We start from the raw sequence: 55,445 nt of genomic DNA, 5'->3' as shown, positions 1-55,445 counted from the left end.
ACCAGGCCGCCGCCGTGATGGCGCTGATCGAGAACATCCAGCGTGAAGACCTCAACCCGCTCGAAGAGGCCCACGGCGTGCAACGCCTGATCCGCGACTTCGGGCTGACCCACGACAGCGCTGCGCAGGCTATCGGCCGCTCGCGCAGCGCCACGTCGAACCTGCTGCGCCTGCTGCAGCTGGCCGAGCCGGTGCAGCAGATGCTCACCGCGGGCGACATCGACATGGGCCACGCCCGTGCATTGCTGTCGCTGGACAAGGCGCACCAGATCACCTGCGCCAACGAGATCGTCGGCCGCAAGCTCTCGGTGCGTGAAGCCGAGAAGCTCGTCACCCGCCAGCACGATCTGGCCCAGCCTGGCGCGGCCGACCGTGCCCGCCCGGCCAAGTCGCGCGACGTGCAGCGTCTCGAAGCGCTGCTGTCGGATCTGCTGACCGCCCAGGTCGAGATCCGCGTGAAAAAGCGCACCCGCCGCGGCGAGCAGGGCGAGGTCGCCATCGCCTTCGGCTCGCTCGACGAGTTGAGCGGCCTGCTCGACCGCCTCGGCGCGACCGAGCGCTGAGCACGTCCGGCCGCGTCCCGCCACCCGCTTCCGGGTGGCTTTTGCTGTGCTGAGCATCCGCGGTCGCGGTGTTGTCCTGCTTCGTCCCTTCCGTCACGATCGGGTCAGGTTTCGCGCATGATGGGATATCGCAGGCACATCCCTTGCTGGTGTCAACGCAAGGCGCAGGCCTGACGTAGTGGAATGGTGCAGATCCGGTGGAGCAGTGAACGATGTCGCACCACGCCGCTGCAAATTGAAAATGGCCCATCCAACCGGGTTTCTTCACGGGACCGATGGGCTCAAGTTGAACGAAGCTGACACCGCCGAGTCACACAAACGCGGATCTACCGCGCTTGCAGACCAACGGAAAGTTCTGATGGCGCCTCGCACGCCACCTGCCCCGGCAGTACCGCGGCGGGACTCCATCAGATCTTCCCTGGTGGCGCGACACTGATCCTGTCGCCCATCGCCTGACTTCATACAGGAGGCCTGCAATGGACGTGATCAGCAATTTCGCCGCCCGCTACGAGCGCACCCGCGAGGAAGAAATCTCGCTGGAAGACTACCTCGCAGAGTGCAAGCGCAACCCCTTGGCGTATGCCTCGGCCGCTGAGCGGATGCTCAAGGCCATCGGCGAGCCCAAGTCGATCGACACCCGCAACGACCCCCGTCTGTCGCGGCTGTTCGCCAACAAGATCATCAAGATCTACCCCGCCTTCGCCGAGTTCTACGGCATGGAGGACGCGATCGAGCAGGTCGTTTCCTACTTCCGCCACGCCGCGCAGGGGCTGGAAGAGAAGAAGCAGATCCTGTACTTGCTCGGCCCCGTCGGCGGCGGCAAGAGCTCGATCGCCGAGCGCCTGAAGCAGCTGATGCAGGAGGTGCCCTTCTACGCGATCAAGGGCTCGCCGGTGAACGAGTCGCCGCTGGGCCTGTTCGACCCGGCCGAGGACGGCGCCGTGCTGGAGAAGGAATACGGCATCCCGGCCCGTTACCTGAACCGCGTGATGAGCCCGTGGGCGGTCAAGCGGCTCGAAGAGTACGGGGGCGACATCCGCCGCTTCAAGGTGGTCAAGCGCTTCCCGTCGATCCTGAAGCAGGTCGGCATCGCCAAGACCGAGCCGGGCGACGAGAACAACCAGGACATCAGCGCGCTGGTCGGCAAGGTCGACATCCGCAAGCTGGAGACCTTCGCCCAGGACGATCCGGACGCCTACAGCTACTCCGGCGGCCTGTGCCTGGCGAACCAGGGGATGCTGGAGTTCGTGGAAATGTTCAAGGCGCCGATCAAGGTGCTGCACCCGCTGCTGACCGCCACGCAGGAAGCCAACTTCAAGGGCACCGAAGGCTTTGGTGCGATTCCCTTTGACGGCATCGTGCTGGCCCACTCGAACGAGAGCGAGTGGAAGACCTTCCGCAACAACAAGAACAACGAGGCCTTCCTCGACCGGATCTACATCGTCAAGGTGCCGTACTGCCTGCGGGTGTCGGAAGAGGTGAAGATCTACGAGAAGCTGCTGCGCGGCTCCTCGCTGGCCGGGGCGACCTGCGCGCCGGGTACGCTGAAGATGATGAGCCAGTTCGCCATGCTCACCCGCCTGAAGGAGCCGGAGAACTCCAGCCTCTACAGCAAGATGATGATCTACGACGGCGAGAACCTGAAGGACACCGACCCGCGCGCCAAGAGTTATCAGGAGTACCGCGACTACGCCGGCGTGGACGAGGGCATGAGCGGCATCTCGACGCGCTTCGCCTACAAGATCCTGTCCAAGGTCTTCAACTTCGACAACACCGAGCTGGCGGCCAACCCGGTCCACCTGATGTATGTGCTGGAGAAGCAGATCGAGCGCGAGCAGTTCCCCGCCGAGACCGAATCGAAGTACATCGGCTTCATCAAGGAGCTGCTGGCCCCGCGCTACGCCGAGTTCATTGGCAAGGAGATCCAGACCGCCTACCTGGAGAGCTACTCCGAGTACGGCCAGAACATCTTCGACCGCTACGTGACCTACGCCGACTACTGGATCCAGGACCAGGAGTACCGCGACACCGACACGGGCGAGGTGTTCGACCGTGGCTCGCTGAACGGTGAACTGGAGAAGATCGAGAAGCCGGCCGGCATCGCCAACCCGAAGGATTTCCGCAACGAGATCGTCAACTTCGTGCTGCGGGCGCGTGCCAACAACGGTGGCAAGAACCCGGTCTGGACCAGCTACGAGAAGCTGCGCGCGGTGATCGAGAAGAAGATGTTCTCGAACACCGAGGAGCTGCTGCCGGTCATCAGCTTCAACGCCAAGGCGAGCAACGACGAGGCCAAGAAGCACGAGGACTTCGTCAACCGCATGGTGCTCAAGGGCTACACGCCCAAGCAGGTCCGCCTGCTGTGCGAGTGGTACCTGCGCGTGCGCAAGTCGAGCTGAGGCCCCGGCCGCCCCGGCTCCGGGAGGCCCCGGGGCAGCCAACCATTGCAAGGTGAACCATGTTCCAGCAGATCATCGACCGCAGGCTCTCCGGCAAGAACAAGTCGATCGGCAACCGCGAGCGCTTCCTGCGGCGTTACAAGGACCAGATCAAGGGCGCCGTGCGCCGCGCCATCGACGGGCGCGGCATCCGCGACCTGGAGCGTGGCGAGGACATCCGCATCCCGAAGAAGGACATCAGCGAGCCGGTCTTCCACCACGGGCAGGGCGGCCAGCGTGACATGGTCCACCCCGGCAACCAGGACTACGTGGCCGGCGACCGCATCAAGCGGCCCAAGGGCGGTGGTGCCGGCGGTGGTTCCGGCCAGGGCCAGGCGAGCGACTCCGGCGAAGGCGAGGACGACTTCGTCTTCTCGCTGAGCAAGGAGGAGTTCATGCAGGTCTTCTTCGAGGACCTCGCGCTGCCCCACCTGATCCGCACCCAGCTCGCCGAGACGCCCGAGTGGAAGAGCCACCGCGCGGGCTTCACCAACGACGGCACGCCCAGCAACCTGCACATCGTGCGCTCGATGCGCGGCGCGCTCGGCCGGCGCATCGCGCTGGGCAATGACAGCCGGCGCGAACTGCGCCGCCTCGAACAACAGCTGGCGGAGCTGCAGGCACAGCCGCAGCCGCGTCCGACCGACCTGCTCGCCGAGCAGGAACTGCTGGACCTGCAGACCCGCATCGCCGAGCTGCGGGCGCGCATCGGCCACATCCCCTTCCTCGACCCGATCGACCTGCGCTTCCGCAGCCGCGTGAAGGTGCCGGTGCCGACGTCCAAGGCGGTGATGTTCTGCGTGATGGACGTGTCGGGCTCGATGGACGAATCGCGCAAGGAGCTGTCCAAGCGCTTCTTCATCCTGCTCTACCTGTTCCTGACGCGGCACTACGAGAAGATCGACATCGTCTTCATCCGCCACCACACGCAGGCGCAGGAGGTGGACGAGCAGGGCTTCTTCCACTCGACCGAGACTGGCGGCACGGTGGTGTCCAGCGCGCTGGTGCTGATGGAGGAGATCATCCGCGCCCGCTACCCGTCGGACCAGTGGAACATCTACGGCGCGCAGGCCAGCGACGGCGACAACTGGCACCACGACTCGGGCCGCTGCCGCGAGATCCTGCAGAACAAGATCCTGCCGCTGTGCCGCTACTACGCCTATGTGCAGGTGGCGGAGCCGGAGCAGAACCTGTGGGACGAGTACACCCGCCTGGGTGAAGTGTCCGGACCGCATTTCGCGATGCGCAAGGTGACGAGCGCCGACCAGATCTACCCGGTGTTCCGCGACTTGTTCAAGAAGGAAGGAGCCACCGCATGAAACCCATGCCCGCTGTCGCCATGAAGGACCTGCACGGCGGCCCGCTGCCGGCGCCCGAACGGGCCGCCGAGCCGCTGCCCGGCCCGAGCGACTGGAACTTCGAGCTGGTCGAGCAGTACCACGACGTGATCCGTGGCACCGCGGCCCGCTTCGGCCTCGACACCTATCCCAACCAGCTGGAGATCATCACCGCCGAGCAGATGATGGACGCTTACGCCAGCGTCGGCATGCCGGTGAACTACCGCCACTGGAGCTACGGCAAGGAGTTCATCTCGACCGAGAAGAACTACAAGCGCGGCCACATGGGGCTGGCGTACGAGATCGTCATCAACTCCAACCCCTGCATCAGCTACCTGATGGAGGAGAACTCGATGGCCATGCAGGCGCTGGTCATCGCCCACGCCGCCTACGGCCACAACAGCTTCTTCAAGGGCAACTACCTGTTCCGCATGTGGACGGATGCAGCCTCGATCATCGACTACCTCGTCTACGCCAAGAACTACATCGCCGACTGCGAGGAACGCCACGGCATCGACACGGTGGAGGCCTTCCTCGACAGCTGCCACGCGCTGATGAACCACGGCGTCGACCGCTACCGCCGCCCGAGCAAGAAGACGCTCGCGCAGGAACTCAGCGAGCGCAAGGACCGCGAGGCCTACGCGCAGCAGCAGGTCAACGACCTCTGGCGCACGCTGCCGCGCCGCGCCGAGAAGGCCGAGGAAACCCACGGCAGCCGCCGCTTCCCCGAGGAGCCGCAGGAGAACCTGCTGTACTTCGTCGAGAAGAACGCGCCGCTGCTGGAGCCCTGGCAGCGCGAGGTGGTGCGCATCGTGCGCAAGGTGGCGCAGTACTTCTACCCGCAGCGCCAGTCGCAGGTGATGAACGAGGGCTGGGCCACCTTCTGGCACCACAAGCTGCTCAACACCATGTACGACGATGGCCACCTGACCGACGGCGTGATGATCGAGTGGCTCAAGTCGCACACCAACGTGGTCTACCAGCCGCGCGTGGGCGACCGCAGCTACAGCGGCATCAATCCCTACGCGCTCGGCTTCGCGATGTACACCGACATCAAGCGCATCTGCGAGGAGCCGACCGAGGAGGACCGCCAGTGGTTTCCCGAGCTGGCTGGCACGCCGTGGCTGCCGGCGTTCGACCAGGCGATGCGCAACTTCAAGGACGAGAGCTTCATCGGCCAGTACCTCAGCCCCAAGCTGATGCGCGACCTGCGCCTGTTCGCGCTGCACGACGACGACAAGAAGCCCGAGATCGAGGTCAGCGCCATCCACGACGACAGCGGCTACCGGCGGGTGCGCGATGCGCTGTCGAGGCAGTACGACCTGGGTTCGCGCGAGCCGAACATCCAGGTCTGGAACGTCAACCTGCGCGGCGACCGCTCGCTGACGCTGCGCCACTTCCAGCACCAGGACCGCCCGTTGGCCGACAGCGCCATCGAGGTGCTCAAGCACGTCGCGCGGCTGTGGGGCTTCGCGGTCCATCTGGAGAGCGTCAACGCCAAGGGCGACGTGACCAAGCGCTGGGGTGTGCCGGCGCCTGCTTCGTCCACCTGAACTCCATCCACCAATGCAAGAGGCCGACCCGGTGACGGGTCGGCCTCTTGCGTTCGGGCGCAGCCGGTCAGAGGAAGCGGGTCACCGCCAGCATCAGCCCGATCAGCGCCAGCCCGGACACGCCTGCGATGCCCAGCGTGAGCTTCTTCAGCCGGTCCTGCATCTGGGCCTGCTCGGCGGCGCGCTCCTGGGTCAGCGTGGTGACGCGGTTCTGCAGCGTGTCCTGGGCCATGCGGTGCTGGGAGAGCAGGTCGCTCAGGTCCTCGACCCGGTTGTGTTCCTGGTCGAGCTGGCGCTGCAGCAGGGCCAAGTCATCGGCCAGCAGCTTCTCGGAGTGGTCGCGGGCATCGGTGTCGGCGTGCACGGCATTGCGCAGCGTCTCCACCTTGACGTTCTGCGCGTCGGCAATGGTCTGCACCCACTCGCAGGCGGTGTCGACGCGGGCCGTGGCCTCCGTCAGTGCCTTCTTGATCTGGGCCTGCAGTTCCTCTCGGGTCTTGCGGCCGTCCTGGGTGGCTTCGGTCACGCGCTGGGTGGTGGCGACCAGGCCGTTGCGCACCTCCAGCAACTGGTTCATCACCTGCTGCATCTCGCCGCTGTGCACGCCCTGGGCCTGCTGGTGTTCGGCGAGCACGGTGTGTGCCTGCTTGACCTTCTGCTGCAGCGTCCGGGTGGCCGTCTGCTGCGAGGACAGGGCTTCTTGCTGGCGCTGGATCTGTTGCGATTGCACCACCGACAGCACGATCAGCTGTCCGAGCGTCTTGGACAGCGCCGACACCTCCAGATCCGAGGTGTCCGGCCGGTGGTCGCCCGCGGCGATCGCCTGCCACAGCGGCTGCAGCGAATCGTGCATCCCGACCGGCCCGTGGATGCGCTGGAAATCATCCAGACGCCGGAAGTGGCGCCGGAAGTCGTTGACGATGCCATCGAAATCCGCGTTCTGCAGGACATCCTGCGGCACGTTGATTTGCGCGATCTGACTGATGATTTCGGACATGGAAGAATTCTAGGAAGGCTGTCCGTGGATCTTGAGTCGATATCACGGGCAGTTCCGATGCCATATCCGCCTTTGCAGATTTCGTTTTTGCGGGTTTCAGTTCGCGAACACTTTTCCTGGATTCAGGATGTTCTTCGGATCCAGCGCCCGCTTGATCTCCCGCATCAGCCCGACCGCTGCCGGCCCGGCCTCGTCGAGCAGGAAGCCCATCTTGTGCAGCCCGACGCCGTGCTCGCCGCTGCAGGTGCCTTCCATGCGCAGCGTGCGTTCCACCAGCCGGTGGTTGAGCGCCTCGGCCAGTTCACGTTCAGCGGGCTGCGCGGGATCGATCAGGTAGCCGAAGTGGAAGTTGCCGTCGCCGACGTGGCCGACGAGGAAGTAGGGCAGGCCGGAGGCATCCACATCCGCCACCGACTCGGCGATCAGCTCCGCCAGCCGCGAGATCGGCACGCACGCGTCCGTGGACATCGCGCGGCAGCCCGGGCGGCTCTGGATCGCGGCGAAGTAGGCGTGGTGGCGGGCGGTCCACAGCCGGGTGCGCTCCTCCGGGGTCGAGGCCCATTCGAAGGACTCGCCGCCGTGGTCGGCCGCGATCTCCTGCACGGTCTGCGCCTGCTCGGCCACGCTGGCGGCCGTCCCGTGGAACTCCATCAGCAGCATCGGCTGCTCGCGCAGCGTGAGCTTGCTGTGGCGGTTGACCATGCCGACCGTGTTGCCGTCGATCAGCTCGCAGCGCGCGATCGGCACGCCCATCTGGATGACCGCGATCGTCGTCTGCACCGCCGCGTCGATGCTCGGGAAGTGGCAGATCGCCGCCGACACCGCCTCGGGCAGCGGGTAGAGCTTGAGCGTGATCTCGGTCATCACGCCGAGCGTGCCCTCGCTGCCGACGAAGAGCCGCGTCAGGTCGTAGCCGGCGCTGGACTTGCGCGCCCGCGTGCCGGTGCGCACCCACTCGCCCTGCGCGTTGACCACCCCAAGACCGAGCACGTTCTCGCGCATGGTGCCGTAGCGCACCGCGTTGGTGCCCGAGGCCCGCGTGGCCGCCATGCCGCCGAGCGAGGCGTCCGCGCCCGGGTCGATCGGGAAGAACAGGCCGGTGTGGCGGATCTCGTTGTTGAGCTGCATCCGGGTGACGCCGGCCTGCACGGTGACGGTGAGGTCTTCCGGGTTCAGCCGCAGGATGCGGTTCATGCGCGACAGGTCCAGGCTCAGCCCGCCCTGCACGGCCAGCAGGTGCCCCTCCAGCGAGGAGCCGACGCCGAACGGGATCACCGGCACCGCGTACTGGTCCGCCAGCTTCACCGCGGCCATCACGTCCTCGTTCGACTCGCAGTAGACGACCGCGTCCGGCGGCGGCGCGTCATAGGTGGACTCGTCGCGGCCGTGCTGTTCGCGCACCGCCTGCGCGGTCGAGCAGCGCGCGCCGAAGCGGGCCTGCAGCGCCTGCAGCATCTCGACCGGCATCGGGCGGGGGGTGATCACGGGGCGCCAGTCGGCGTGGAGCGGGGCGTTCATGGGCGATGTCTCCGGGCTTGTCTACACTGAGGCGATGATGATGCCTGCACCCGCGCTGGTTTCCCTCGTGTCCGGTCTCTATCCGGCGCTGGCCGACAGTCCGCCGCCCGGCTGGGAGCAGGATCTGGCCGCGCTCGGCAACGCGGTCGAGGTGCCTGCGGGCACGGTGCTGTTCGACGAGGGCGCACCGTGCCGCGGCTTCCCGCTGGTGCTGGCCGGCGAGGTGCGGGTCGCGCGGGGCACGCCGCACGGCCGGGCGATCGAGCTGTACCGCGTGCAGCCGGGCGAACTCTGCGTCGTCTCGGCCGCCTGCCTGTTCGGGCAGGCCGTGTTGTCCGCGCATGGCGTGGCGGTGCAGCCGAGCCGCCTGCTGCTGCTGCCCGCGCCGGTCTTCATGCGCTGGAGCGACCACGAACCCTTCCGCCGCCACGTCTTCGCGCTGTTCGCCGCGCGCATGGCCGACCTGATCGCGCTGACCGAGGCGGTGGCCTTCCAGCGTCTCGACCAGCGGCTGGCGGCGGCGCTGCTCGGCCGCGGCCCGGTGCTGCACCTCACCCACCAGCAGCTCGCCGACGAACTCGGCACCGTGCGCGAGATGGTGACCCGGCTGCTCAAGCGCTTCGAGCAGGCGGGCTGGGTGGCGCTGGGGCGGGAGCGGGTGCAGGTGCTGGATGCGGCTGCCCTGCGTCAGCTGGCCGCCGGTGGAGCCCAGTAGGGGAGGTCTGGTCTGTTGTGTGACTTGGGTCACAGATTGCAGGGGTCCGCAGGAACACACTCCGTTTCAACCGGCGACGGCGCCGGCGGTTTTGCTTCAGGAGAGTCGCATGAAAATCAATGTTGGCGGTGCAGACCGCATCCTGCGCATCGTGGTCGGGCTGGCCCTGATCCTGTTGGTGCTGACCGGTCAGATCGGAGCCTGGGGCTGGATCGGCGTGGTGCCGCTGGCCACCGGGCTGTTCCGGATGTGTCCGCTGTACACGGTGCTCGGCATGAACACGTGCCCGATGTCGCAGAAATAGAGGACGGCCGGACCCGGCGCGCGCGGGCGCTGCAGGCAGAATCCTGCGCCGGCAGCAGGGGCGATCCGGTGCGGTACCGAGGGCTCCCGCCGCCATGAACTGGTCGTCTGCCCATGCCTGCTTGTGTGTCTGCGTCTGCTTCCTGTCGTGTCCTGCGGCCGCTGCCTCTCCTGCTGTCGGCGGCCTGTCTGCTTGGCTGCAGCATCGCTTCAGCCCAGGCCACCTGGCGCATCGAGGGGGCGGTCGGGCTGCTGACGGACCGCGGGGCCGGCCGTTCGACGGGCTGGCGGGTGTCCGTCGGGGCTGAAATTCCGCTGGGGAACAGCGCCTGGGCGGTCGGACCGGTGCTCGGGTTCGCGGACTTCGGTGACACCGCCGACGGGCCGTTCGTGCAGCGCAACCACCGCCACACCCGCGGTCCTCTGGTCGCGCTGCAGGTCGCGCTGCCGGCGCTGGAGGGGTGGCGGGCGCGGGTACGCGTCGGCCTTGGTGCGTGGCAGACGGCGCTGCGCACGACGGTCAACGGCGCCGAGGCCTACCAGGCGAGCGAGCGCCATGTCGGGCCGCTGCTCGGCGCCGGACTGTCGTGGCAGTGGTCCCGGGTCTTTGCGCTGACGGCGTCCGTCGATGTGGGCCAGCACCGCTTCGACGGACTGCCCACGGTGCGGCCGGCGCTGTGGGCGCTGGGGCTGTCGGCCTCCTTCTGAGGGCGGTTCGGTTGGCGGTTCAGGTGGCGGGCTCGCGGTAGGCCTTGAACGCGTCGCGCACCGGGCGTACCGGGGGCAGCGGGTTCAGCGAGCGCTCGATCTCCTGCAGATGCCGCCGCATCTCGGTGGCCGCCGCCGCGCCCGGCCGCCCCAGCGCACTGATCAGCTCCACATGGCGGTGCAGCACGCAGGCCGGCGTGCCGTCGGGCTGGTAGAGCGCCATCAGCAGCGAGGTCGTCGGCAGCAGTCCTTCCAGCAGCCGCAGGAACACCGGGTTGCCGCACATCTGCGCCAGCGCCCGGTGGAACTCGCCCGACAGCCGGATCGCCGCCGAGCGGTCGCCGAGCGTGTCGGCGCGGGCTTCGGCGTCGACCAGCGCCTGCAGCTGGCCGAGCTGCGCCGCGGTCAGCTGCCCGGCCAGTCGCCGCGCGATCTCGCATTCCACCACCCGCCGTGCATCGAAGACGTGTGCCGCATCCGCCCGCGTCGGCGCCGGCACCTGCGCGCCGCGGTTGTGGTTCAGCGCGATCACCTGGTCCTGCGCCAGCCGGTGCAGCGCCTGCCGGATCACCGTGCGCGAGACGGCGAAGCGCGCCGCCAGTTCCTCCTCGCGCAGCCGCGTGCCGGGGGCCAGGCGGCGCTCCAGGATGTCGGTGTAGAGGCTGTCGTAGACCCGCTCGGTGGCGGTGCCTGGGGCGGTGTCAGGGTGTGCGGGATCGTCCGGTGTCATCGGCGGCGACTTTGCCAGAGTCCGACGGTGGCCAGGGTGAGTCCCATCACCAGGAACGACACCACCGTCGTCACCGTGCCCAGCGCGTAGATCACCGGGGTCGTCACCGTCGTCGTCAGGCCCTGCAGCTCCAGCGGCAGCGTGTTGAGGTCGCCCATCGCCTGCGAGCTGCGCGCGATCTCGTCCCAGCTCAGCGTGAAGCCGAACATGCCCACGCCCACCAGGCTCGGCCCGATCAGCGGCAGCACGACATGGCGGAAGCTCTGCCACGGGGTCGCGCCGAGGTCGCGCGCGGCTTCTTCAAAGGCCGGGTTGAAGCGGTTGAACACCGCGAACATGATCAGGAGGCCGAACGGCAGCGTCCAGGTGAGCTGCGCGCCCAGGCCCGAGGTGAACATGCCGAGCGTGCTCGTGAAGGTGTCGAGCGCTTCGGGCCACTGCGCCTCCAGCAGCGTCTTCACCCCGGTGTCGAGCAGCCGGAAGCTCAGCCCGATGCCCAGCGACACGATGATCGACGGCATGATCAGGCTGGCCACGACGACGTAGAACAGCGCCGTCCCACCCGGCAGCTTCTTGCGGTAGGCCAGCCCCGCCAGCAGCGACAGCCCGACCGTCAGCACCATCACCACCGTGCCCAGCACCAGCGAGCGCCGGAACGCCGCACCGATGTCGATCACGCCGATGCCTTCCCACAGCACGCGGAACCAGTGCAGCGACACGCCGCGCATCGGGAAGGTCAGCCCGCCCTCCGGCCCCTGGAAGCTGAGCACGAAGATGGCGAACATCGGCCCGTACAGGAACAGCACGAACGCGGCGAACACGGCGCCCAGCAGCCAGAAGCTCAGCGGGCGCTTCTTGCGGATGACCCTCATCTCACAGCTCCTTGCGCAGGTTCACCAGCCGCATCAGCGCGACGATCATCAGCAGCACCACCGCCAGCAGGATGACGGCGTTGGCCGCCGCGATCGGGAACTGCAGGTAGCTGGTCTGGACCTGGATGATCTTGCCGACCGAGGCGATCTGCTGGCCGCCCATGACGCCGACGGTCACGAAGTCGCCCATCACGAGGGCCACGACGAAGATCGAGCCGATGATCAGCCCGGTGCGGCTCAGCGGCAGCACGACGTGCCACACCGTCTGCCAGGGGCTGGCGCCGTTGTCGCGGGCGGCCTCCAGCAGGTTGCGGTCGATGCGCATCATCGAGTTGAAGATCGGCACGATCATGAACATCGTGTAGAGGTGGACAAACGCCAGCACCACCGAGAAGTCCGAGAACAGCAGCCACTCGATCGGCGTGTCGATCAGCCCCATGCCCTGCAGCGTCTGGTTCACCAGGCCATTGCGTCCCAGCAGCGGCACCCACGAGATCATCCGGATCACGTTGCTGGTCCAGAACGGCACCGTGCAGACGATGAACAGCACCGTCTGCGTCAGCGTGCCCTCGATGTGGAAGGCCAGGAAGTAGGCGATCGAGAAGCCCAGCAGCGCGGTGATGAGCCACGTCAGCACGCTGAACTTCAGGGTGGAGAGGTAGGTCTTGAACGTCACGCACAGGTCGCCGTCGGGCGTGACGGGGCAGCCGGTGAAGACGTCGAGGTAGTTCTGCCCGGTGAAGGCCGGGATCAGCTCGTACTCGCTGGCCTGCCAGAAGCTGACCATCAGCACCAGCCCGAGCGGGAGGACGAAGAACAGCGCGAACACCGCCGCGAGCGGCGAGGCTTGCAGCCAGGCGGTGAGGTGAGCGGTGCGCGCGCGGTTCATGGCTTCAGGTCCGGACTCAGGCGGCGACGAACTCGTTCCACTTCTGGACCATGTAGGCGTTTTCGTCCATCACGGCGTTCCAGCAGGCGATGCCGCCCATGCGTGCTTCGTAGCTGCCGCCGTCGCGCACGGAACCCGCCTTGGCCAGCACGTCGCCGTTGGGGCTCTTGATGTCCTGCGTGGCCGGCTTGCCTTCCATCCAGTAGGCCCACTCGTAGGGCTCCATCTTGGCCTTGGCGGTCTCCAGCACGGCGCTGTAGTAGCCCTGGCGGTTCAGGTAGGCGCCCGCCCAGCCGTCGAGGAACCAGTTGATGAACTCGTAGACGCCATCGGCCTTGCGACCCGTGACCGTCTTCGGCACGCCGAAACCAGCGGCCCACGCGCGATACCCTTCCTTCAGCGGCTGGAAGGTGCAGGCGATGCCCTTGGTGCGCACGGCGGTCACGGCCGGCGACCACATCGACTGGATCACCACCTCGCCCGAGGCCATCAGGTTCACCGACTCGTTGAAGTCCTTCCACAGCGAGCGGAACTGGCCGGCCTTCTTCGCCTCGATCAGCGTCTTGATCGTCAGGTCGATTTCCTTCTTGGTCATGTTCCCCTTGTCGGGGTACTTGTAGATCCCCATGGCCTCCACGACCATCGCCGCGTCCATGATGCCGATCGACGGGATGTTCAGGATCGCGGCCTTGCCCTTGAACTCGGGGTTGAGCAGTTCGGCCCAGGAGTTGATCGGGCGCTTGATGAGATCGGGGCGGATGCCCAGCGTGTCGGCGTTGTAGACGGTGGGGATCAGCGTCATGAAGCCGGTGGGCGTGGCGGAGAACTTGGTGCTCTTGCCGCCTTCGAGGTACATGACCTTCTTGGGCGCGGTGCCTTGGTCGCCGACCTTCTTGCCGGCGACTTCGCCCTTGGTGAACAGCGAGGTGATCTTGTCGGCGTTCTTGATGCGCTTCACATCAATGCCCAGCAGGTTGCCGGTCGGCACGATCTTCTTGAGCGAAAAGTATTCGGTGTCGATCAGGTCGAAGCTGTTCGGGGCGGTGACGGCGCGCTTGGTCACGTCGTCGGTGGTGACCGGGATGTACTGGATCTTGATGCCGGTGTCGGCCTCGAACTTCTCGGCGATGGCCTTGTCCTGGTTCACCGCGGTGCCGAGGTAGCGCAGGACGATCTTTTCCTGGGCGTGGACAAACGGGAAGCCGGTGATGCCGGTGGCGGCCACGCCGACGCCCGCAGCGGTGCGCAGGAAGCCGCGGCGCTGCAGTTCGGGGGTGTCGGCGCCGGGTGCAGCGGCCGGGGCGGTGTTCTGCGGTTCGAGATCAGCGGACATGGCGAGCACTCCTGGGGAGGTTGACGGACGGGGAGGGAAACAGGGTTCGGATTCAGGCAGCCAGCGCGTGGGCGTCTTCGGGGCGCCAGTGCAGGGCGACGCGCTGACCGGGTTCGAGCGGTGCGGCATGGAAGTCGGCGTCGGGCAGGGCGGCCATCCAGATCGGTTCGGCGCTGGCGTCCGCGCTGCTGGTGTCTGCGCTCAGGTGGATCTGTACCTGCGCGCCCTGGTATTCGATGGCGGCGACCTGCATCGCGTAGTCGCTGCCGGCGCCGCTGCCCGCGCCGACCGCGTCCAGCCGCAGCCGGTCGCAGCGCACGGCGACCTTGCCGGCGGGCGTCTCGATGACGTTGTGCGCGCCGATGAAGCGGGCGACGAACTCGGTGCGCGGGCGCTCGAACACGTCGCGGGCGCTGCCGGCCTGCTCGATGCGGCCCTGGTTCATCACGACGACGAGGTCGGCCAGCGCCATCGCCTCTTCCTGCGAGTGCGTGACGTGGATGAAGCTCATGCCGAGCGCGCGGTGCCAGCGCTTCAGCTCCGCCCGCATCTTCACGCGCAGGAACGGGTCCAGCGCCGACAGCGGCTCGTCCAGCAGCAGCACCTTCGGCCGCAGCATCAGCGCCCGTGCCAGCGCCACGCGTTGCTGCTGACCGCCGGACAGCGCGGCGGGCAGGCGCTCCGCAAAAGGCTCCATGTGGACCAGCTTGAGCAACTCCATCGCGCGGGCATGGCGTTCAGCCTTCGCGGCGCCCTTCATGCGGGCGCTGAAGGCCACGTTGTCGAGCACGCTCAGGTGCGGGAACAGCGCGTAGCTCTGGAACATCATCGCCGTGCCGCGTTCGGCGGGCGACAGGTGCGTGATCTCGCGACCGCCGAGCACGATGGAACCCTCGGTCGGCTCCTCGTGGCCGGCGATCATGCGCAGCGTCGAGGTCTTGCCGCAGCCCGACGGGCCGAGCAGGCAACAGTAGCTGCCGGCGGCGATCTTCAGGTCGATCCCGGCCACCGCCAGCGAGGCGCCGTAGTCCTTGACCAGGCGGATCAGCTCCAGATCGGTGCGGGGGGCGGTGTCGTCGTGCATGCCGGGTTTTGTATGCAATCGGTGTGCCAAGCCGTGTGCAGTCCTCACGGTGGCACGGCGCCCGGTTCATGCACCGCCGTGCGGCGTGGCTCTTGCTTTGTATGCAAAACCGCTGGCCTGCCCTGCACCAATCCCGCACCAACCACGCACCACGCCGCACCACCATGAACCTGCTGCTCATCAACCCGAACACGTCCGAGGTCATGACCGCGGGCATTGCCGCCGCCGCGCGCGCCGTCGCTTTTCCCGGAACGACCGTCCACGCCACGCAGCCCACCTTCGGCCCGCGCTCGATCGAAGGGCACTACGACGAGGCGATCGCCGCGGCCGGTGTGGCCGAACAGGTGCGGCTGCACGGCGCTGGGGCGGATGCGGTGGTCATCGCCTGTTTCGGCGACCCGGGGCTGGACGCGGCGCGTGAAGCCACCTCGGCGCCGGTGATCGGCATCGCCGAAGCGGCCTTCCATGCGGCGAGTTTCCTGGCCACCGGCTTCTCGGTGGTGACGACGATGACGCGCACCTGCGTGATCGCCGAGCACCTGGTGCATCGCTACGGCTTCGAGCGCCGGTGTCGCGGCATCCACGGGACCGACATCCCGGTGCTGGCGCTGGAGGACGGTGGCGCTGGCTGCGTGGACCAGATCGAAGCCGCCGCACGCGAGGCGCTGGCGCGCGACCGCAGCGGCGCGATCGTGCTCGGCTGCGCGGGCATGGCGGCGCTGTGCGCGACGCTGAGCGCGCGGCTGGGCGTGCCGGTGATCGACGGGGTGGCGGCGGCGGTCAAGTTCGCCGAGGGGCTGGTGGCGCTGGGCCTGCGCACCAGCGCGCATGGGGACTACGCCCGGCCGCTGCCCAAGGTCTATGACGGGTGGGCGGCGCCGCTGGGCTGGTGAACACGGCCTGACCCCGTCCAGACCGGCATCAGGTTCGACGATCAGGGCAAACACTGAGGGGCCACGGGTCACCTGCCGCGGCCGTGTGTGCCAAGCTTGCCGCCGGGTGGCACGCCGGTTGCTGACGGTTCCCGGGCACCGGCGGCCCCGGAGGAGAGTGACCATGTGGCGTCAATACACCCACGTCATCCACGACACCTGCGATGTCAACGAACACGCGGCGAGCCTGTCGATGTGGGACCAGCAATACGAGCAGCTGTCGGCCGGCCCGTTCCAGGGGCGTGTCGAGGAGCTGCGCATCGGCCCGGCCCAGCTCTTTCGCGAGCAGACGCAGCAGGCTGTCTGGCAGCACGGGCTGTCCCGCCCCGGTACGGTGGCGCTGGCGATGCCGCTCGTGGCGGCCTCGGACAGCTGGTACTGCGGGCGGCGGCTGGCCCCCGGCGAGAGTTTCGCGGTCCAGGCGGACACCGAGTTCGAGCTGGTCACGCATGGCCTGTTCGATGTGGTTGCGCTGGACGTCGAACAGCGTTTCCTGCTGGACTATGCCCGCCGGGTCGAAGGGGTGACCTTGCCCGCCGACTGGAAGCCCTCGGCCGAGAAGGAGGGCGTGGATACGCGGCAGGTGGCCTTGCGCGAGATGCTGCTGACCGCGTTGAAGACGGCGCGCGAGATGCCGTCCCTGCTGGCCCATGCGCCGATGCGGCGTGCGCTGGTGCATGCCGCGTGCGATGTACTGCTGGCCGGCGTGTCGGAGGCAGACGAGTCGGCGTCGGCGCAGTTTCGCCCGACCAGCTCGGCCCGGCGGCAGGTGGTTCAGGCGGCGCGCGACTACATGCACCAGCACATCGACGCCCCGATCGGCGTGCCCGAGCTGTGCGAGGCGCTGCAGGTGTCGCGGCGCACGTTGCAGTACAGCTTCCAGGACGTGCTGCACCTCAGTCCGGTGACCTGCCTGCGCGTGCTGCGGCTGAACGGGCTGCGGCGCGAACTGCTGCGGGGTGACCGGCACGCGAGCGTAGCCGACTGCGCGGCGCACTGGGGTTTCTGGCACCTGCCGCGTCTGGCGGCCGAGTACCGCGCGCTGTTCGGCGAGCTGCCGTCGCAGACGCTGCAGCGGGTGCGCGACAGGGTCGGCGCCGCCCACTGATATCCGTATTCGGCAAGCCACCCCGTTCCGCCTAGGGAATGCACGGGGTCGGGCCGCCAACGCGGTGCCTGCGTGGACCTGTGCGGGGCCTTTCCGGATGGGGGTGGAGCGGATCTTGAGGCCCACCTCGGCCAGTGTTGGCCGCGCGGTTGCCGAATCTGGCTCACGCCCGTGTCGCCACTGCCCCGACAGTGGGGTTCATCCCCCTGAACGGAGTGACCATGCACACCCTGAGTTCTCCCGGTTCACGCCCCGCGCGGCGTGTCTGGCGCGTTGCAGCGCTGGGCGCTGTCCTGCTGGCCTGCAGTTCGGCCACCTGGGCGGCCAACAAGGCTTCGGCCAAACCTGTTCCCGAGCCGCTGCCGCCCGACCCCCCGCTGACGACCACGCCGGTGATCGACGCCAAGCACGGCCGCCGCGTTTACGTTCCCGACCTCGCCATCAGCCACATCACCGACGGCCGCATCCGCGTGCTCGACGCGGCCAGCGGCAAGTTCCTTGGCATGATCAGCACGGCCTACGTCGGCAACATGGCCCTCAGCCCGAAGCGGGACGAGGTCTATGTCGCCACCACCCACCTCAGTCGCTCCACCCGCGGCGAGCGGGCGGATGTGCTGGAGGTCTACGGCGCCGACGATCTGGCGTTCAAGTACGAGGTGCTGCTGCCGCCGAAGCGGGCACAGGCCCTCAACTACCGGCACCTCGTGGCCACCACGGCCAACGGCCGCTACGTGCTGGTGCAGAACGCCACGCCCGCGACCTCGGTCACCGTCGTCGACCTGAAGGAGCGCAAGGTGGCGGCCGAGGTGCCGAACCCGGGTTGCTGGGGTGCGCTGCCGGCGGCGGGGCATCCGACGCGTTTCTCGTCGCTGTGCGGCGACGGCACGATGCTCACCGTCACGCTCGACGAGCAGGGCCAGCCGGCCGAGCGCCAGTCCAGCGGCAAGCTGTTCGACGCCGACCAGGACGCCTGGTTCCACAACGCCGAGCGGGTCGGCGACCGCTACTGGTACGTGTCCTTCCAGGGCAAGGTGACCGAGCTGAACCTGGGCGGCGCGGTGGCGCAGGTCACCAGCACGCACGACCTGATCGCCACCAAGGCCGAGCGGGCGCAGGGCTGGCGGCCGGGCGGCTACCAGAACGCCGCGGTCGACCCGTCCGGACGCTACCTGGTCGCGGCGATGCATCCGAAGGGCGGCGAGGGCTCGCACAAGCTGCCCGCTGACAAGCTGTGGGTGATGGACCTGCGCAGCGGCAAGCGCCTGCCGTCGCTGCCGGGGAACATGGCGATCGCGCTGACCTTCTCGGCCAGCGGCGAGCGGCTGCACGTGCTTGATGGCGCGACCAACACGCTGCACGTGATGTCCTGGAAGGACGGCCGCGCCCGCCCGATGGCCAAGCACGCCGCGGTGGGCGAGACCATCACGCAGCTTGAGTCGCACGACTGAGGGCGCCAGCGATGGACACCTCCTTCGTCTCTTTTGTCGCGGCCCTTGATCCGCTGGTGCTGATGCTGGCCACCGGCGCGCTGGTGATCCTGATGCTGCACGCCAGCGCAGCCAAGCTCGGCGACCGCGACCTGTTCATGCAGCACCTGGCGGCCTACGGCGTGCCGGACGCAGCGCTGGGCGCGATGACCTGGGCGCTGCCGCTGGCGGAACTGGTCGCAGCGCTCGGGCTGATGACGCCGTGGCGGGCGCTGGCGGCGGGGCTGTGCGCCGTGCTGCTGGCGACCTACGCGGCGGCGATGGCCTGGCAGCTCGCGCACGGTCGGCGCCCGGACTGCGGCTGTGGCGGCGGGCCGCTGCCGCTGTCGTGGGCTTTGGTGGCGCGCAACGTCGTGCTGCTGGGGCTGGCCGGGCTGGCGGCGCTGCCGTCCGGTGACCGCGCCATCACGGCCGGCGACATCGCCGCGGTCGTCGCGGGCTGGCTGCTGCTGACGCTGCTGTACGCCGCCTTCAACCAGGTGCTGCGCCAGGCCGCGCACCTGGACCACCTCCACCGCCAATCTCACCAATCTCACCAATCTCACCAAACCCTGTCTTCCCGGAGTTCCACATGAGCGCACTGACCTTTTCCGTGATCCTGCTGTGGCTGGCCGTGCTGGCGCTGGCCGTGATGCTGTGGGCGCTGTCCCGGCAAGTGGGCGTGCTGTTCGAGCGCGTGGCGCCGATGGGCGCGCTGGTGACCGATTCCGGCCCGGCCATCGGCAGCCTGTCGCCGATGTTCGAGCTGAGCGGCATCCAGTCCGAGCGGGTCGAGATCGGCACGCCGAACGCGCTGCCGACGCTGGTGTTTTTCCTGTCGCCGACCTGTCCGGTGTGCAAGAAGCTGCTGCCCATCCTCAAGGCGTTGCAGCGGGCCGAGTCGCGCACCGTGCGCATCGTGCTGGCCAGCGACGGCGAGGCGGCCACCCACCTGAAGTTCGTCCGCGAGCACCAGCTGGAGGACTTCCCCTACGTGCTGTCGCAGGAGCTGGGCATGACCTACCGCGTCTCGCGCCTGCCGTATGGCGTCATGCTCGACCGGCGCGGCACCGTCGTTGCCAAGGGCCTGGTGAACTCGCGCGAGCAGCTCGACAGCCTGCTCAACGCCCACGACATGGGCCAGCACTCGATCCAGCACTACCTCGGCGGTGACCGCGAACTCGCCGCCTCCTCGTCTTCTGCGGCCTGAACCGCCGGACTGAAAGGACTTTCCACATGGCTTCCTTCCACGACTGGATCGACCGCTTCGCGCAGCGCCGTCTGCGCCGCACCGCGCAGAGCCACGGCCGCCGCAGCCTGATCGGCAAGCTGGGCGCGGCGATGGTGGGCAGCGCCGTGCTGCCGATGCTGCCCTTCGACCGCAGCGGCCAGTTCGGCACTGCCCACGCTGCCGGTGCAGGTGGCGCCGCGCCGAAACCCGACCCCAACGACCCCGCCAAGTGCGAGTACTGGCGCTACTGCGCGTTCGACGGCTACCTCTGCACCTGCTGCGGCGGCTCGCTGACGCAGTGCCCGCCCGGCACCGAGGCGTCCAAGGTGTCGTGGGTCGGCACCTGCCTGAACCCGAACGACAACCGGCACTACCTCGTGTCCTACAACGACTGCTGCGGCAAGAGTTCGTGCGGCCAGTGCCTGTGCAACAACAACGAGCGCGAGCGCCCGGGCTACCGGCTGGGGGTCCACAACGACATCAACTGGTGCATGGCCAACACCAGCCCGATGTTCCACTGCACCACCTCGGTCATCGTCGGGCTGGCATGAAACGCACCATGGGTTGCATGACGACGCACCGGCTTGGGTGGTCGCTGCTGTTGATGGGCGCGCTGGGCAGCACCGGCGCGCTCGCCGAGCCGGCCCGCGACGGCGCGGCGCTGTTCGCGCAGCACTGCGCCGCCTGCCACCAGGCCGATGGCAGCGGCACCGTCGGCCTCGCCCCGGCGCTCAAGGGCGCGCACTGGGCGGCGCTGGGCGGGCAGCGCGACTACCTGCCCACCGTGCTGCTCAAGGGCCTGTCCGGGCGGATCCAGGTGGGTGGACAGGTCTTCGTGGGCAGCATGCCGGCGTTTGCCGCACCTCTGGACGACGAGGCGCTGGCGCTGGTGGCCACCCACCTGGCGACGCTCCAGGGTGTTCCCGACCGGGTGGCCTACACCGCGGCCGAGGTCGCCTCGTTGCGGCAGGGGCCGGGTGATCCGGCGCGCACCCGGCTGCGGCGCCAGCAGATCCTGGGCGAGTGAGCACGAAGGAGGGCCGCGTGATGCGCTGGAGGCTTGTCGGGAAACAGGGGTGGATGGGGCTGCTGTGGCTGACTGCATCGGTCGGTGTCATGGCCGAGCGCAGCGTGTCACCCCGTCCGCTGGCGATGGCCAGCGCGATCCGCTTCGACGGGCCGGCGACGGCCCCCGCCAGCAGCGTGCGCAGCCTGTACGTGGTGCATTGCGCAGGCTGTCATTTGATGGACGGCAGCGGGCATCCTGCGCAGGGCGTGCCGAGCATGCGCGGCGCGCTCGGGCACTTCCTGCGGCTGCCGGAGGGGCGCGCCTTCCTGGTGCAGGTGCCCGGGGTCAACAACGCCGGCCTGAGCGACGCGCAGATCGCCGACCTGACGAACTGGATGGTGCCGCAGTTCTCTGCCGACACCGCGCCGCCGGGCTGGGTGCCGTACCGGGCGGACGAGGTGGCACGCCACCGGGCACAGCGGCCGGCGGATGTCGGTGCCGTGCGGCGCGGTCTTGTCGACACGCTGGGGCAGCAGGGCCACGCGGTGCGTTGAGCCCGTGACCGATCCGGCTTGGCGCGGAACGAACGGTCGTCAGCCGCCCTGCACGTTCTGCTTGCGCCACGCCCGCTCGAACGGCAGCCGCCACGCATGCGGCGCGATGAGCTGGTGCACCGGCTTCGGTCCCCACGAACCCTGCTCGTACAGGCGCACCGGCGGCGGCGCCTCCAGCAGCGGCTGCGACACCTCCCACAGCCGCTCGATGCCCTCGGCGGTGGTGAACAGCGTGCGGTCGCCGCGCATCGCGTCCAGGATCAGCCGCTCGTAGGCCTCCAGCACCTCGCCCGCCAGCCCCGTGTCGGTCATCGCGAACTGCAGGCTCAGCTTGTCCAGCCGCATCCCCGGCCCGGGCCGCTTGCCGTAGAAGGACAGCGACATCTTCGACGCATCGGCGAGGTCGAAGGTCAGGTGGTCCGGCCCCTGCGAGCCCACGCCCGAGCCCGGCGGGAACATGCTCTTCGGCGGCTCGCGGAAGGCGATCGAGATGATGCGCTGCCCCTCCGCCAGCCGCTTGCCGGTGCGCAGGTAGAAGGGCACGCCCGCCCAGCGCCAGTTGTCGATGTGGCATTTCAGCGCGATGAAGGTCTCGGTGTCCGAGTCGGGGTCGACGCCTTCCTCGTTGCGGTAGCCGCTGTACTGCCCGCGCACCACGTCGGCCGGCTGGATCGGCAGCATGCTGCGGAAGACCTTAGGTTTCTCGGTGGTTGGTATGGAACTTCATTCGACTGAAATTTGGTCGATTTACTTGTTCCTGGCAGAAGGTGATTGACGATGACAACCGCGTATTCCTACATCCGCTTCAGCACTAAAAAACAGGCTGCTGGCGACAGTGAGCGACGACAAGAGAGGGCTTTTGAGCAGGCTTGTTTGCTCCACAACTGGACGGAAGGGGATGCCCTGCTTGATGCGGGTTTGAGTGCCTATACGGGCGCAAATGTGGCCGATGGTTCAGCACTGCGAAAGTGGATTGATGCGCTTCATGCTGGCGCTGTTCCTCGGGGATCTGTGCTGGTGGTCGAATACCTTGACCGACTGACGCGACTTCCAGTGGTTGAAGGTGTCTCGCTGTTTTTAGAAATCATCAATGCTGGTGGTTCCATCTATGTCGCGAACTTGTTGAAACTGTGGTCTGCGGAGACAATCAATAGTGGTCTATCGTCAATTGAGCAAATCTCACAAGAAATAAGAATTTCATTCACCGCATCGCAACGGACGCAAGAACGGATTTTGGCGGCCTATGCTGCGAAAAGAGCCGAAGCAAAGTTGAAGATTGCTGCTGGTGAAACTTTCCATGTTGGTAGTCGAACACCATTCTGGTTAGAAGTTGCCAAAGATGGTTCGTTCATTGAAGTTGCGGAACAGGTGATGATTGTTCGACGGGTCTTCGACTTATACCTTGATGGGTATGGTTCAACGCGGATTGCCAAAATCTTGAATAGTGAAGGTCTGTTGCGGTTCAATGGAAGACCTTGGACTGACTGGATGGTGTCGCATTTAATCAAATCACCGAATGTCTGCGGAATACTGGAGCACTATGACCGGATTGGTGGAGTTCTGGCGGACTACTATCCAGTTGTGATTGACTATGCGGTTTTCGAGCAAGTTCTCGTTATTCTCGATTCCAAGAGCGGGAAGGCGGGTTCTGGTGGTGGTCGCAAACCAAAGTCCGTGAAGTGCTTCAACTTGTTCTCTGGGCTGCTTCGCTGCGGTGATTGCGGTTCGCAGTTTAGAATCTTCACTGACTTGGACCCGAAATACAATCGGCTTGGTTGTAGGCTGACTAAAAGTTCGACTTGTAAATTGCCCAAAGTTCGGTATTCAGACTTTGAAGATGGAGTTCTGGACTTCCTGTTCAGCAAGTTTGACTTGAATAAAATTGTAGTTGGAACAGAAACCAAAGAACCAGCGGATGAAATCAAGTTGTTAAAGTTTCGGATTGGCAAACTTCAGGTCGAGGAAACCAGTTTGATGGCCTACTTTACAAGCGGAAAAGTTGTCCCCAAAGTTGTCGGTTCTAGGTTGTCGCAGATAGAACTTGAAGTTGCCCAGTTGGAAGCAGAACTTGTAAATGCCTCATCAATGATTGAAAAACCTAATCACTGGGTGAATGCTTCGTCAGGCTATTGGAAGTTCGTCGAAATGTTGAATAAAGGCAAAGATGAAGATTTGTTGTCCATCCGCATGAGATTGGCTCAATACCTGAAACTTGTGGTTAAAGAACTTGTTGTTCGTAATCAGGAAGAAGATTTGCGATGTGTTGAAGTTGTTGCGGATGGCTGGAGTGAGTTGATTAAGATTCCAAGTTCGCCTTGTCGGATTGTTGTTCATAAGTTGATGAAGTAATCGAGTTCTAAAAGTTTAGTGAGGGGGTGTCCCCAAATCTGGGCAGACCCCCCATTTTTTTGTTCAAAAATAAAATTTGGAAGTTTGTTTGTTGGACATCTATTCAAACTTGAAGTGCTGGTTTTGAAGACCCCCCGCCACCTACCGCCACCCGTCAGAATTAAAAATCTGTTGGCTGGAACGGTCCCGAACCGGGTATTTTGGCATACCCCTGAATGGGGGGTGTGCTGCTGGCGCTGGATGTGCTGCTGTTGGTCGATTGGTGGTGATAAATGACTTCAGTAGCGATAACTTTGACATATCGCTACTGAAGTTGTGCGTTATCACTACTGATTGGCGGAAATGAAATTATCAGCAGTGGGTGAGTTCGCCAGATCCGAAAGTGGTAAATCGTGTTCCCGGTAGTGCTGACCATGCTCCCGAAAAGTCGGGAGCATTCATGGCTCTTGAAACTTCTACTAAAAGTTTAGTAAAACCATTGTCCGAACTATTCACAACGATTGAAAAATGTATCAACGGAAAGTTCCCGGAAAGATGCGAGGCGAGTTGATTAGCCGGAATGAAGTTCTATTGCTGCGAAGTTTGAATTAGTTGGTGCGTAGCGCCGCGACTGATAGAGCGAAGTTGAAAGAAGTTCGCGTAAGTTGTTGATTCATAAGGATTTTTGCTTAAAGTAGCGGACTTGTATGGCCGCGCTGAATGAATGAGCGAAGTTGAAAATGGATACTTTTATAGCCCGTAGCGCCGCCACTGATGTAGCGAGTTGGTAATTCCTGAATTTGAATTCATCCGAGTATGGCGGTTTAATTGAAATCGGTTCATACCTTGATAGTTTTGATACAAAGTGCTTAAATACCAGTGAAGTTGTATTTTTATCGAAAGAGGTCTGGTATGAGTAGTGTTCAAAAGAATGTTGTTGTTGAAGATGCGTTCATCCTAAGTCTGCGCCTGAAAGTTCGCGAGATGAAGGAATTGGTTGATGATGTTGCCTATGAATTGCTGCTATCGAAGTCTGACAAGTTGTGGCTCAAAGGAATTAGCACTCGACTTGAAAAGAAAGCCAAAATCTTGGCAATGTCTAAGAAGTAAAAAGCAAAAAGCCTTTGCGAACGATTTGAATGTAATCGTTCGCAAAGGCTTCTATTAGTCTGTTCCAGGTTGTTCGCTGACCTGAAACTTTTAGGAGTTCGTGATGTATTTAAGTGAATGCGCTATTGTAAGTGAAATTGAAGAAGTTGTAAATGATGATTGTCGGATTGATGTTGGTTCAAAAGAAAGACCCAACAATACAGACATTTTTAGAAATGAAGGAATTCGTTCTGTTGCTTGGTTGAATTCGCACCAGTTGTCTGACCCGAGAATTGAGCATCGCATCAAGTGTGTTGTGGGATACCTGTTCGGGAAATTCAAAGGTGCAAGTTCGAAAGTTGTGCGTGAAATTAGTTCAAAGGAACTTCGCAGTGAGTTGGTATTCGGTGAGGGTAAATCAACCAGAGAACTTCAAGATTGTTTGCTGCTTCGTGTTGGCAAGTATGTCAAAGGTAAGAAGAACAATCGCTACAAGTTGGAGTTGTCCGAGTTCAATCCGTTCATTCGCAAGTTGAATTGGTCTGCGGAAGAATGCCTTGAATACTACTTGAAAGCACGCATCGAATACTTTGAAAGCAAGTATTCGTCGGAACTTCAATCAGGTGAATTTGCTTATTCGAAGCCGAAACAGAAGATGTCTTCAAGAGAGTTTCACGAGATTGTCTCTGAATCGAAGTTTGTTAGAAACAAGTTGCTCGCCAAGCACGGATACAAGTTTCAGTTTGACATCAAAAGTTGCTTTCCGACTTTGGCACTACAAGCGATGAAAGTTATCCGCCCGAATGTTCAACTGATGTATCTGGAATACTTGGTTAGTCAGCCCGACGAACTTCGTCTCGCTATTGCGGAAAAACTTGATGTCTCTGTCGGTCAGGTGAAAGTAATCTTGTCGTCGTTGTTGTTTGGTGCGAAGTTGAATGCAACCCGGAATGTTGATGTCTTGTCGAAATACACCATCTTCGAGGCTCTGGACTATGACCTCGCCAAATGGGAGGAACTGCGGTCGATGCCCTTCATTGTTGGTTTCATGAAAAACATCGTCTCATTGAAGTTGTATTTGCCACAATGCGCGGTTCCTTCAAACTTCAAACAGACATCGCCCTTCGCTGACGCTGCGGGCTTTACAAAGTTGTATTGGACTTGCGAATTGTTGGAAAAGGTAGTTCGTGAAATGCTCGTTGAATGCGTCCATCAAGCTGGTGGTCGTTGTTTGAAAATCCATGATTGTGTCGCTACAGATGTAGATGTCTCAGTGGAAGAACTGGTTCAATGGGTAGCAGCAAAGAGCAATGGAGAATTTTCCATCAAGTTGTCGAGAACTGAGTATTGAAAAAAGAACGCACACTCCCCCGAGCTAAGGCTCTGCCCCGCAGGGGCTGGAGAATTGCAGATGCTTGAGGAAAGTGGCTGGTGCCTAAAATAGGCTTAGGTGCCATTGTTGGGGCTTTCTTTTTGGATGCGTCGAAAATGGGCTGAAATCGGCTTCCAGGAAAATCTGTGTATTGTTGGGGCTTTCTTTTTGGAATGGCTTGTCCAGGTAGGAGATACAGCCAAAAACGGCGGCATCTCCTACTCTGCTGGCGCTGGTTTCCGATGGTGTCGGCTTTCCCGACATCAGGTCTGTTCTGCCTTCAAAAAGCCTCTACAAGCCTCTAAAACCCCTCGGCAGTGCGCTGGTGCGTCCGGGCAGGTTCGCGGGCCTTGTAGGCGGTTCTAGCCGACGACAGGGGGGGTTTGAGTGGTCAATCTGGTGTCATGAATGCTGACATCAGGTCAAAGGGCACTTCTAGAAACCGACCCTGACCGCCACCTGAGCCGCGCGCTGCGGCAAGATGCCGCCCCATGATCACACCCCGCACCAAGCCATCGAGCTTCTTTCCTGAGGAGGCCGCGGACGACCTGTTCGTGGTGCAGCAGCGCAAGGCCAAGCTGGAGGGCTACGTGCAGACGCTGGCGGCGATGGACGAACTGATCGACTTCGCAGCGATGGCCTCGGCGGTGGACAAAGCTTGCCCTCGCGCTGACCGCAGCAAGGGCGGACGCCCGCCGTACCCGACCGAGGCGCTGGTGCGCATGGTGTTCCTGCAAGGGCTGTACAACCTGTCGGACGAGCAGTGCGAGCACCAGGTGCTCGACAGGATGAGCTTCCAGCGGTTCTGCCGGCTGGACGGCGCGCTGAACATTCCGGACGCACGCACGCTGTGGAACTTCCGGCAGCGGCTGGCCGAAGGCGGGCTGGGAGGCCGGGCGATTTTCGAGGCGTTGAGCCAGCAGTTGCAGCGGCACGGCTTCATCCCGAGGGGCGGGCAGATCGTGGACGCCAGCATCGTGCAGGCGCCGATCACGCAGGCCAACGCCCGGGAGCGCGAGGCGCTGAACAAGGGGGAGGCGCCCGAGGGCTGGAGCAAGAAGCGCCTGGCGCACACCGACCGGGACGCGCGCTGGACGCAAAAGCACGGCAAGGCGTACTACGGCTACAAGCTGCACGGCAACGTGGACGCACGCTACAAGCTGATCCGCCAGATGAAGATCACGGCGGCCAACGCGGACGACGGACAGCAACTGCCCGACGTGCTGCAGGTGGCGAACACGCGCAAGCGGCTGCTGGCCGACCGGGGCTACGACAGCGCGGCCAACCGTCAGACGCTGCAGCAGCACGGACTGGCCGACGGCATCGCACGTCGCGCCAAGCCAGGGCAGACGGCCAAGGTTCGGCTCAAGCAGCGCAACAAGACGATCAACCGCACGCGGGCACGGGTCGAGCACGTCTTTGCGGCGCTGAGCCAGCAGGGCGGCAAGTGCGTGCGGGCGATGACGCTGGCGCGCAATGCGCTGGCGATCACGCTGCAGTGCGCGGCCTACAACGCGCGCAGGCTGGTGTGGCTGGTCAAGAGCGCAGGTGCGTCCGCACAGCCCGCGTGAGGGGAAAAACCCCGTCGCGGGGTACCGCGACGGCGGGGACAGCGGCTGGCAGCCGTCATCCACTGCTCGTCTGAGCTGGATTTGTGCAGGCTCAGACCAGGTTCAGGGCTGCAGGGCCGGTTTCTAGAAGTGCCCCAAAGGGTGTGCTCGCAGTGCTACGCCTTGATGGTTCGCAACCAGCGCCAGCACTCTCACGCACGCGAATACCACATTGCTGGTTCATCTTCCGTTCAGGTGGCTGATGTAGAAGTTTGCCCAGTTCCAGCCTGCCAACGGGTGTAAAACCATTGTTCTTATCCTCGCTGATCGGCACCGGCTCCAGCGAAGTCGGCGGCTCCATCGCCATGAAAGCCAGGATCTGGAACAGGTGCGTCACCACCATGTCGCGGTAGGCGCCGGTCTGCTCGTAGAAGCCGCTGCGCTTGCCCAGGCCGAGCGTCTCGGGCACGTCGATCTGGACGTGGTCGATGAAGTTGCGGTTCCAGATCGGCTCGAACAGGCCGTTGGCGAAGCGGAACGCCAGGATGTTCTGCGCCGGCTCCTTGCCGAGGAAGTGGTCGATGCGGTAGATCTGTTCCTCCGCGAAGACCTCGTGCAGCTTGGCGTTCAGGGTCACTGCGCTGGCCAGGTCGGTGCCGAAGGGCTTCTCCATCACGATGCGCGAGCGCTCGACCAGCCCCGCCGCCCCCAGCAGGCGCACCGCCGACAGCGCCGCGTTCGGCGGCACGCTCAGGTAGTGCAGGCGGCGGCATTCGCTGCCCAGGCTCTGCTCGGCGCGGTCCACCGCGGCTTTCAGCGCGTCCGCGCCGGCCGACAGCGGCACGTACTCCAGGCTGGCGGAGAACGCTTCCCAGTCCGCGTCGGGGATCTTGCGGCTGAAGAACTCGCCGAGTGCGCTGCGGGCGGTCTGGCGGAAACCGTCGGTGTCGAGGTCGTCGAGCGACACGCCGATGATCCGGCAGCCGGGGATGAAGCCCGCGCTGGAGAGATGGAACAGGCCCGGCAGCAGCTTGCGCTTCGCCAGGTCACCGGTCGCACCGAACAGGACGACGACCTGCGGAAACCGCGGACCGACACCGGGAGGAATCTTGGCCACTGTGCACCTCGGCTGGGGGTAGGAAGGAACAAGGAATGGAGGGCTTTGCAATTGCCGGACCAGCGCGATCGCTTGCCCGGCAGCCGGCTGGGCGGCCGGAGCCACCTTCACCTTAAGCTGTGGCTCATCCAGTGAGCCACCTCATGGCGCGGGCGGATGCAGAGGTTCGGCATACAAGTCATTGATTCACAAGAGATTTTCTCAGCTGTCGTCAGTTTGAATCGCAGAGACTGCACGGACTTGCACCGCTTGATCCCTCCCTACGATGGCGCCTCGGACCGTGAAACGTCCTGACCGATCCCATCCCGGAGCGGTCTCAACTGGAGCACGTCATGAAGAAGACCCTCATTGCCCTCGCCCTGACCTTCGGCAGCGCCACCGCCGCGCTGGCCGCCGACATCGTCGAGACCGCCGTGCAGGCCGGCAGCTTCAAGACCCTGGTCGCCGCCGTGCAGGCGGCCGGCCTGGTGGACACGCTCAAGGGCCCGGGCCCGTTCACCGTGTTCGCCCCCACCGACGCAGCCTTCGCCAAGGTGCCCAAGGAAGCGCTGGATGCCCTGCTCAAGGACAAGGCGGCGCTGACCAAGGTGCTGACCTACCACGTCGTGTCCGGCAAGGTGATGGCCGCGGACGTCAAGGCCGGCAAGGTCCGCACGGTGCAGGGCCAGGAGCTGACGCTCGGCACGACCAGCGGCGTGACCGTGGACAGTGCCCGGGTCACGGCCGCCGACGTGGTGGCGAGCAACGGCGTGATCCATGTCATCGACACGGTCGTGATGCCGCGCTGAGCGGTCAGTCGAAGACCGGAACCACCCCGTCCTTCAGCGTGCGCCGCCGGGCCTCGTAGTCGGGCATCACGGCCCGCACGATGGCCCAGAAGGCCGGGCTGTGGTTCATCTCGCGCAGATGGGCCAGTTCATGCACCACGACGTAGTCGAGCGTGGCCAGCGGAAAGTGGACCAGGCGCCAGTTCAGCCGCACGCTGCCGTCGCTGCTCGCGCTGCCCCAGCGGGTGCGCGCCGAACTGAGCCGCAGCCGGATGACCTGCACGCCCATCGCCGCCGCGAAGTGCGCGATGCGGGCCTCGAACAGCGCGCGGGCCTGCTGCTGCAGCCAGCGCTGCACGCTGTCGCGGATCTGTGCGGGCGTGGCGCCCGCCGGCAGGCGCAGGTGCAGCGTGCGCGGCTGGCCGAGGTGGGGCTGCGCTTCCTGCAGCACGGTGCGTGTCAGCGTGCCCGTGGTGCGCACGAGCAGGTCTTCGCCGAGGTAGGGGACCCGTGCACCGTCACGCCATGCGATCCGCGCTGCATCGATCTGTACCAGACGCTGCCCCTGTTCGGCGAGCTTGCGCAGGATCCAGTCCGCCTTGAGCTGCACCGCACCGTCGATCTGCGGCTGGCTGACCCAGCGCGGCGCGCTCACCGCCAGCCCGCGCGGGCCGACGACGAAGCCGATGGTGCGGCGCGTGGCGCGCTTGAGCAGGTAGCCCAGGTGCAGGCCGCCGAGCACCAGCTCGCGGTTGGCTTCGGCTGGGCGCAGCAGCGCTTCGGAGTGGGCGAGCCCGGTGTCGGCGGTGGAGCGTGGGGACACGGGCACGATGCGCGGCCGGTCAGCCTTGCGGTGTGGTGTAGGCCTCGGGGTCGAGGCGGCGCATCTCGGACTCGATCCACGCCTCGACCTCGCGCATCAGGTCGTCCGGGCGGCGGCCCTGCGGATGGATCGGGCGGCCGATGGAGATGTCGATCGTGCCCGGGCGCAGCAGGAAGCTCTTGCGCGGCCAGCAGCGCGCCGAGGTCACGGCGATCGGCACCAGCGGCGTCTTCGTCGTCACCGCCAGCCGCGAGGCGCCGGACTTGTACTCGCCCTGGCTGCCGCGCGGCGTGCGCGTGCCTTCGGGGAACATGATCATCCAGGTGCCCTGGGCCATGATCCGCGTGCCCTGCTCGACGACCTTGCGCCAGGCGTCCGAGCCGCGGCCGCGGTTGATGTGGACCATGTCCAGCCGGCCGATGGCCCAGCCGAAGAAGGGGATGTAGAGCAGCTCGCGCTTGAACACATAGGCCAGCGGGTGCGGCATCAGCGCGGGGAAGGCGAAGGTTTCCCAGGTCGACTGGTGCTTCGGGACCAGGATCACCGAGGCGGTGCCGTCGGCCGCGGTCGGCACGTGTTCCATGCCCTGCACGCGCCAGTGCACGCCGCAGATCCACTGCGCGCCCAGGATCGCCACCTTGAGCCAGCCTGCGCACAGCCAGTACAGCGGCGCACCGCGCGTGAACGCCGAGGCGAGCACGGCCACCAGGCTCCAGGGAATCACGGTGACGATGAGCCAGAGCAGGAAGACGGCAGAACGCAGGTAGATGAGCATGGACAGGGATCGGTTCAGGCAGGAGCGCCACCACCCGCGAGGCGCTTGCCTTCGGCGCGGGCGTCGCTGTGTTTCTTGCGTTCGGCGCCGAGCAGGGCTTCGGCGAAGGTGGCGAGGCTGGCGTGCACGGTCAGCCCGGGGATCTGGTCGCGCAGGGCCTGCACACCGGCCTCGTCGAGCGTGGCGGCCTTGCCGGTGCGCACCAGGTGCGGCGCGCAGCCGACGGCGGTGGCCGCCTGCAGGTCGCGCAGCGTGTCGCCGACGGCCGGGATTGCCGACATGTCGTCCAGCCCGAAGCGCAGCCGGATGTCCTCGAACAGCCCCGGCAGCGGCTTGCGGCAGCGGCAGTCGTCTTCCGGGGCGTGCGGGCAGAAGAACACCGCGTCCACCCGGCCGCCCAGCGGCGCGAGCAGGGCGTTCATCTTCAGGTGCATCTCGTTGAGCGTGTACATGTCGAACAGCCCGCGCCCGAGGCCCGACTGGTTGGTCGCGATGACGACGTGCCAGCCGGCCTGGTGCAGCCGGGCGATGGCCTCCAGCGCCCCCGGGATCGGCACCCATTCCTCCGGGGACTTGACGTAGTCGTCGCGGTCCTCGTTGATGGTGCCGTCGCGGTCGAGGACGACCAGCCGGATGGCGCTGCGCTCGCCCATGTCAGCTCGCCAGCCGGGACAGGTCGGCGACGCGGTTCATCGCACCGTGCAGCGTCTTCAGCAGGCCGAGGCGGTTGGCGCGCAGGGCGGGGTCTTCGGCGTTGACCATCACGTCGTCGAAGAAGGCGTCCACCGGGGCCTTCAGCGCGGCGAGGGCCTGCAGGCTGGCGGCGTATTCGCCCTGCTCGAACAGCGTGTCGGCCTGTGGCTGCACCGACTGCAGCGCGGCGGCCAGCGCCTGCTCGGCGGCGTCCTGCAGCAGCGCGGCGTCGATCCTTGCCTCGACCGTGCCCTCGGCCTTCTTCAGGATGTTGCCGATGCGCTTGTTGGCCGCGGCCAGCGAAGCGGCTTCCGGCAGCGCCGAGAAGGTGCGCACCGCGGCCAGGCGGCGCGGGATGTCGCCCAGGCGGCTCGGTGCCAGCGCGAGCACGGCGTCCACTTCCTGCGCGCTGTAGCCCTGTTCGCGCAGCGACACCGACAGGCGGTCGGCGAAGAAGGCGCGCAGCGGCGTGCTCGGGTCGGTGATGCGCTCGCCGAAGGCGGGCAGGGCGGCCTGGATCAGTTCGTTCAGGTCCAGCGGCAGGTGGTTCTCGACCAGGATGCGGATCACGCCCAGCGCGTGGCGGCGCAGCGCGAAGGGGTCCTTGTCGCCGGTCGGCAGCTGCCCGATGCCGAACAGGCCGACCAGCGTCTCCAGCTTGTCGGCCAGCGCCACGACCGTGCCGGTGTGGTTGCGTGGCAGCGCGTCGCCGGCGAAGCGCGGCTTGTAGTGGTCCTCGATGGCGATGGCCACGCCGTCGCGCAGGCCCTCGTGGCGCGCGTAGTAGCCGCCCATGATCCCCTGCAGCTCCGGGAACTCGCCGACCATGTCGGTCAGCAGGTCGGTCTTGGCCAGCAGCGCGGCCTGCTGCACCTTGCTGTCGAGCACCTTGAAGTGGTCCTCGGCGTCCACCGTGTACGGCAGCGTCGCCATGCTCAGCTGCTGCACGATGGCGTGGCCGATGGCGCGCACACGCTCGGCGCGCTCGCCCTGGGTGCCCAGCTTGCCGTGGTAGACGACCTTGGACAGGCCCTCGACCCGCGAGGCCAGCGTCTTCTTGCGGTCCTGGTCGAAGAAGAACTTGGCGTCGGCCAGGCGCGGGCGCACGACACGCTCGTTGCCCTGGATCACCGCGCTCGGGTCGGCCGGGCTGATGTTGCTGACGATCAGGAACTTGTGGGTCAGCTTGCCGTGGCTGTCCAGCAGCGGGAAGTACTTCTGGTTGGCCTTCATCGTCAGGATGAGGCACTCCTGCGGCACGGCGAGGAACTCGGCCTCGAACTGGCAGGTCAGCACGTTCGGCCGCTCGACCAGCGCGGTGACCTCGTCGAGCAGCGCGTCGTCGTCGATCGGCTTCAGGCCTTCCTTCGCGGCGGCGGCGGTGAGCTGGCGCACGATCTCGGCGCGGCGGGCGTCGAAGCCGGCGATCACGGCGCCTTCGGTGGCGAGCTGCTCGGCGTAGCTGTCGGCGTGGCGCAGCGTGACGGTCGGGTTCGCGGCCTCGAAGCGGTGGCCGGTGGTCGTGCGGCCGGCGGTCAGGCCGAGCGTCTGGATGTTCACCACGTCATCGCCGTGCAGCGCCACCAGCCCGTGGGCGGGGCGCACGAAGTGCACGCTCGACCAGCCATCGGCGAGCTGGTAGGTCATGACCTTGGGGATCGGCAGCTTGGCGAGTGCTTCGTCCAGCGCCTTCTGCAGCCCGTCGGCCAGCGTGGCGCCGGCGACGACCGAGTCGAGGAACAGCGCTTCGGCCTTGCCGTCCGGCTGGCGCTTGAGCTGCGGCACGACCGAGGCGTCGGCGCCGACCGCGGCGAGCTTCTTCAGCAGCGCGGGGGTGGGCTGACCATCGGCCGTCAGCGCCACGGCGACGGGCATCAGCTTCTGCTGCACCGACTTGTCGGCGGCCTTGGCCGCGACGCCCGTGACATGCACCGCGAGGCGGCGCGGCGACGCGAACGGCGTCACCACCGCATCGGCACCGGCCAGACCGCTGGCCTTCAGCGAGGCGGCCAGCGTGCCGGCGAACGATTCGCCCAGCTTCTTCAGCGCCTTGGGCGGGAGTTCTTCGACGAAGAGTTCAACGAGGAGGTTCTGCGTGCTCATGGTTCAGGCGGCCTTCTTCGAGTCGTTCTTGGCTTCGTGTTTCGCTTCGTTCTTGGCGGCTTCGGCATCGATCTTCGCGATCACCTCGTCGGCCCAGTCCTTCGGCGCCATCGGGAAGCCCAGGCGCTTGCGGCTGTCGAGGTAGGCGGCGGCCACGCTGCGCGCGAGGTTGCGGATGCGGCCGATGTAGGCGGCGCGCTCGGTCACGCTGATGGCACCGCGGGCGTCCAGCAGGTTGAAGGTGTGCGCGGCCTTGAGCACCTGCTCGTACGCGGGCAGTGCCAGCTTCTGCGTCATCAGGTGCTGGGCGTTGCCTTCATGCGCGCCGAAAGCGTGCAGCAGGAACTCGACGTTGCTGTGCTCGAAGTTGTAGGTGGACTGCTCGACCTCGTTCTGGTGGAACACGTCGCCGTACTTCAGGTCCGCCGCGCCGTTCGTGCCCTTGGCGTAGACGAGGTCGTAGACGTTCTCGACGCCCTGCAGGTACATCGCCAGCCGCTCCAGCCCGTAGGTGATCTCGCCGGTGATGGGCTTGCAGTCGATGCCGCCGACCTGCTGGAAGTAGGTGAACTGGGTCACTTCCATGCCGTTCAGCCAGACTTCCCAGCCCAGGCCCCAGGCGCCGAGCGTGGGGTTCTCCCAGTCGTCCTCGACGAAGCGGATGTCGTTCTTCTTCAGGTCGAAGCCGAGTGCCTCCAGCGAGCCGAGGTACAGCTCCAGGATGTTGGCCGGCGCGGGCTTGAGCACGACCTGGTACTGGTAGTAGTGCTGCAGGCGGTTCGGGTTCTCGCCGTAGCGGCCGTCCTTGGGGCGGCGGCTGGGCTGGACGTAGGCGGCCTTCCACGGCTCGGGGCCGAGGGCGCGCAGGAAGGTGGCGGTGTGGCTGGTGCCGGCGCCGACTTCCATGTCGTAGGGCTGCAGCAGCGCACAGCCCTGGGCGTCCCAGTATTCCTGAAGGCGAAGAATGATTTGCTGGAAGGTCAGCATGGTGGTGGGCAGCTTGGAGGACGAGGGAGGGCGTGGGGGGCTTGGACTTGTTTGGCGTGAATTCTAGGCGCCAGGGTGGGGCTGTCCTTGCAGCGCTGCGAGTTGCGCCGGCGTGCCGACGTTTTCCCAGCGCCCGACACCCGCTTCCAGCCCGATCCGGCCGGCCGCGACCCCACTGATCAGCAGCGGCCCGAGGGCGGCGCGGCGCCCGGCAGGCAGCCCCGCGCAGAGCGTCGGTCGCATCAGCGCGAAGTTGGCGTAGGTGACGCGTTCGCCGGCGAGGTCGAAGTCGCCGCGCGGGTGGTAGGGCGGGTTCGGCACGACCCAGAGCCGGGCGTCCTGGCCGCTGGCGAGGAAGTCGTCCACGCGCGCCTGGTCAAAGCGGAAATCCGGCGCCCAGATGTCGCCCGAGACGACCCAGAAGGCCTCGCGGCCGTCGGCGCAGAGCCAGTCCTGCACGGTGGCGATGCCGCCGGCCGTCTCCAGCGCGCCGCCGTAGTCGCGGCCTTCGTGCGAGTAGCGGATGGCGAGACCGAAGCGCGCTCCGTCGCCGAGCACGGCGGGGAAGCAGTCTTCCAGCCACGCGGTGTTGACGACCACCTCGCGCACGCCGCCGCGGGCGAGGGCGAGCAGGTGCCACTCGATCAGCGGGCGTCCGAAGACCGGCAGCAGCGGCTTCGGCGTGGTGTCGGTCAGCGGGCGCATGCGCTCGCCACGGCCCGCGGCGAGCACGATGGCGCGCGGCGGCAGGGAGGGTGGGGTGGTGGAGGTATTCACGGGCTCCGGAGTGTAGAGCCCGCTGTGGCGTCCGGGGCCTGCGCCTGCGGGTCGCCTGCGCGGCCTGTCAGGCTGCGCCCCCCAGGCCGATGGGGGCCGGCGCGGTGCGCACGATGCGGCTGAAGAGCTGCTCGTATTCGGCCGACGGCGGGTGGCCGGTCAGCGGGTCGCGGTTCTCGCTGAAGGCGTCGTCGAGCACGGCCCAGTCCGCAGGTTCCAGCACCTGCTGCGCCAGCGGCAGCACGACCTCCTCTTCGAGCTGCATGTGCTTCAGGTAGAACGACAGGTAACGCTCCACCGCCTGCTCGAATCCGTCGCGGCGGCTGTCGCCCAGCATCTCCCAGGACAGCAGCGTGTGCTCCAGATCGCGGATCGCCCGTTCGCCGACGCCGTGGTCGCGGTCGAGTTTTTCGAGGATCTCGCCAGCGCTGTCGCTGCGGGCGCGGATCAGCGGGAACAGCAGGTCGGTCTCCTTGCGGTGGTGCAGCCGCTCGGGGAATTCGTCGATGTAGAACAGCATCGCGCGCAGCACGTCGAAGCGCACGGGCGTGCCGTCCTGGCGGTGCTGGCGCAGCAGCAGGTGCAGCGAGCTGAGCATGGCGCTGAGGGCCTGGTGCTCCTCGCGGATGATGCGGATGGCGGTCGGTGTGGGCATCGCGGACATGGTGGGGGCGTCTCCTGGGCTCGGCTGTGGCGGCTGGTGCGTGCAGCGTCGCAGCTTCCCTCCCGGCCGGGTTGACGGCCGTCAAGGGATGTTTCAGCGGGCCCCATGGCGCTGCCGTTTAAAATCCTCGATTCGCCCTCCCGACCACACCTACTCTGCTTGTGTCCATGGCCGCCACACCTGTTTCCCTCTCTTCCTCGATGGCCAACGCCATCCGCGCACTGGCCATGGACGCCGTGCAACAAGCCAACTCCGGTCACCCCGGCGCCCCGATGGGCATGGCCGACATCGGTGTGGCGCTGTGGAAGCGCCACCTCAAGCACAACCCGGCCAATCCGCAGTGGGCCGACCGCGACCGCTTCGTGCTGTCGAACGGCCACGGCTCGATGCTGATCTACGCGCTGCTGCACCTGACGGGCTACGAGCTGTCGCTGGACGACCTGAAGGCCTTCCGCCAGATGCACAGCAAGACCCCGGGCCACCCGGAAGTCGGCGTGACCCCCGGCATCGAGACCACCACCGGCCCGCTCGGCCAGGGCATCACCAACGCGGTCGGCATGGCGCTGGCCGAGAAGCTGCTCGCCGCCGAGTTCAACATCGACGGCCACACCATCGTCGACCACCGCACCTACGCCTTCCTGGGCGACGGCTGTCTGATGGAGGGCATCAGCCACGAGGCCTGCGCGCTGGCCGGCGCCTGGAAGCTCAACAAGCTGATCGCGCTGTACGACGACAACGGCATCTCGATCGACGGCCAGGTCGCCCCCTGGTTCATCGACAACACGCCGCAGCGCTTCGCCGCCTACGGCTGGAACGTCATCGACGCGGTCGACGGCCATGACATCGACGCCGTCGACGCTGCCATCGCCCAGGCCAAGCTCAGCACCGACAAGCCGACGCTGATCGTCTGCAAGACCCACATCGGCAAGGGCTCGCCGAACCGCGCCAACACCTCCAAGGCCCACGGCGAGCCGCTGGGCGCCGCCGAGATCGCGCTGACCCGCGAAGCGCTGGGCTGGTCGGCCGAGCCGTTCACCATTCCCGCCGATGTCGCCGCCGCGTGGGATTGCCGCGCCGCCGGTGCCGCCGCGCAGGCGGAGTGGGACGAGCGCTTCGAGGCCTATGTGCGCGCCTGCCCGACACAGGCGGTCGAGTTCGAGCGCCGCATGATCGGTGACCTGCCGGATGCCTTCGCCGAGATCGCCGTCGATGCGGTCGGCGATGCCCATGACAAGGCCGAGACCGTCGCCAGCCGCAAGGCCAGCCAGCTCGCGCTGGAGCACTTCACCGCACAGCTGCCCGAGATGCTCGGCGGCTCGGCCGACCTGACCGGCTCGAACCTGACCAACACGAAGAGCACGCCCGCGCTGCGCTTCGACGCGGCGGGCGCCCCGGTGCGCAACGCCGAAGGCCAGCTCGGCCGCCACATCAACTACGGCGTGCGCGAGTTCGGCATGGCCGCGATCATGAACGGCATCGCGCTGCACGGCGGCTACATCCCCTACGGCGGTACCTTCCTGACCTTCAGCGACTACAGCCGCAACGCCATCCGCATGGCCGCGCTGATGAAGCTGCGCGTGGTCCACGTCTTCACCCACGACTCCATCGGCCTGGGCGAAGACGGCCCGACCCACCAGTCGATCGAACACGCCGCCAGCCTGCGCCTGATCCCGGGCCTGGATGTCTGGCGTCCGGCCGACACCTGCGAGACCACCGTGGCGTGGACCATGGCGCTGGCCAACCGCAACCGCCCGAGCGCGCTGCTGCTGTCGCGCCAGAACCTGCCCTACGCCCCGAAGTCCACGGCCGACGAGATCACCAAGGGCGCCTACGTGCTGTCCGAGCCGAGCGACGTCGGCTTCAAGAAGGGCAAGAAGCCGGACGCCGTGATCATCGCCACCGGCTCCGAGGTGCAGCTCGCGCTGGCCGCGCAGGCCGAACTGGCCAAGGACAAGATCGCGGTCCGCGTGGTCAGCATGCCGAGCACGACCGTGTTCGACCGCCAGAGCGTCGAGTACAAGTCCGACGTGCTGCCGCGCAAGGTGCCGCGCATCGCCGTCGAGATGGGCGTGACCGACTTCTGGTGGAAGTACGGCTGCGCGGCGGTCATCGGCATCGACACCTACGGTGAATCGGCCCCGGCCGGTGTCCTGTTCAAGCATTTCGGCTTCACGACGGAGAACGTCGTGGCCACCGTGCGCAAAGTCCTCGGCGAATAAGGCCGGACACGCGAAACTCGGGTGATTTGCCCGGGTTTTCGCGGGCTGTTTCGAGTCTCAGGTCCCAGGTTTCCAGGTTTCCCATTCCCACAGGAGTTTTCCCATGACCATCAAGATTGGCATCAACGGCTTCGGCCGCATCGGTCGCATGGTGTTCCGCGCTGCGGTGCAGAACTTTGCTGACGACATCGAAATCGTCGGCATCAACGACCTGCTGGAGCCGGACTACCTGGCGTACATGCTCAAGTACGACTCGGTCCACGGCCGTTTCAAGGGTGAAGTCTCGGTCGACGGCACCAGCCTGGTCGTCAACGGCAAGAAGATCCGCCTGACCGCGGTCAAGAACCCGGCCGAGCTGGCCTGGGGCGACGTCGGCGCCGACATCGTCATCGAGTCGACCGGCCTGTTCCTGACCAAGGAAACTGCCGAAGCCCACCTGAAGGCCGGTGCCAAGAAGGTCATCCTGTCGGCTCCGTCGAAGGACGATACCCCGATGTTCGTCTACGGCGTGAACGACAAGACCTACGCCGGTCAGGCCATCATCTCCAACGCGTCGTGCACGACGAACTGCCTGGCGCCGGTCGCCAAGGTGCTGAACGACACCTGGGGCATCAAGCGCGGCCTGATGACCACGGTGCACGCGGCCACCGCCACGCAGAAGACCGTGGACGGCCCGAGCAACAAGGACTGGCGCGGCGGCCGCGGCATCCTGGAAAACATCATCCCGTCGTCCACTGGCGCTGCCAAGGCCGTCGGCGTGGTGATCCCCGAGCTGAACAAGAAGCTGACCGGCATGGCCTTCCGCGTGCCGACGTCTGACGTCTCGGTCGTGGACCTGACGGTCGAGCTGGACAAGCCGGCGACCTACGCCGAGATCTGCGCCGCCATGAAGGCCGCCAGCGAAGGCGCCATGAAGGGCGTGCTGGGCTACACCGAAGACAAGGTCGTCGCGACCGACTTCCGTGGCGAGCCGTGCACCTCGGTGTTCGATGCCGAAGCCGGCCTGGCCCTGGACAGCACCTTCGTGAAGGTCGTGTCCTGGTACGACAACGAGTGGGGCTACTCGAACAAGTGCCTGGAAATGGCGCGCGTCATCGCCAAGTGATCAGACAGGGCCTGCGGGTCCGCTGACGCAGAAAGGCTCCGCGAGGAGCCTTTTTTCATGGGCACGTCGCCGCGAGCGTCAGCGTTTGCAGGTCTCGAACAGGTGTCCGCTCAGCCGCGGCTTGAGTGCCGCGACGCGTTCCTGGATGTCGGCGTCGGCCTTCTGGATGCGCACCGTGTGCAGCGTCGTCGGCTTGACCAGCGGCACCACGCGCACGTACTTGACCTTCTGCCCCGTCAGGCGGGTCTGCAGGGCACGGGCATCGGCCTCGACGCCGTAGCGTCCGAACAGGAAGCCCGGCAGGTATTCCTCGGGCAAGTCCTGCGCCTCCTCGAAGGCGATCTCCATCTTGCGCAGCTGCTCGGCGCGCTTGTCCATGATGACGCGGCTCTTGTAGGGGCCGACGTAGACCATCCAGTTGCCCGGCTTCTCGCGGGTGATGAGCTGCCAGGGACCTTCGCCCAGCGTGTTGCGCAGTGCGCGTTCGGCCGTCCGCCATTCGGCTGGCGTGAAGGGGCCTGCTTCGAGGCAGACCGGGGGAGGCGGTGCCGGCGTGGGGGTGGGGGTGGGGGTGGGCGCCGATGCGGCCGCTGGCAACGGGGGTGCGGTGGCCATGTCACCAGCGGCGCTGGCCGGGGCGGGCGGTTCGGAGGCCTCGGGTGCGGGGATCTGGCTCGCTGCGGAGGGCGCCACCACAGGAGGCACGGCCGATGCCGGTGCCGGTGTGCTTGCGGCCATGCCGCGCGGCGGAACGATCCGCAGCGCCGCTGCATCGATCTGGGCGCTCAGCCGCTGCGGCTCGCGGTCGCCATCGGGCGAGAGGCCGAGCACGCCGGTCAGCCAGCCCTGCGTCCAGCCGTAGAAGGCCAGATTGGCCAGCACCAGGATCACGACCAGCGCTCTCAGCATGGACGCACGCTCACTTCGCCGCTGTGGAGGGCATGGAGGGCGCCGAGGGCATCGCGCACCTGCAGCGAGCCGTCCGCGGACAGGCCGCAGGCCACGCCGGTGAGGGCGCCCGCCTGCACGCTGCGTCCGGCCAGCACGTCCCGCGCGGCATAGCGGGCGTGCAGGGTCGACAGGCCCTCGGACTCGAAGGCCAGCACCGCGCGCAGCAGCGGCCCGGCCACCCGGTGCAGCACCTGCGGGGCGGTCAGCGCCGGCTCGAATTCCTGCAGGCAGGCGTAGCCGGTGCGGAAGGTGTCGGGGTCCTGCGGTGTCTCGGGCAGCGGGGCCACGTTCAGGCCGGCGCCGATCACGACCCAGCGCTCGCCGGGGCGCAGGCCGGGCTCCGCCAGCGGCGTGACCTCGATCAGGATGCCGCCGAGCTTGCGGTCGTCGCCGCGCAGCCAGAGGTCGTTGGGCCACTTCAGGCCGATGCGATCGCCCAGGGCTTCGGCCAGCGCGAGACCGACCGCCAGCGACAGCCCGCTCCAGTCGGCGGGGGCCAGCTTCAGCCCGAGCGAGAAGGTCAGCGCCTGGCCCGGCTGCGACCACCACGGGCGACCCAGGCGGCCCCGGCCGGCGCGCTGGCGCTCGGCGACCAGCAGGCACGGGGCATCCAGACCCTGGCGACCGCGTTCGATGAGCCGCGTGTTGGTGGAGTCCGTCTCGGCCAGCACCTCGATGCTCAGGCCCGGCGCCTGTGGTTCCAGGTCTTGCCAGAGCGTTTCGGCGTCCCAGTGCAGCATGGTGGTGGTCGTGGTAGTCGGGGCTGAGCGGAGGGCGAAGGGCGCTGGATCAGCGCTTGGGGCCGAGCATCGTACCCCGGCAGTCTGGTGCGCCGCAGCGACACGCGTAAGCTTTCTTCAGTTTCGCGGTGTAGCGTTCATCGATCACCAGTCGGTAGTCAAAGAACAGCTCCTCCCCGGGGGCGATGTCGCGCAGGGCCTTGATGAAGATGCGGCCGCCATCGTCCTCGGTCTCGCAGTTGGGCGCGCAAGCGTGGTTGATCCAGCGGGCCGAATTGCCGCGCACGCCGCCGTCGATCACCTGCGTGTCATCGATGTGGAAGTAGAAGGTGTGGTTCGGGTCGGACGGATCGTGCGGGTGGCGGCGCAGGGCCTCGTCCCACGGGATGACTTCGCCCTTGTATTCGATGATGATCTCGCCCGCCTTCAGCGGGGCCTGCGCGTAGACGCCCTTGCCGTGGACGCCGGAGCGGCGCACCTGCAGGCGGCGCTGTCCCCGGGGCCGGGGAGGGCGCGGCGCGGTCGAATCTGGCGGCAGTGCAGACATGGCAGTGCGAGATTGGTTAGATTGGGGTGTGGGCGTGTGCGTGCCCGTGTGTGTGCGTGTACGCGTATAGCCGTGGATTGTAGGGAGCACCCTGACGCAGGGTCGGGTGCAGCAGCAGAGTTCGAACATCATGAGCAAATCTCTCGTCATCGCCGAGAAGCCTTCCGTCGCGCAGGACATCGTCCGCGCGCTGACGCCCATGTGCGGCAAGTTCGAGAAGCACGACGACCACTTCGAGAACGACCGCTACGTGGTCACCTCCGCCGTCGGCCACCTCGTCGAGATCAAGGCGCCGGAGGAGTTCGACGTCAAGCGGGGCAAGTGGAGCTTCGCCAACCTGCCGGTGGTGCCGCCGCACTTCGATCTGGCGCCGATCGACAAGGCCAAGAGCCGCCTGAGCGCGGTGGTCAAGCTGATCAAGCGCAAGGACATCACCGATCTGGTCAACGCCTGTGACGCGGGGCGCGAGGGTGAACTGATCTTCCGGCTGATCGAGCAGTACGCGCTCGGCAGCAAGGTCGGCACGAAGCCGGTGCAGCGCCTGTGGCTGCAGAGCATGACGCCGCAGGCCATCCGCGACGGCTTCGGCAAGCTGCGCAGCGAGGCCGACATGCGCGGCCTGGCCGACGCCGCCCGCAGCCGCAGCGAGGCCGACTGGCTGATCGGCATCAACGGCACCCGCGCCATGACCGCGTTCAACTCGCGCGACGGCGGCTTCTTCCTGACCACGGTCGGGCGGGTGCAGACGCCCACGCTGTCGATCATGGTCGAGCGCGAGGAAAAGATCCGCAAGCACGTTGCACGCGATTACTGGGAAGTTCGCGCCGATTTCGGGGCCGATGCCGGCGTGTACGAAGGCAAGTGGTTCGACCCGAAGTTCAAGAAGGACGACGACGCCGAGCGCCGCAGCGACCGCCTGTGGAACGCCGACGAGGCCAAGGCGATTGCCGACGCTGTGCGTGGCCAGTCCGGCACCGTGCGCGAGGAAGCCAAGCCGAGCACGCAGGCCAGCCCGCTGCTGTACGACCTGACCACGCTGCAGCGCGAGGCCAACTCGCGCTTCGGCTTCTCGGCCAAGACGACGCTGTCGATCGCGCAGGCGCTGTACGAGAAGCACAAGGTCCTGACCTACCCGCGGACCGACGCGCGTGCGCTGCCCGAGGACTATGTCGCCGTGGCGAAGCAGACGCTGGACATGATCGCCAGCGAGGACCTGCCCGGCCCGCTGCAGGATCTGGCCACGCACGCCCGCAAGGCGCTGAAGGAGGGCTACGTCAAGCCGACCAAGCGCATCTTCGACAACTCGAAGATCTCGGACCACTTCGCCATCATCCCGACGCTGCAGGCCCCCAAGAGTCTGACCGAGATCGAGGCCAAGCTGTACGACCTGGTGGTCAAGCGCTTCATCGCGGTGTTCTACCCGTCGGCCGAGTTCATGGTCACGACCCGCATCACGCAGGTGACCGCGGCCGGGAAGGAGCACCAGTTCCAGACCAACGGCAAGGTGCTGGTGAACCCGGGCTGGCTGGCGGTCTACGGCAAGGAAGCCGCCGGCGAGGACGCCAACCTCGTGGCCGTGAAGCCGGGCGAGATTGTCACCGCCGACGAGCTGAAGATCGCCGCGCTGCGCACCAAGCCGCCGGCCCGCTACAACGAATCGACGCTGCTGAGCGCGATGGAAGGCGCCGGCAAGCTCATCGACGACGAGGAGTTCAAGGCGGCGATGCAGGAAAAGGGCCTGGGCACGCCGGCCACGCGCGCGGCGATCATCGAAGGCCTGATCCTGGAGAAGTACATCCTGCGCGACGGCCGCGATCTGGTGCCCACCGCCAAGGCCTTCCAGCTCATGACGCTGCTGCGCGGTCTGGCGGTGGAAGACCTGACCAAGCCCGAGCTGACCGGCCAGTGGGAGCACCAGCTCAACCAGATGGAGAAGGGCCAGCTCAGCCGCGCCGACTTCATGCAGGGCATCGCCGACATGGCCCGGCGCGTGGTCACCAAGGCCAAGGAATACGACCGCGACACGATCCCCGGCGACTACGCGACGCTGGCCGCCCCCTGCCCGAACTGCGGCGGCGTGGTCAAGGAGAACTACCGCCGCTTCGCTTGCACCGGCGCGGACGGCCACAGCGCCGGCTGCGGCTTCTCGATCGGCAAGATCCCCGGCGGGCGCAGTTTCGAGCTGCACGAGGCCGAGGTGTTCCTGACCGACCACCGCATCGGGCCGCTGGAAGGCTTCCGCTCCAAGGCGGGCTGGCCGTTCACCGCCGAGCTGAAGCTGGTGCGCGACGAGGAAGCGGGCAACTGGAAGCTCGAATTCGACTTCGGTGACGACGCGAAGAAGGAGGCCGAGGAGTCCGAGGCGGTCGATTTCTCCGAGCAGACCTCGCTTGGCCGTTGCCCGAAGTGCGGCAGCGCCGTGCACGAACACGGCACCAACTACGTCTGCGAGCACGCGGTCGGCACGGCGGCGACCTGCGACTTCAAGACCGGCAAGGTCATCCTGCAGCAGCCGGTGACGCCGGAGCAGGTGACGCTGCTGCTGACGACCGGCAAGACCGCGCTGCTCGACGGCTTCGTCTCGAACAAGACCAAGCGCAAGTTCAAGGCCTTCCTCGTCTACGACAAGAAGGAAGGCAAGGTGGTGTTCGAGTTCGAGCCGCGCGCGGCCAAGGTGCCGGCGAAGAAGGCCGCCGCGAAGAAGGCGCCCGCCTGACCCTGCGGCAACCGCGTACGGCGACCGACCTGCCCCGCGCCTAAGCTCGGGGCATGTCGGTCGATCTCTTTCTGAAGCTGTTCACGCTGTTCGTGGTCGTGGGCATCGGCTATGGCGCGGCGCGTGCCGGCCTGACGGGCGGTGTGGTCGGGCTGCGCACGCTGTCGAACATCGGCTTCCTGGTGTTCGTGCCGGGGCTGCTGTTCCGGACCACCGCGACGGTGAATCTGGCGGCGCTGCCGTGGCGGCTGCTGGCCGCGTTCTTCGTGCCGCTGCTGCTGTGGGCGCTGGGCGTGTGGGCCTGGCAGCGCCGGCGCATGGTGCCCGGCACCGACGATCCGGCCGCACCCGCCACGCGCGCGGTGACGCTGAGCTTCGGCAATTCGGTGCAGGTCGGCCTGCCGTTCGCGGCGGCGCTGTTCGGCGAGGAGGGCCTGCGCCTGCACGTGGCGCTGGTCAGCCTGCACGCGCTGCTGCTGCTCAGCCCCTTCACCGTGCTGGCCGAGGCTGACCGCGCCCGCGCCGCCGCCCGCCACACCGGGGCGCTGGCGATCGGCGAGACGCTGCTGACCATCGCGCGCCAGACGCTGGTCCACCCGGTGGTGCTGCCGGTGCTGCTGGGCCTGGCGTGGAACCTGACCGGGCTGGCGCTGCCGCAGTGGCTCGACAGCGTGCTGAAGATGCTGGGGCAGGGCGCCGTGCCGCTGTGTCTGGTGCTGATCGGCGTGGCGCTGGACCAGTACGGGCTGGGGCCGCGCTGGTCGGTGCCGGCGGGCATGGCCGCGCTCAAGCTGCTGGTGCTGCCGGCGCTGGTGGCCGCGTCGGGCGTGCTGGTGTTCCACCTCGACGGCCTGCCGCTGTCGGTGCTGGTGATGGCGGCGGCGCTGCCGGTGGGCAGCAACGCGCTGCTGTTCGCGCAGCGCTACCGCGTGCTCGAAGGCGAGGCGAGTGCGGTGATCGTGCTGTCCACCGCCGGGTTCGCGCTGACGGCGCCGCTGTGGCTGATGGTACTGGCCTGGTGGCGCGTGGCGGGCGGGTGAGGCGGCTGGCCTGAGCGGTTCAGTGCGGCTCAGGGCGGGTGGCGGGTGGCGCGGCGCAGCGGCGCGGGATCGATGGCCGACGCCCGCAGCAGGTTCAGGAACGGCTCCTGCGCCATCACCTCGAACGGCAGGCGGGCCTGCATCGCCAGCAGCGCGGGGTCGCTGGTCACCAGCACGTGCGCCTTGCCGGCCATGCCCAGCTTCACGAAGGCCAGACCGCCCGGTTCGATCTGGCCCGGCGCCGCCGCGAGCGGCACGCGGACCTTGAGCACATAGGGCAGGTACTCGCCTAGCATCTGCTGCTGCTCCGCCACCGAGAAGGTCAGCGGCGCCTGGCCGAGCTGGCGGGTCAGGTCCAGCAGCGTGTCGCGGCAGACCATCGGCCGGCAGAATCCGTTGCGCCAGGCCCGCCGCAGCCGCGTGGCCATCGGCCCGCCAAACACGAGCGCCGAGAGCACGACCGTGTTGTCGAGCACGACGCGGGGCGGGTGTCCGTCCAGATCGAGCGCGGTCCTGCTACCTGCGGGCAGTGGCGTGGTGCTGGCGGAGCGGGGGTGGGGGACCATGGACATGCGGTGCACATGATCGCCCCGTGGCGACGGGGCCGGAACCCCTGGTGTCCCTTCAGCCAGGGGGCCTGTGCGAACATGCCCCGGTATTGCTGCACATCAGATCAGACCAGGGTCATACGCATGGATCGCACCGAATTCTCCCCTCGCCACCAGGCACTGCCGGACGGCGTCCGCCGCGTGCGCGAGGTACTGGCCGAGCGCGGCCATCCCCACGCGCCACGGATGCTCGACGTGCCCGCCCGCACCGCCCAGGAGGCCGCCGACGCCCTCGGCGTGCAGCTCGGGCAGATCGCCAAGAGCGTCATCTTCCGCCGGCGTGCCGACGAGGTGGCCGTGCTGGTCGTGACCTCCGGCGATCTGCGGGTGGACGAACGCCGGGTCGCGGCCCTGGTCGGGCCGGTCGGGCGGGCGGATGCCGACTTCGTCAAGGCACGGACCGGCTTTTCGATCGGGGGCGTCTCGCCGGTCGGCCATGCCACGCCGCCGGTCGTGCTGATCGACCGCGCGCTGTTCCGCTTCGGACAGATCTGGGCGGCTGCGGGCCATCCCAATGCGGTGTTTCCGCTCGCACCGGCGGAGTTGTCCGCGCTGACCGGCGGTGCGCCGGTCGCAGATGTCACGCAGCCTGCTCCCGTGTCCGCTCCCGCGGTCGCTCCGGTCCAGCGCCCGGCCAGCCCCTGCATCAACGTCTGCCGCATGGATGCGCGCACCGGCTGGTGCGAGGGCTGTCTGCGCACGATCGCCGAGATCGCGGTCTGGTCCCGGCTCTCGGCGGCGGAGCGCGAGCCGATCTGGGCGGCGCTGCCCGCCCGGCAAACGGCGTCCAAAATTGATATTCATCACGCTCAGGATTAACCCTAGCCCTGTGAACAATTCCGATTTTTTTCCGCATCGTGAAACAAGGGCTGCGGGTTGGTCTTGATAACGTAAGGTTTTGTTGGAAACGAGTCAGGAAACTGTCAGAGCCTGGTTCGACAGTGAAAGCCATGCGCCGTGGTCGCGGCGCTGCTTTCTGGTCGAGGAGACAAACACATGTCCAGCATTCCCGCGAACGCTCGGGCCACCGATTCGCCGATGACGGCAGAGGAGAGGAAGGTCATCTTCGCCTCGTCGCTCGGCACTGTTTTCGAGTGGTACGACTTCTACCTGTACGGATCGCTTGCCGCGATCATCGCCAAGCAGTTCTTCAGCGGTCTGGATCCGTCCGCCGCGTTCATCTTTGCCCTGCTGGCGTTTGCCGCAGGCTTCATCGTGCGTCCCTTCGGCGCGCTGGTGTTCGGGCGCCTCGGCGACATGATCGGCCGGAAGTACACCTTCCTGGTCACCATCCTGATCATGGGTCTGGCCACCTTCATCGTCGGCGTGCTGCCCAACTACGCGTCCATCGGTGTCGCTGCGCCGGTCATCCTGATCTCGCTGCGCATGCTGCAGGGCCTGGCGCTCGGTGGCGAGTACGGCGGTGCTGCAACGTACGTGGCCGAACACGCCCCGCACGGCCGCCGCGGTGCCTACACCGCGTGGATCCAGACCACCGCGACGCTGGGCCTGTTCCTGTCGCTGATGGTGATCCTGGGCACCCGCTCGCTCATCGGTGAAGAGGCCTTCGCCGACTGGGGCTGGCGCGTGCCGTTCATCGTGTCGATCCTGCTGCTGGCCATCAGCGTCTGGATCCGCCTGTCGATGAACGAATCGCCCGCCTTCAAGAAGATGAAGGAAGAGGGCAAGACCTCCAAGGCACCGCTGTCCGAGTCCTTCGGCCAGTGGAAGAACCTGAAGATCGTGCTGCTGGCGCTGTTCGGTCTGGTCGCTGGCCAGGCGGTGGTCTGGTACACGGGCCAGTTCTACGCGCTGTTCTTCCTGACCAGCGTGCTCAAGGTCGACGGCCCCACCGCCAACATCCTGGTCGCGGCCTCGCTGATCATCGGCACGCCGTTCTTCGTGGTCTTCGGCACGCTGTCGGACAAGATCGGCCGCAAGCCGATCATCATGGCCGGCCTGCTGCTCGCCATGCTGACGTTCTTCCCGCTGTTCAAGGCGCTGACCGCCGCAGCCAACCCCGATCTGGCCGCGGCGCAGGCCTCGGCCCAGATCTTCGTGAAGGCCGATCCGGCGACCTGCTCGTTCCAGGGCAGCCCGGTGGCGCGTGAAGTCGACTTCACCAACCCCTGCGACATTGCCAAGCGCGCACTGGCCCAGAACTCGGCCAGCTACGTGAACGAGGCCGTGCCGACGGGCACGGCGACGACCATCAAGATCGGCGAGAAGGAAATCGTGCCCCCGACCGGCGTGCTGCTAGCTGGTGGTCACAAGTTCGACGAGGTCAGCGGCAAGGCCATCGCCCAGTTCAAGAAGGACGTGGCGGCTGCGCTGAAGGAAGCGGGCTATCCGGCCAAGGCGGACCCGGCCAAGATCGACAAGGTCAAGATCATCATGATCCTGTCGGTCCTCGTGATCTACGTGACCATGGTCTACGGCCCGATCGCCGCGATGCTGGTGGAGATGTTCCCGACCCGCATCCGCTACACCTCGATGTCGCTGCCGTATCACATCGGCAACGGCTGGTTCGGTGGCCTGATGCCCACGATCGCCTTCGCGATGGTGGCCCAGAACGGCGACATGTACTACGGCCTGTGGTACCCCATCACGATCGCGGCCATCACCTTCGTGATCGGCATGCTGTTCGTGAAGGAAACCAAGGACACCGACATCTACGCCGGTGACTGAACGCCTGCCATCCGCTGACGTTCCGCTGATGTGACAAGGCGCCCCGCGAGGGGCGCCTTGTTCGTTCGCCGGGGCGACCTGACCCTGTTCTTACCCACCCACCCACCCACCCACCCCTCGCTTCAACCCCCAAGGAGTTTCAACCATGTGGAAGATTGTTCTGGCCTTCATCGCCTTCGCCGCCCTCGCCATGTTCATCCTGATGAAGAGCGGTGGTGACATCGACATGAGCGGCGAGAAGCACGGCGTCGATGCGCACGAGCCGGCTCCGGGTGCTGCCAGCGGGGCTGCACCTGCTGCCTCGCACTGAGCCTGCACGGGGGCGGTGACAGGCTCAGGCCTCGATCAGTCCCCAGCGCAGTGCCAGCAGCGTCAGCTCCGCCTGGTTGGCGGCTTCGAGCTTCTGCTTGACGTGGTAGAGGTGGGTGCCCACCGTGCTGGCCGAGAGGTTCAGATCGCCGGCGATGTCCTGTACCGAGCGGCCGCGGGCGAGTTGCACGAAGACCTCGAATTCGCGCGAGGACAGCCGGTCGGCCGGGTTCTCGCTGCCATCGATCGCGGCGAGCGCGAGCTGGCGGGCGATGTCCGCATCCAGCCAGCGCCGGCCCGCCGCCACCGCGCGGATGGCTTCCGGCAGGTTCTCCGGCGCGCTGCGCTTGGAGAGGAATCCCATCGCTCCGGCATCGAGCGCCCGCCGCGCGTGGGCGCTGTCGTCGTGGGCGGACAGCATCAGCAGCTTCAGCGTGCCGTCGCGGGCGCGCAGCCGACGCAGCGTCTCCAGCCCGCCCATGCCGGGCATCGAGATGTCGAGCACCACCACGTCCGGCGCCGCGGCCGCCACGTTCAGCAGTGCCTGCTCGCCACTGTCGGCTTCGCCGGCCACCACCAGCCCGGGGCACTCGCTCAGCAGCATCCGGAAGCCCATGCGCACCAGCGCGTGGTCATCGACCAGCATCACGCGGATCATGTCGTCTCTCCTTGGGGGCCGGTCATCGGCAACCAGGTCTGCACGCGGGTGCCGCCTTCGGGTCGCCGTTGCACGCTCAAGCGTCCGCCCAGCGTGGCGGCCCGTTCGCGCAGGCCGCGCAGGCCGTAGTGGCCGCGGCGTGCCCAGTCGTCGGGCAGGCCCTGGCCGTCGTCCTCGACCGTGAGCCGCAGCGAGGTCGGGTCGGCTTCTGCACAGATCCGCACCCGCGTGCCGCCGCTGTGGCGCAGTGCGTTGGTCAGCGCCTCCTGCGCGACGCGGTAGGCGGCGCGTGCCGGCTCGACGGGCAGCGACTGGCTCTGCTCCAGACCGTGCAGGTTCAGCTCCAGTGTCATGTCGCCGTAGCGGCTGCGCGAGGCATCGACCAGCTCGGTCAGCGCGTCCGCCAGTCCGAGATCGTCCAGCGCGGGCGGGGCCAGCCGCGGGATCAGGCCATGCATGGCTTCGTAGAGCCGTGCCGCCTCGTCGGCGATCATGCCGGTGGCCTGGGCGCTGGTGGCGTCGCGGTCGCCGAGCCGGGTCTGCACCGTGCGGGCCAGCGAGCGGATGGCCGTGACCGACTGGGCGAACTCGTCGTGCAGTTCGCGGGCGATGGCACGCCGCTCGGATTCGGTGTGCACCTCCAGCCGGCGCGCGAATTCGCGGCTTTCCAGCAGCGTGCGCTCGGCTTCGAAGGCGCGCATGCGGGCCTCGATCTCGCCCTCGATCGCCTCGGCGAGCTGGTTGACGGCCTGCCCGATCACCGCCGCCTCGCGCCCTGGCAGGGCGGGCAGGCGTGCGGCGTAATCGCCTTGCTGCAGCCGGGCCAGGCCTTCCACGATGGTCGGCAGTGGCTTGAGCGCCCGTCCGACGCCCCAGAACACCGCCAGGTTCAGCAGCACCAGCACCGCCGCGCCCGTGCCGCCCAGCACGACAAAGTCATCCCAGCCATCCAGGATGGCGCGCGAGGGCTCGGCCTCCACCGTCAGCCGGCCACCCGGCATCTGGATGACCTGGCGCTCCAGTGCCGGCGAGACCAGGGCGCTGTACCAGCCGGGGGCGTTCCGGCCCTGCTTGTAGGTGGCCTGCGGCGAGGTGAACAGCACGCGGCCATCGTCGGACTCGAAACGGATGTCGTTGGCGCGGACCCGGCCGAGCTGCTCCAGGAACTGCACCAGGGCCTGCGGACCCGCATTGGCGTAGATCCAGGTCACCCGCTGCAGCAACTGGCCGGCGACGCGGTTGCCGGCGGTGATCTCTTCGCGCACGCTGCGGCGGGTCGCGTCGATCTGCAGCGCGATGACGGCCACGACGAACAGGCCCATCAAGGCGGCCACCATCAGGTGGATCTGCAGGCGCAGGCTCGGACTGCGCAGAACGGGTACTGGAGAGGACATGGCCCGGATTGTCTGCGGCCTGACCGCGTGTGCAAGGCGGTGCGCTGTATCTTCGGTATCCGTCGGGACCAGGCCGGCTGCTTTCATGAAAATCATGAGGCGCGAATCATGGGTGTGGCGACGACGGCGTGCAGGCAGGTCACGACACTGGAGACTCCCAACCCCCCCACCCTGAAGGAGTTTCACGATGACCTGGCAAACCCCCACCGCCTGCGACTTCCGTTTCGGCTTCGAGATCACGATGTACGTCGCGGCCCGCTGAGCCCCGGGACGACACCATGAAACTGCGGGTGCTCGGCTCGGCCGCTGGCGGTGGATTTCCGCAGTGGAACTGCAACTGCGTGCAATGCACCGCCGTGCGGGCGGGATCCCCGAACCACCGCGCCCGCACCCAGTCGTCCGTCGCCGTCGGCGGCCCGGACGACTGGCTGCTGGTCAACGCTTCCCCTGACATGCTGACGCAGCTGCAGCGCAGCCCCGCGCTGCAGCCCGCCCGCGCCGTGCGCGACACGGGCATCGCGGGCGTGCTGCTGTGTGACGGCCAGATCGACCACAGCACCGGCCTGTACATGCTGCGCGAGCGCGGCACGCCGCTGCCGCTGTGGACCACGCGCCCGGCGCACGACGACCTGAGCCTCGGCAACCCGATCCTGCGCGTGCTGTCGCACTACTGCGGCGTGGCGTGGAACGAGCTGCCCCTCGACGGCACCGCGTTCACCATCCCCGGTGTCGCCGACCTGCGCCTCACCGCGCTGCCGCTCGACAGCAAGCCAGCGCCGTACTCGCCGCACCGCGAGTCGCCCGTGCCCGGCGACAACATCGGCCTCGTCTTCGAGAACGTCGCCACCGGCCGCCGCGTGTTCTACGCCCCCGGCCTCGGCGAGATCAGCCCGGCTGTCTGGGAGGCGATGTCCACCGCCGACGTGGTGATGGTGGACGGCACCTTCTGGACCGACGACGAGATGATCCGCCTCGGTTTCTCGCAGAAGACGGGCCGCAGCATCGGCCACCTGCCGCAGTCTGGCGCGGGCGGGATGCTGGAGTGGCTCGGCCGCCTGCCGGCGACGACCCGCAAGCTGCTCATCCACATCAACAACACCAACCCGATCCTCGACGAAGCCTCGCCCGAGCGGCAGGCGGTCGAGGCGGCGGGTGTCGAAGTCAGCTTCGACGGGCTGGAGATCTCGTTTTGACCCCGTTCAATGCCCCGGCCGTCTTCCGGCCGCGCGACCCGGACGCGCCCGCCTGGGACGCCGCCACCTTCGAGGCCCACCTGCGCGAGCAGGGCAAGAGCTACCACATCCACCACCCCTTCAACGTCATGCTGAACACCGGCCGGGCGACGCCGGAGCAGATCCGCGGCTGGGTGGCGAACCGGTTCTATTACCAGATCGCGATCCCGGTGAAGGACGCCGCGGTGCTGTCGAACTGCCCTGACCGGGAGGTGCGGCGCGAGTGGATCCAGCGCATCCTCGACCACGACGGCTTCGAGTTCCGCGCGCCCGACGGGGCGGTGGTGCGCGACGAGGGCGGCATCGAGGCGTGGATCCGGCTGGGCTTGGCGGTCGGCCTGACACGCGAGGAGATCACCGACCTGCGCCATGTCGTGCCGGCGGTGCGCTTCGCGGTTGATGCCTACGTCAACTTCGCGCGCCACGCGCCGTGGCAGGAGGCGGTGTGCTCCTCGCTGACCGAGCTGTTCGCGCCCGAGATCCACAAGCAGCGCCTGGCGACCTGGCCGGAGCACTACGCCTGGATCGACGCCGAGGGCCTGTCCTACTTCCGCAACCGCGTCAGCCAGGCGCGGCGCGACGTGGAGCAGGGGCTGGCGGTCACGCTCGGCCACTTCCGCACCCGTGAGCAGCAGGAGCGGGCGCTGGAGATCCTGCGCTTCAAGCTCGACATCCTCTGGGCGATGAACGACGCGATGGCGCAGCGCTACGGAGTCAATCCGTGAGCGGCGATGCCGGCACGATGCCGCGCGTGGCCCGCGGTTTCCGGCTCCAATGGGAAGCCGCGCAGGACTGCCACGTCCTGCTCTACCCCGAAGGCATGGTGAAACTCAACCGCAGCGCAGGCGAGATCCTGACCCGCTGCACCGGCACGGCCAGCGTCGCCGAGATCGTCGCCGACCTGGAAACCGCCTTCGGCGCGACCGGGCTGCGGCCGGATGTCGACGCCTTCCTCGACATGGCGCGCCAGCAGCGCTGGGTGGAGCTGGCGTGACCTCGCAGCCGACTGCGCCGGTCATCGGCCCGCCGCTGTGGCTGCTGGCGGAGGTGACCTACCGCTGCCCGCTGCACTGCGTGTTCTGCTACAACCCGGTCGACTTCGCGAAGACCGAACGCGCGGACGAACTCTCCACTGCCGACTGGCTGCGCGTGCTGCGCGAGGCGCGGCAACTGGGCGCCGTGCAGTGCGGCTTCTCCGGCGGCGAGCCGCTGGTGCGCGATGACCTCGAAGAGCTGATTGCCGAGGCGCACCGGCTGGGCTACTACACGAACCTGCTCACCTCCGGCGTCGGGCTGACGAAGGAGCGGGCGCATGCGCTGAAGGCGGCCGGCCTCGACCATGTGCAGCTCAGCTTCCAGGACTCGACCCGCGAGCTGAACGACTTCCTCAGCCACACCAAGACCTTCCAGCTCAAGCAGGAAGTCGGCGAGACCATCAAGGCGCTGGGCTGGCCGATGGTGATGAACGTGGTGATCCACCGCCTCAACATCGACCACATCGACCGCATCATCGCGATGGCGGACGCGCTCGGCGCCGAGTACCTGGAGCTGGCGAACTCGCAGTACTACTCCTGGGCGCACCTGAACCGCGACCACCTGCTGCCAACCAGCGAGCAGATCCGCCGCGCCGAGGCCGTGACCGACGCCTGGCGCGTCAAGGTGGCCGACCGGATGAAGCTGTTCTTCGTGGCGCCCGATTACCACGAGGGCAAGCCGAAGAAGTGCATGAACGGCTGGGGCAACATCTTCCTGACCATTGCGCCGGACGGCACCGCGCTGCCCTGCCACACCGCGAAGATGCTGCCGGGGCTGGCCTTTCCGAACGTGCGTGAACACGACGTGCGCCACATCTGGCACGACAGCGAAGGCTTCAACCGCTACCGCGGCACCGGCTGGATGAAGGGCGCTTGCGTCACCTGTCCGGACAAGGAGAAGGATCTGGGCGGCTGCCGCTGCCAGGCGTTTTTGCTGGCGGGGGATCCGGCGGCGACCGATCCGGTCTGCCCGAAGAGCGAGCGGCACGCCCTCGTGCAGGCGGCGGTGGCGGCGGCCGATGCGGGCGTGGTGCCGGAGCGGCCGCTGGTGTTCCGCGATCCGAAACAGTCGCGGGCATGGCTGACGAAGATCAAGTCTGGTGGCGTGGTGGACGCCTAGAGTGGGCACATCGCCCCTCCGGGCACCCCACCAGGATCCCGCCATGTTCAAGCACCTCTTCGTTCCCGTCGATGGCTCCGAGCTGTCTCTGCGCGCCATGGAGTCCAGCATCGCGCTGGCCAGTTCGCTGGGCGCGACGATCACCGGTTTTGTCGTCGAATCCGACATTCCGCTGTCGGCCGTCAGTGCCAGCCCGACCACCTTCGTCAAGCAGATCGAGGCCCACGAGGCCCGCACCGATGCCCACGCCCACAAGGTGCTGCAGGCCTTTGCGGACCGTGCCAAGGCGGCCGGTGTCACGTTCGAGAGCGAATACCGCCGCAGTGACCAGACCGACGCCGTCATCGCCGAGGTGGCCGACATCGTCAAGGCCGACCTGATCGTCATGGTCACGCACGGCCGCGGCGTGTTTGGCGAGTTGCTGTTCGGCTCGCACACCAAGAACGTGATGTCGCGCACCAAGGTGCCGCTGCTGGTGCTGCACTGAGCGCCCACTCCGGCCTGTGGGCCGGGATCGTGCGCTGACGAACAGACATGTGCGCCCGCGGGCCGCTACAAACGGCGGCACCTTGGGGAGATTGCACATGACCACTGACCCGACCGCCACGAACGACACCTCGCCGCTCGACCGGCGCTGCATCGACACCCTGCGCACGCTGGCGATCGATGCGGTCGAGCAGGCGCAGTCCGGCCACCCCG

At 66.7% G+C, this 55,445-nt stretch carries 55 protein-coding genes (2 of these 55 cut by a window edge); 33 read left to right on the top strand and 22 right to left on the bottom strand.

Annotation, left to right across the window (positions count from 1 at the left end; translation table 11 throughout):
- The 4 genes from BDD16_RS05720 to BDD16_RS05705 all read left to right on the top strand — a co-directional run.
- Positions 1–563 carry the 3' portion of a ParB/RepB/Spo0J family partition protein gene (locus BDD16_RS05720; protein ID WP_179633057.1) on the top strand. The gene continues 352 nt to the left of window position 1, outside the view, so 563 of the gene's 915 nt are visible here — the last part of the coding sequence; its start codon lies beyond the left edge, outside the window; it ends in the stop codon at positions 561–563.
- 476 nt (positions 564–1,039) lie between these two features.
- Positions 1,040–2,962: a PrkA family serine protein kinase gene (locus BDD16_RS05715; RefSeq protein ID WP_179633056.1), complete on the top strand. Its 1,923-nt coding sequence runs from the start codon at positions 1,040–1,042 to the stop codon at positions 2,960–2,962.
- A 59-nt stretch (positions 2,963–3,021) separates the two neighbouring features.
- Entirely contained in the window at positions 3,022–4,320 is a 1,299-nt protein-coding gene (locus tag BDD16_RS05710; protein ID WP_179633055.1) for a YeaH/YhbH family protein, read from the top strand.
- Between the two features lie 5 nt (positions 4,321–4,325).
- Entirely contained in the window at positions 4,326–5,891 is a 1,566-nt protein-coding gene (locus tag BDD16_RS05705) for a SpoVR family protein (RefSeq protein ID WP_310732848.1), read from the top strand.
- Between the two features lie 67 nt (positions 5,892–5,958).
- Here BDD16_RS05705 and BDD16_RS05700 read toward each other — a convergent pair whose 3' ends face one another.
- Both BDD16_RS05700 and BDD16_RS05695 read right to left on the bottom strand, forming a co-directional pair.
- The gene (locus BDD16_RS05700) at positions 5,959–6,888 is read right to left on the bottom strand and encodes a hypothetical protein (protein ID WP_179633053.1); all 930 of its coding nucleotides are present in this window, start codon (positions 6,886–6,888) and stop codon (positions 5,959–5,961) included.
- Between the two features lie 96 nt (positions 6,889–6,984).
- Positions 6,985–8,406, bottom strand: a complete 1,422-nt coding sequence (locus BDD16_RS05695) for an FAD-binding oxidoreductase (RefSeq protein ID WP_179633052.1) — start codon at positions 8,404–8,406, stop codon at positions 6,985–6,987.
- 37 nt (positions 8,407–8,443) lie between these two features.
- Here BDD16_RS05695 and BDD16_RS05690 point away from each other — a divergent pair, with 37 nt between their 5' ends.
- From BDD16_RS05690 to BDD16_RS05680, 3 genes are all read left to right on the top strand, one after another.
- Positions 8,444–9,121, top strand: a complete 678-nt coding sequence (locus tag BDD16_RS05690; protein ID WP_179633051.1) for a Crp/Fnr family transcriptional regulator — start codon at positions 8,444–8,446, stop codon at positions 9,119–9,121.
- A gap of 109 nt (positions 9,122–9,230) precedes the next feature.
- Complete coding sequence (locus BDD16_RS05685) at positions 9,231–9,425, top strand: YgaP family membrane protein (RefSeq protein ID WP_179633050.1); 195 nt, start codon at positions 9,231–9,233, stop codon at positions 9,423–9,425.
- 125 nt (positions 9,426–9,550) lie between these two features.
- On the top strand, positions 9,551–10,132 hold the full coding sequence (locus tag BDD16_RS05680) for a hypothetical protein (protein WP_179633049.1): 582 nt from the start codon (positions 9,551–9,553) through the stop codon (positions 10,130–10,132).
- Between the two features lie 19 nt (positions 10,133–10,151).
- On the opposite strand, the gene BDD16_RS05675 is transcribed toward BDD16_RS05680, so the two are convergent.
- The 5 genes from BDD16_RS05675 to BDD16_RS05655 are packed head-to-tail and all read right to left on the bottom strand — an operon-like array spanning position 10,152 to position 15,040.
- A complete protein-coding gene (locus BDD16_RS05675) occupies positions 10,152–10,862 on the bottom strand; it encodes a GntR family transcriptional regulator (RefSeq protein WP_179633048.1) in 711 nt (236 codons plus the stop codon).
- A complete protein-coding gene (locus BDD16_RS05670; RefSeq protein WP_179633047.1) occupies positions 10,859–11,734 on the bottom strand; it encodes an ABC transporter permease in 876 nt (291 codons plus the stop codon). Before BDD16_RS05670 ends, BDD16_RS05675 begins: the two co-directional genes overlap by 4 nt.
- 1 nt (position 11,735) lies before the next feature.
- On the bottom strand, positions 11,736–12,623 hold the full coding sequence (locus tag BDD16_RS05665) for an ABC transporter permease (RefSeq protein WP_179633046.1): 888 nt from the start codon (positions 12,621–12,623) through the stop codon (positions 11,736–11,738).
- 16 nt (positions 12,624–12,639) lie between these two features.
- Positions 12,640–13,956, bottom strand: coding sequence for an ABC transporter substrate-binding protein (locus tag BDD16_RS05660; protein ID WP_179633045.1), 1,317 nt, complete (start codon positions 13,954–13,956; stop codon positions 12,640–12,642).
- 52 nt (positions 13,957–14,008) lie between these two features.
- On the bottom strand, positions 14,009–15,040 hold the full coding sequence (locus BDD16_RS05655; protein WP_179633044.1) for an ABC transporter ATP-binding protein: 1,032 nt from the start codon (positions 15,038–15,040) through the stop codon (positions 14,009–14,011).
- Between the two features lie 164 nt (positions 15,041–15,204).
- Between BDD16_RS05655 and BDD16_RS05650 the strand changes: the two genes are divergently transcribed.
- From BDD16_RS05650 to BDD16_RS05615, 8 genes are all read left to right on the top strand, one after another.
- Complete coding sequence (locus tag BDD16_RS05650; protein ID WP_179633043.1) at positions 15,205–15,933, top strand: aspartate/glutamate racemase family protein; 729 nt, start codon at positions 15,205–15,207, stop codon at positions 15,931–15,933.
- A 163-nt stretch (positions 15,934–16,096) separates the two neighbouring features.
- Positions 16,097–17,080 (top strand): helix-turn-helix domain-containing protein, encoded by a 984-nt coding sequence (locus BDD16_RS05645; RefSeq protein WP_179633042.1) that lies wholly within the window; start codon positions 16,097–16,099, stop codon positions 17,078–17,080.
- 221 nt (positions 17,081–17,301) lie between these two features.
- Complete coding sequence (locus BDD16_RS05640) at positions 17,302–18,528, top strand: amine dehydrogenase large subunit (protein WP_179633041.1); 1,227 nt, start codon at positions 17,302–17,304, stop codon at positions 18,526–18,528.
- An 11-nt stretch (positions 18,529–18,539) separates the two neighbouring features.
- Positions 18,540–19,142 carry a MauE/DoxX family redox-associated membrane protein gene (locus BDD16_RS05635; protein WP_179633040.1) on the top strand — a complete coding sequence of 201 codons (603 nt, stop codon included), beginning with the start codon at positions 18,540–18,542 and terminating at the stop codon, positions 19,140–19,142.
- Complete coding sequence (mauD, locus tag BDD16_RS05630; protein ID WP_179633039.1) at positions 19,139–19,756, top strand: methylamine dehydrogenase accessory protein MauD; 618 nt, start codon at positions 19,139–19,141, stop codon at positions 19,754–19,756. The genes BDD16_RS05635 and mauD overlap by 4 nt, the downstream gene beginning before the upstream one ends.
- Positions 19,757–19,782: 26 nt before the next feature.
- The gene (locus BDD16_RS05625) at positions 19,783–20,328 is read left to right on the top strand and encodes a methylamine dehydrogenase light chain (protein ID WP_179633038.1); all 546 of its coding nucleotides are present in this window, start codon (positions 19,783–19,785) and stop codon (positions 20,326–20,328) included.
- Positions 20,325–20,804 carry a c-type cytochrome gene (locus tag BDD16_RS05620; RefSeq protein ID WP_180552392.1) on the top strand — a complete coding sequence of 160 codons (480 nt, stop codon included), beginning with the start codon at positions 20,325–20,327 and terminating at the stop codon, positions 20,802–20,804. Before BDD16_RS05625 ends, BDD16_RS05620 begins: the two co-directional genes overlap by 4 nt.
- A gap of 20 nt (positions 20,805–20,824) precedes the next feature.
- A complete protein-coding gene (locus BDD16_RS05615) occupies positions 20,825–21,340 on the top strand; it encodes a c-type cytochrome (protein WP_179633036.1) in 516 nt (171 codons plus the stop codon).
- A 39-nt stretch (positions 21,341–21,379) separates the two neighbouring features.
- On the opposite strand, the gene BDD16_RS05610 is transcribed toward BDD16_RS05615, so the two are convergent.
- Positions 21,380–22,057 carry a glucose-6-phosphate dehydrogenase gene (locus tag BDD16_RS05610; RefSeq protein WP_310732847.1) on the bottom strand — a complete coding sequence of 226 codons (678 nt, stop codon included), beginning with the start codon at positions 22,055–22,057 and terminating at the stop codon, positions 21,380–21,382.
- 60 nt (positions 22,058–22,117) lie between these two features.
- Between BDD16_RS05610 and BDD16_RS05605 the strand changes: the two genes are divergently transcribed.
- The 3 genes from BDD16_RS05605 (at position 22,118) to BDD16_RS05590 (ending at position 27,700) form a co-directional block, all read left to right on the top strand.
- Complete coding sequence (locus BDD16_RS05605) at positions 22,118–23,689, top strand: recombinase family protein (protein ID WP_179633035.1); 1,572 nt, start codon at positions 22,118–22,120, stop codon at positions 23,687–23,689.
- Positions 23,690–24,881: 1,192 nt separating this feature from the next.
- Positions 24,882–26,108: a hypothetical protein gene (locus tag BDD16_RS05595; RefSeq protein WP_179633033.1), complete on the top strand. Its 1,227-nt coding sequence runs from the start codon at positions 24,882–24,884 to the stop codon at positions 26,106–26,108.
- 512 nt (positions 26,109–26,620) lie between these two features.
- Positions 26,621–27,700, top strand: a complete 1,080-nt coding sequence (locus BDD16_RS05590; protein WP_179633032.1) for an IS5 family transposase — start codon at positions 26,621–26,623, stop codon at positions 27,698–27,700.
- A 91-nt stretch (positions 27,701–27,791) separates the two neighbouring features.
- Here BDD16_RS05590 and BDD16_RS05585 read toward each other — a convergent pair whose 3' ends face one another.
- Positions 27,792–28,796, bottom strand: coding sequence for a glucose-6-phosphate dehydrogenase (locus BDD16_RS05585; RefSeq protein WP_179633031.1), 1,005 nt, complete (start codon positions 28,794–28,796; stop codon positions 27,792–27,794).
- 332 nt (positions 28,797–29,128) lie between these two features.
- On the opposite strand from BDD16_RS05585, the gene BDD16_RS05580 reads away from it, so the two are divergent.
- Positions 29,129–29,584, top strand: coding sequence for a fasciclin domain-containing protein (locus BDD16_RS05580; RefSeq protein ID WP_179633030.1), 456 nt, complete (start codon positions 29,129–29,131; stop codon positions 29,582–29,584).
- Positions 29,585–29,588: 4 nt separating this feature from the next.
- Here the strand turns inward: BDD16_RS05580 and BDD16_RS05575 are convergent, their stop codons facing one another.
- From BDD16_RS05575 to BDD16_RS05545, 7 genes are all read right to left on the bottom strand, one after another.
- A complete protein-coding gene (locus BDD16_RS05575; RefSeq protein WP_310732860.1) occupies positions 29,589–30,386 on the bottom strand; it encodes a M48 family metallopeptidase in 798 nt (265 codons plus the stop codon).
- 19 nt (positions 30,387–30,405) lie between these two features.
- Positions 30,406–31,161, bottom strand: a complete 756-nt coding sequence (locus BDD16_RS05570; protein ID WP_179633029.1) for a lysophospholipid acyltransferase family protein — start codon at positions 31,159–31,161, stop codon at positions 30,406–30,408.
- A gap of 14 nt (positions 31,162–31,175) precedes the next feature.
- Positions 31,176–31,814 carry a D-glycero-beta-D-manno-heptose 1,7-bisphosphate 7-phosphatase gene (gene gmhB, locus BDD16_RS05565; protein WP_179633028.1) on the bottom strand — a complete coding sequence of 213 codons (639 nt, stop codon included), beginning with the start codon at positions 31,812–31,814 and terminating at the stop codon, positions 31,176–31,178.
- Position 31,815: 1 nt separating this feature from the next.
- Positions 31,816–33,957 (bottom strand): glycine--tRNA ligase subunit beta, encoded by a 2,142-nt coding sequence (gene glyS, locus BDD16_RS05560; RefSeq protein ID WP_179633027.1) that lies wholly within the window; start codon positions 33,955–33,957, stop codon positions 31,816–31,818.
- Between the two features lie 3 nt (positions 33,958–33,960).
- Positions 33,961–34,944, bottom strand: coding sequence for a glycine--tRNA ligase subunit alpha (gene glyQ / locus BDD16_RS05555; RefSeq protein WP_179633026.1), 984 nt, complete (start codon positions 34,942–34,944; stop codon positions 33,961–33,963).
- Positions 34,945–35,007: 63 nt separating this feature from the next.
- Entirely contained in the window at positions 35,008–35,721 is a 714-nt protein-coding gene (locus BDD16_RS05550) for a nucleotidyltransferase family protein (RefSeq protein ID WP_310732861.1), read from the bottom strand.
- A 67-nt stretch (positions 35,722–35,788) separates the two neighbouring features.
- Positions 35,789–36,385, bottom strand: a complete 597-nt coding sequence (locus BDD16_RS05545) for a hemerythrin domain-containing protein (protein WP_310732862.1) — start codon at positions 36,383–36,385, stop codon at positions 35,789–35,791.
- Between the two features lie 167 nt (positions 36,386–36,552).
- Between BDD16_RS05545 and tkt (BDD16_RS05540) the strand changes: the two genes are divergently transcribed.
- Both tkt (BDD16_RS05540) and gap read left to right on the top strand, forming a co-directional pair.
- Positions 36,553–38,604, top strand: a complete 2,052-nt coding sequence (gene tkt, locus BDD16_RS05540; protein WP_179633025.1) for a transketolase — start codon at positions 36,553–36,555, stop codon at positions 38,602–38,604.
- A gap of 103 nt (positions 38,605–38,707) precedes the next feature.
- Positions 38,708–39,709, top strand: coding sequence for a type I glyceraldehyde-3-phosphate dehydrogenase (gene gap, locus BDD16_RS05535; protein WP_179633024.1), 1,002 nt, complete (start codon positions 38,708–38,710; stop codon positions 39,707–39,709).
- A 78-nt stretch (positions 39,710–39,787) separates the two neighbouring features.
- Here gap and BDD16_RS05530 read toward each other — a convergent pair whose 3' ends face one another.
- The 3 genes from BDD16_RS05530 to BDD16_RS05520 are packed head-to-tail and all read right to left on the bottom strand — an operon-like array spanning position 39,788 to position 41,947.
- On the bottom strand, positions 39,788–40,618 hold the full coding sequence (locus BDD16_RS05530; RefSeq protein ID WP_179633023.1) for a hypothetical protein: 831 nt from the start codon (positions 40,616–40,618) through the stop codon (positions 39,788–39,790).
- Positions 40,612–41,400: a biotin--[acetyl-CoA-carboxylase] ligase gene (locus BDD16_RS05525; RefSeq protein WP_179633022.1), complete on the bottom strand. Its 789-nt coding sequence runs from the start codon at positions 41,398–41,400 to the stop codon at positions 40,612–40,614. Before BDD16_RS05525 ends, BDD16_RS05530 begins: the two co-directional genes overlap by 7 nt.
- 49 nt (positions 41,401–41,449) lie before the next feature.
- Positions 41,450–41,947, bottom strand: a complete 498-nt coding sequence (locus BDD16_RS05520) for an SET domain-containing protein (RefSeq protein WP_179633021.1) — start codon at positions 41,945–41,947, stop codon at positions 41,450–41,452.
- Positions 41,948–42,077: 130 nt separating this feature from the next.
- Here BDD16_RS05520 and BDD16_RS05515 point away from each other — a divergent pair, with 130 nt between their 5' ends.
- A complete protein-coding gene (locus BDD16_RS05515; protein ID WP_179633020.1) occupies positions 42,078–44,663 on the top strand; it encodes a DNA topoisomerase III in 2,586 nt (861 codons plus the stop codon).
- 53 nt (positions 44,664–44,716) lie between these two features.
- The gene (locus tag BDD16_RS05510; protein WP_179633019.1) at positions 44,717–45,703 is read left to right on the top strand and encodes an AEC family transporter; all 987 of its coding nucleotides are present in this window, start codon (positions 44,717–44,719) and stop codon (positions 45,701–45,703) included.
- Positions 45,704–45,732: 29 nt separating this feature from the next.
- On the opposite strand, the gene BDD16_RS05505 is transcribed toward BDD16_RS05510, so the two are convergent.
- Complete coding sequence (locus BDD16_RS05505) at positions 45,733–46,275, bottom strand: PIN domain-containing protein (RefSeq protein WP_179633018.1); 543 nt, start codon at positions 46,273–46,275, stop codon at positions 45,733–45,735.
- 120 nt (positions 46,276–46,395) lie between these two features.
- Between BDD16_RS05505 and BDD16_RS05500 the strand changes: the two genes are divergently transcribed.
- The 3 genes from BDD16_RS05500 to BDD16_RS05490 all read left to right on the top strand — a co-directional run bounded on the left by BDD16_RS05500 (position 46,396) and on the right by BDD16_RS05490 (position 49,309).
- Complete coding sequence (locus tag BDD16_RS05500) at positions 46,396–47,130, top strand: YbaK/EbsC family protein (protein WP_179633017.1); 735 nt, start codon at positions 46,396–46,398, stop codon at positions 47,128–47,130.
- Between the two features lie 177 nt (positions 47,131–47,307).
- Positions 47,308–48,999, top strand: a complete 1,692-nt coding sequence (locus BDD16_RS05495) for an MFS transporter (protein WP_218897708.1) — start codon at positions 47,308–47,310, stop codon at positions 48,997–48,999.
- Positions 49,000–49,144: 145 nt separating this feature from the next.
- Positions 49,145–49,309, top strand: coding sequence for a hypothetical protein (locus BDD16_RS05490; RefSeq protein WP_179633016.1), 165 nt, complete (start codon positions 49,145–49,147; stop codon positions 49,307–49,309).
- Positions 49,310–49,333: 24 nt separating this feature from the next.
- On the opposite strand, the gene BDD16_RS05485 is transcribed toward BDD16_RS05490, so the two are convergent.
- Entirely contained in the window at positions 49,334–49,966 is a 633-nt protein-coding gene (locus BDD16_RS05485) for a response regulator (protein ID WP_179633015.1), read from the bottom strand.
- Positions 49,963–51,360: a HAMP domain-containing sensor histidine kinase gene (locus BDD16_RS05480; protein WP_179633014.1), complete on the bottom strand. Its 1,398-nt coding sequence runs from the start codon at positions 51,358–51,360 to the stop codon at positions 49,963–49,965. The genes BDD16_RS05485 and BDD16_RS05480 overlap by 4 nt, the downstream gene beginning before the upstream one ends.
- 187 nt (positions 51,361–51,547) lie before the next feature.
- Here BDD16_RS05480 and pqqA point away from each other — a divergent pair, with 187 nt between their 5' ends.
- The 7 genes from pqqA to tkt (BDD16_RS05445) form a co-directional block, all read left to right on the top strand.
- Entirely contained in the window at positions 51,548–51,622 is a 75-nt protein-coding gene (pqqA, locus tag BDD16_RS23380; protein WP_179636014.1) for a pyrroloquinoline quinone precursor peptide PqqA, read from the top strand.
- 16 nt (positions 51,623–51,638) lie between these two features.
- Positions 51,639–52,553, top strand: coding sequence for a pyrroloquinoline quinone biosynthesis protein PqqB (pqqB, locus tag BDD16_RS05470; RefSeq protein WP_179633013.1), 915 nt, complete (start codon positions 51,639–51,641; stop codon positions 52,551–52,553).
- Positions 52,550–53,317 (top strand): pyrroloquinoline-quinone synthase PqqC, encoded by a 768-nt coding sequence (gene pqqC, locus BDD16_RS05465; RefSeq protein ID WP_179633012.1) that lies wholly within the window; start codon positions 52,550–52,552, stop codon positions 53,315–53,317. The genes pqqB and pqqC overlap by 4 nt, the downstream gene beginning before the upstream one ends.
- Positions 53,318–53,334: 17 nt before the next feature.
- Positions 53,335–53,586 carry a pyrroloquinoline quinone biosynthesis peptide chaperone PqqD gene (gene pqqD, locus BDD16_RS05460; protein WP_179636013.1) on the top strand — a complete coding sequence of 84 codons (252 nt, stop codon included), beginning with the start codon at positions 53,335–53,337 and terminating at the stop codon, positions 53,584–53,586.
- Positions 53,583–54,746 carry a pyrroloquinoline quinone biosynthesis protein PqqE gene (gene pqqE / locus BDD16_RS05455; RefSeq protein ID WP_179633011.1) on the top strand — a complete coding sequence of 388 codons (1,164 nt, stop codon included), beginning with the start codon at positions 53,583–53,585 and terminating at the stop codon, positions 54,744–54,746. Before pqqD ends, pqqE begins: the two co-directional genes overlap by 4 nt.
- Before the next feature lie 43 nt (positions 54,747–54,789).
- Positions 54,790–55,233: a universal stress protein gene (locus BDD16_RS05450; protein WP_179633010.1), complete on the top strand. Its 444-nt coding sequence runs from the start codon at positions 54,790–54,792 to the stop codon at positions 55,231–55,233.
- A gap of 97 nt (positions 55,234–55,330) precedes the next feature.
- Positions 55,331–55,445 carry the start of a transketolase gene (gene tkt, locus BDD16_RS05445; protein ID WP_179633009.1) on the top strand. 1,994 nt of this gene lie beyond the right edge of the window, so the window shows 115 of its 2,109 coding nt (coding positions 1–115); its start codon is at positions 55,331–55,333; the stop codon falls past the right edge of the window.

Origin of the sequence: Sphaerotilus montanus (assembly GCF_013410775.1) — a bacterium.
GTDB lineage: Bacteria > Pseudomonadota > Gammaproteobacteria > Burkholderiales > Burkholderiaceae_C > Sphaerotilus > Sphaerotilus montanus.
The sequence above is the reverse complement of the archived record's forward strand: the minus strand, read 5'-3'. Positions and strand labels throughout refer to the sequence as shown.

Coding starts and splice junctions, on each gene's coding strand:
- BDD16_RS05715 (WP_179633056.1), top strand. CDS start 1,040: ATGGACGTGATCAGCAATTTCGCCGCCCGCTACGAGCGCACCCGCGAG.
- BDD16_RS05710 (WP_179633055.1), top strand. CDS start 3,022: ATGTTCCAGCAGATCATCGACCGCAGGCTCTCCGGCAAGAACAAGTCG.
- BDD16_RS05705 (WP_310732848.1), top strand. CDS start 4,326: ATGCCCGCTGTCGCCATGAAGGACCTGCACGGCGGCCCGCTGCCGGCG.
- BDD16_RS05700 (WP_179633053.1), bottom strand. CDS start 6,888: ATGTCCGAAATCATCAGTCAGATCGCGCAAATCAACGTGCCGCAGGAT.
- BDD16_RS05695 (WP_179633052.1), bottom strand. CDS start 8,406: ATGAACGCCCCGCTCCACGCCGACTGGCGCCCCGTGATCACCCCCCGC.
- BDD16_RS05690 (WP_179633051.1), top strand. CDS start 8,444: ATGATGCCTGCACCCGCGCTGGTTTCCCTCGTGTCCGGTCTCTATCCG.
- BDD16_RS05685 (WP_179633050.1), top strand. CDS start 9,231: ATGAAAATCAATGTTGGCGGTGCAGACCGCATCCTGCGCATCGTGGTC.
- BDD16_RS05675 (WP_179633048.1), bottom strand. CDS start 10,862: ATGACACCGGACGATCCCGCACACCCTGACACCGCCCCAGGCACCGCC.
- BDD16_RS05670 (WP_179633047.1), bottom strand. CDS start 11,734: ATGAGGGTCATCCGCAAGAAGCGCCCGCTGAGCTTCTGGCTGCTGGGC.
- BDD16_RS05665 (WP_179633046.1), bottom strand. CDS start 12,623: ATGAACCGCGCGCGCACCGCTCACCTCACCGCCTGGCTGCAAGCCTCG.
- BDD16_RS05660 (WP_179633045.1), bottom strand. CDS start 13,956: ATGTCCGCTGATCTCGAACCGCAGAACACCGCCCCGGCCGCTGCACCC.
- BDD16_RS05655 (WP_179633044.1), bottom strand. CDS start 15,040: ATGCACGACGACACCGCCCCCCGCACCGATCTGGAGCTGATCCGCCTG.
- BDD16_RS05650 (WP_179633043.1), top strand. CDS start 15,205: ATGAACCTGCTGCTCATCAACCCGAACACGTCCGAGGTCATGACCGCG.
- BDD16_RS05645 (WP_179633042.1), top strand. CDS start 16,097: ATGTGGCGTCAATACACCCACGTCATCCACGACACCTGCGATGTCAAC.
- BDD16_RS05640 (WP_179633041.1), top strand. CDS start 17,302: ATGCACACCCTGAGTTCTCCCGGTTCACGCCCCGCGCGGCGTGTCTGG.
- BDD16_RS05635 (WP_179633040.1), top strand. CDS start 18,540: ATGGACACCTCCTTCGTCTCTTTTGTCGCGGCCCTTGATCCGCTGGTG.
- mauD (WP_179633039.1), top strand. CDS start 19,139: ATGAGCGCACTGACCTTTTCCGTGATCCTGCTGTGGCTGGCCGTGCTG.
- BDD16_RS05625 (WP_179633038.1), top strand. CDS start 19,783: ATGGCTTCCTTCCACGACTGGATCGACCGCTTCGCGCAGCGCCGTCTG.
- BDD16_RS05620 (WP_180552392.1), top strand. CDS start 20,325: ATGAAACGCACCATGGGTTGCATGACGACGCACCGGCTTGGGTGGTCG.
- BDD16_RS05615 (WP_179633036.1), top strand. CDS start 20,825: ATGCGCTGGAGGCTTGTCGGGAAACAGGGGTGGATGGGGCTGCTGTGG.
- BDD16_RS05605 (WP_179633035.1), top strand. CDS start 22,118: ATGACAACCGCGTATTCCTACATCCGCTTCAGCACTAAAAAACAGGCT.
- BDD16_RS05595 (WP_179633033.1), top strand. CDS start 24,882: ATGTATTTAAGTGAATGCGCTATTGTAAGTGAAATTGAAGAAGTTGTA.
- BDD16_RS05590 (WP_179633032.1), top strand. CDS start 26,621: ATGATCACACCCCGCACCAAGCCATCGAGCTTCTTTCCTGAGGAGGCC.
- BDD16_RS05580 (WP_179633030.1), top strand. CDS start 29,129: ATGAAGAAGACCCTCATTGCCCTCGCCCTGACCTTCGGCAGCGCCACC.
- BDD16_RS05570 (WP_179633029.1), bottom strand. CDS start 31,161: ATGCTCATCTACCTGCGTTCTGCCGTCTTCCTGCTCTGGCTCATCGTC.
- gmhB (WP_179633028.1), bottom strand. CDS start 31,814: ATGGGCGAGCGCAGCGCCATCCGGCTGGTCGTCCTCGACCGCGACGGC.
- glyS (WP_179633027.1), bottom strand. CDS start 33,957: ATGAGCACGCAGAACCTCCTCGTTGAACTCTTCGTCGAAGAACTCCCG.
- glyQ (WP_179633026.1), bottom strand. CDS start 34,944: ATGCTGACCTTCCAGCAAATCATTCTTCGCCTTCAGGAATACTGGGAC.
- BDD16_RS05545 (WP_310732862.1), bottom strand. CDS start 36,385: ATGTCCGCGATGCCCACACCGACCGCCATCCGCATCATCCGCGAGGAG.
- tkt (WP_179633025.1), top strand. CDS start 36,553: ATGGCCGCCACACCTGTTTCCCTCTCTTCCTCGATGGCCAACGCCATC.
- gap (WP_179633024.1), top strand. CDS start 38,708: ATGACCATCAAGATTGGCATCAACGGCTTCGGCCGCATCGGTCGCATG.
- BDD16_RS05530 (WP_179633023.1), bottom strand. CDS start 40,618: ATGCTGAGAGCGCTGGTCGTGATCCTGGTGCTGGCCAATCTGGCCTTC.
- BDD16_RS05525 (WP_179633022.1), bottom strand. CDS start 41,400: ATGCTGCACTGGGACGCCGAAACGCTCTGGCAAGACCTGGAACCACAG.
- BDD16_RS05520 (WP_179633021.1), bottom strand. CDS start 41,947: ATGTCTGCACTGCCGCCAGATTCGACCGCGCCGCGCCCTCCCCGGCCC.
- BDD16_RS05515 (WP_179633020.1), top strand. CDS start 42,078: ATGAGCAAATCTCTCGTCATCGCCGAGAAGCCTTCCGTCGCGCAGGAC.
- BDD16_RS05510 (WP_179633019.1), top strand. CDS start 44,717: ATGTCGGTCGATCTCTTTCTGAAGCTGTTCACGCTGTTCGTGGTCGTG.
- BDD16_RS05505 (WP_179633018.1), bottom strand. CDS start 46,275: ATGTCCATGGTCCCCCACCCCCGCTCCGCCAGCACCACGCCACTGCCC.
- BDD16_RS05500 (WP_179633017.1), top strand. CDS start 46,396: ATGGATCGCACCGAATTCTCCCCTCGCCACCAGGCACTGCCGGACGGC.
- BDD16_RS05495 (WP_218897708.1), top strand. CDS start 47,308: ATGTCCAGCATTCCCGCGAACGCTCGGGCCACCGATTCGCCGATGACG.
- BDD16_RS05490 (WP_179633016.1), top strand. CDS start 49,145: ATGTGGAAGATTGTTCTGGCCTTCATCGCCTTCGCCGCCCTCGCCATG.
- BDD16_RS05485 (WP_179633015.1), bottom strand. CDS start 49,966: ATGATCCGCGTGATGCTGGTCGATGACCACGCGCTGGTGCGCATGGGC.
- BDD16_RS05480 (WP_179633014.1), bottom strand. CDS start 51,360: ATGTCCTCTCCAGTACCCGTTCTGCGCAGTCCGAGCCTGCGCCTGCAG.
- pqqB (WP_179633013.1), top strand. CDS start 51,639: ATGAAACTGCGGGTGCTCGGCTCGGCCGCTGGCGGTGGATTTCCGCAG.
- pqqD (WP_179636013.1), top strand. CDS start 53,335: ATGCCGCGCGTGGCCCGCGGTTTCCGGCTCCAATGGGAAGCCGCGCAG.
- BDD16_RS05450 (WP_179633010.1), top strand. CDS start 54,790: ATGTTCAAGCACCTCTTCGTTCCCGTCGATGGCTCCGAGCTGTCTCTG.